At 71.1% G+C, this 57,671-nt stretch carries 39 protein-coding genes and 1 pseudogene (2 of these 40 cut by a window edge); 26 read left to right on the forward strand and 14 right to left on the reverse strand.

Going from position 1 to position 57,671, the window contains the following annotated elements; all coding sequences use genetic code 11:
• The 3 genes from HV826_RS11045 to HV826_RS11055 all read left to right on the forward strand — a co-directional run.
• Positions 1-146: the 3' portion of an ATP-binding protein gene (locus HV826_RS11045; RefSeq protein ID WP_176416967.1), read on the forward strand. Its footprint begins 1,315 nt before the window's first position; 146 of the gene's 1,461 nt are visible here — the last part of the coding sequence; its start codon lies beyond the left edge, outside the window; it ends in the stop codon at positions 144-146.
• 66 nt (positions 147-212) lie between these two features.
• Positions 213-812 carry a DUF2378 family protein gene (locus HV826_RS11050; RefSeq protein WP_176416968.1) on the forward strand — a complete coding sequence of 200 codons (600 nt, stop codon included), beginning with the start codon at positions 213-215 and terminating at the stop codon, positions 810-812.
• Between the two features lie 87 nt (positions 813-899).
• Positions 900-1,955 carry an ABC transporter ATP-binding protein gene (locus tag HV826_RS11055; RefSeq protein WP_176416969.1) on the forward strand — a complete coding sequence of 352 codons (1,056 nt, stop codon included), beginning with the start codon at positions 900-902 and terminating at the stop codon, positions 1,953-1,955.
• A gap of 12 nt (positions 1,956-1,967) precedes the next feature.
• Here HV826_RS11055 and HV826_RS11060 read toward each other — a convergent pair whose 3' ends face one another.
• Positions 1,968-3,140 (reverse strand): FAD-dependent monooxygenase, encoded by a 1,173-nt coding sequence (locus HV826_RS11060; RefSeq protein ID WP_176416970.1) that lies wholly within the window; start codon positions 3,138-3,140, stop codon positions 1,968-1,970.
• Positions 3,141-3,529: 389 nt separating this feature from the next.
• Between HV826_RS11060 and HV826_RS11065 the strand changes: the two genes are divergently transcribed.
• Complete coding sequence (locus HV826_RS11065; protein ID WP_176416971.1) at positions 3,530-7,870, forward strand: DEAD/DEAH box helicase; 4,341 nt, start codon at positions 3,530-3,532, stop codon at positions 7,868-7,870.
• A gap of 71 nt (positions 7,871-7,941) precedes the next feature.
• Positions 7,942-10,506, forward strand: a complete 2,565-nt coding sequence (locus HV826_RS11070) for a S8 family peptidase (RefSeq protein ID WP_176416972.1) — start codon at positions 7,942-7,944, stop codon at positions 10,504-10,506.
• A 12-nt stretch (positions 10,507-10,518) separates the two neighbouring features.
• Here the strand turns inward: HV826_RS11070 and HV826_RS38060 are convergent, their stop codons facing one another.
• Positions 10,519-10,650 carry a double-CXXCG motif protein gene (locus HV826_RS38060; RefSeq protein ID WP_407938394.1) on the reverse strand — a complete coding sequence of 44 codons (132 nt, stop codon included), beginning with the start codon at positions 10,648-10,650 and terminating at the stop codon, positions 10,519-10,521.
• 35 nt (positions 10,651-10,685) lie between these two features.
• The gene (locus tag HV826_RS11080; RefSeq protein WP_306465539.1) at positions 10,686-10,901 is read right to left on the reverse strand and encodes a double-CXXCG motif protein; all 216 of its coding nucleotides are present in this window, start codon (positions 10,899-10,901) and stop codon (positions 10,686-10,688) included.
• A 143-nt stretch (positions 10,902-11,044) separates the two neighbouring features.
• Between HV826_RS11080 and HV826_RS11085 the strand changes: the two genes are divergently transcribed.
• From HV826_RS11085 to HV826_RS11095, 3 genes are all read left to right on the forward strand, one after another.
• Positions 11,045-11,647, forward strand: a complete 603-nt coding sequence (locus HV826_RS11085; RefSeq protein WP_176416975.1) for a biliverdin-producing heme oxygenase — start codon at positions 11,045-11,047, stop codon at positions 11,645-11,647.
• On the forward strand, positions 11,628-13,901 hold the full coding sequence (locus tag HV826_RS11090; RefSeq protein WP_176416976.1) for an ATP-binding protein: 2,274 nt from the start codon (positions 11,628-11,630) through the stop codon (positions 13,899-13,901). Before HV826_RS11085 ends, HV826_RS11090 begins: the two co-directional genes overlap by 20 nt.
• Positions 13,902-14,019: 118 nt before the next feature.
• A complete protein-coding gene (locus HV826_RS11095; protein WP_176416977.1) occupies positions 14,020-15,204 on the forward strand; it encodes an ATP-binding protein in 1,185 nt (394 codons plus the stop codon).
• A gap of 9 nt (positions 15,205-15,213) precedes the next feature.
• Here HV826_RS11095 and HV826_RS11100 read toward each other — a convergent pair whose 3' ends face one another.
• Entirely contained in the window at positions 15,214-15,777 is a 564-nt protein-coding gene (locus HV826_RS11100; protein ID WP_176416978.1) for a DUF420 domain-containing protein, read from the reverse strand.
• A 170-nt stretch (positions 15,778-15,947) separates the two neighbouring features.
• Here HV826_RS11100 and HV826_RS11105 point away from each other — a divergent pair, with 170 nt between their 5' ends.
• The 12 genes from HV826_RS11105 (at position 15,948) to argE (ending at position 32,718) form a co-directional block, all read left to right on the forward strand.
• On the forward strand, positions 15,948-17,972 hold the full coding sequence (locus HV826_RS11105) for a DUF1585 domain-containing protein (RefSeq protein ID WP_176416979.1): 2,025 nt from the start codon (positions 15,948-15,950) through the stop codon (positions 17,970-17,972).
• The gene (locus HV826_RS11110) at positions 17,972-18,631 is read left to right on the forward strand and encodes a hypothetical protein (protein WP_176416980.1); all 660 of its coding nucleotides are present in this window, start codon (positions 17,972-17,974) and stop codon (positions 18,629-18,631) included. The genes HV826_RS11105 and HV826_RS11110 overlap by 1 nt, the downstream gene beginning before the upstream one ends.
• A gap of 17 nt (positions 18,632-18,648) precedes the next feature.
• Positions 18,649-20,079: a DUF1501 domain-containing protein gene (locus HV826_RS11115; RefSeq protein WP_176416981.1), complete on the forward strand. Its 1,431-nt coding sequence runs from the start codon at positions 18,649-18,651 to the stop codon at positions 20,077-20,079.
• 14 nt (positions 20,080-20,093) lie between these two features.
• Positions 20,094-21,623, forward strand: a complete 1,530-nt coding sequence (locus HV826_RS11120) for a hypothetical protein (protein WP_176416982.1) — start codon at positions 20,094-20,096, stop codon at positions 21,621-21,623.
• Positions 21,624-21,655: 32 nt separating this feature from the next.
• Positions 21,656-25,393: an FG-GAP-like repeat-containing protein gene (locus HV826_RS11125; protein WP_176416983.1), complete on the forward strand. Its 3,738-nt coding sequence runs from the start codon at positions 21,656-21,658 to the stop codon at positions 25,391-25,393.
• 76 nt (positions 25,394-25,469) lie between these two features.
• Positions 25,470-25,880: a hypothetical protein gene (locus HV826_RS11130; protein WP_176416984.1), complete on the forward strand. Its 411-nt coding sequence runs from the start codon at positions 25,470-25,472 to the stop codon at positions 25,878-25,880.
• Between the two features lie 81 nt (positions 25,881-25,961).
• Positions 25,962-26,273: a hypothetical protein gene (locus HV826_RS11135; RefSeq protein ID WP_176416985.1), complete on the forward strand. Its 312-nt coding sequence runs from the start codon at positions 25,962-25,964 to the stop codon at positions 26,271-26,273.
• Between the two features lie 121 nt (positions 26,274-26,394).
• Positions 26,395-26,880, forward strand: a complete 486-nt coding sequence (locus HV826_RS11140; RefSeq protein WP_176416986.1) for a ferritin-like domain-containing protein — start codon at positions 26,395-26,397, stop codon at positions 26,878-26,880.
• Positions 26,881-26,958: 78 nt separating this feature from the next.
• Positions 26,959-28,443, forward strand: a complete 1,485-nt coding sequence (locus HV826_RS11145; RefSeq protein WP_176416987.1) for a hypothetical protein — start codon at positions 26,959-26,961, stop codon at positions 28,441-28,443.
• A 67-nt stretch (positions 28,444-28,510) separates the two neighbouring features.
• Positions 28,511-29,899, forward strand: a complete 1,389-nt coding sequence (gene hutF / locus HV826_RS11150) for a formimidoylglutamate deiminase (protein WP_176416988.1) — start codon at positions 28,511-28,513, stop codon at positions 29,897-29,899.
• A 74-nt stretch (positions 29,900-29,973) separates the two neighbouring features.
• A complete protein-coding gene (locus tag HV826_RS11155; RefSeq protein ID WP_176416989.1) occupies positions 29,974-31,506 on the forward strand; it encodes a hypothetical protein in 1,533 nt (510 codons plus the stop codon).
• A 75-nt stretch (positions 31,507-31,581) separates the two neighbouring features.
• Complete coding sequence (argE, locus tag HV826_RS11160) at positions 31,582-32,718, forward strand: acetylornithine deacetylase (RefSeq protein WP_176416990.1); 1,137 nt, start codon at positions 31,582-31,584, stop codon at positions 32,716-32,718.
• Positions 32,719-32,823: 105 nt separating this feature from the next.
• Here the strand turns inward: argE and mfd are convergent, their stop codons facing one another.
• On the reverse strand, positions 32,824-36,390 hold the full coding sequence (mfd, locus tag HV826_RS11165; protein WP_176416991.1) for a transcription-repair coupling factor: 3,567 nt from the start codon (positions 36,388-36,390) through the stop codon (positions 32,824-32,826).
• A 271-nt stretch (positions 36,391-36,661) separates the two neighbouring features.
• Between mfd and HV826_RS11170 the strand changes: the two genes are divergently transcribed.
• Positions 36,662-38,101, forward strand: coding sequence for a PAS domain-containing sensor histidine kinase (locus HV826_RS11170; RefSeq protein ID WP_176416992.1), 1,440 nt, complete (start codon positions 36,662-36,664; stop codon positions 38,099-38,101).
• Between the two features lie 18 nt (positions 38,102-38,119).
• On the opposite strand, the gene HV826_RS11175 is transcribed toward HV826_RS11170, so the two are convergent.
• The 8 genes from HV826_RS11175 to HV826_RS11210 all read right to left on the reverse strand — a co-directional run bounded on the left by HV826_RS11175 (position 38,120) and on the right by HV826_RS11210 (position 49,561).
• Entirely contained in the window at positions 38,120-38,437 is a 318-nt protein-coding gene (locus tag HV826_RS11175; protein WP_176416993.1) for a hypothetical protein, read from the reverse strand.
• Between the two features lie 178 nt (positions 38,438-38,615).
• Positions 38,616-39,260 (reverse strand): Tfp pilus assembly protein FimT/FimU, encoded by a 645-nt coding sequence (locus tag HV826_RS11180; RefSeq protein WP_176416994.1) that lies wholly within the window; start codon positions 39,258-39,260, stop codon positions 38,616-38,618.
• Position 39,261: 1 nt separating this feature from the next.
• On the reverse strand, positions 39,262-40,467 hold the full coding sequence (locus HV826_RS11185; protein ID WP_176416995.1) for a PilW family protein: 1,206 nt from the start codon (positions 40,465-40,467) through the stop codon (positions 39,262-39,264).
• On the reverse strand, positions 40,464-41,000 hold the full coding sequence (locus tag HV826_RS11190) for a hypothetical protein (RefSeq protein WP_163784218.1): 537 nt from the start codon (positions 40,998-41,000) through the stop codon (positions 40,464-40,466). Before HV826_RS11190 ends, HV826_RS11185 begins: the two co-directional genes overlap by 4 nt.
• Positions 40,997-45,370, reverse strand: coding sequence for a pilus assembly protein PilY (locus tag HV826_RS11195; RefSeq protein ID WP_176416996.1), 4,374 nt, complete (start codon positions 45,368-45,370; stop codon positions 40,997-40,999). Before HV826_RS11195 ends, HV826_RS11190 begins: the two co-directional genes overlap by 4 nt.
• Before the next feature lie 75 nt (positions 45,371-45,445).
• Positions 45,446-46,165, reverse strand: a complete 720-nt coding sequence (locus tag HV826_RS11200) for a hypothetical protein (RefSeq protein ID WP_176416997.1) — start codon at positions 46,163-46,165, stop codon at positions 45,446-45,448.
• Positions 46,166-46,429: 264 nt separating this feature from the next.
• Positions 46,430-48,124 carry a hypothetical protein gene (locus HV826_RS11205; RefSeq protein ID WP_176416998.1) on the reverse strand — a complete coding sequence of 565 codons (1,695 nt, stop codon included), beginning with the start codon at positions 48,122-48,124 and terminating at the stop codon, positions 46,430-46,432.
• Between the two features lie 90 nt (positions 48,125-48,214).
• Positions 48,215-49,561 (reverse strand): bifunctional glycosyltransferase/class I SAM-dependent methyltransferase, encoded by a 1,347-nt coding sequence (locus HV826_RS11210; RefSeq protein WP_176416999.1) that lies wholly within the window; start codon positions 49,559-49,561, stop codon positions 48,215-48,217.
• A gap of 205 nt (positions 49,562-49,766) precedes the next feature.
• Here HV826_RS11210 and HV826_RS11215 point away from each other — a divergent pair, with 205 nt between their 5' ends.
• Genes HV826_RS11215 through HV826_RS11235 form a run of 5 tightly spaced genes read left to right on the forward strand, consistent with a single transcriptional unit; the run spans position 49,767 to position 56,907 of the window.
• Positions 49,767-51,959 carry a polysaccharide biosynthesis tyrosine autokinase gene (locus tag HV826_RS11215; protein WP_176417000.1) on the forward strand — a complete coding sequence of 731 codons (2,193 nt, stop codon included), beginning with the start codon at positions 49,767-49,769 and terminating at the stop codon, positions 51,957-51,959.
• Positions 51,956-53,206: a glycosyltransferase gene (locus tag HV826_RS11220; RefSeq protein WP_176417001.1), complete on the forward strand. Its 1,251-nt coding sequence runs from the start codon at positions 51,956-51,958 to the stop codon at positions 53,204-53,206. Before HV826_RS11215 ends, HV826_RS11220 begins: the two co-directional genes overlap by 4 nt.
• Positions 53,203-54,339: a glycosyltransferase family 4 protein gene (locus tag HV826_RS11225; protein WP_176417002.1), complete on the forward strand. Its 1,137-nt coding sequence runs from the start codon at positions 53,203-53,205 to the stop codon at positions 54,337-54,339. The genes HV826_RS11220 and HV826_RS11225 overlap by 4 nt, the downstream gene beginning before the upstream one ends.
• Positions 54,336-55,796: a hypothetical protein gene (locus HV826_RS11230; RefSeq protein ID WP_176417003.1), complete on the forward strand. Its 1,461-nt coding sequence runs from the start codon at positions 54,336-54,338 to the stop codon at positions 55,794-55,796. The genes HV826_RS11225 and HV826_RS11230 overlap by 4 nt, the downstream gene beginning before the upstream one ends.
• Positions 55,765-56,907 carry a glycosyltransferase family 4 protein gene (locus HV826_RS11235; RefSeq protein ID WP_176417004.1) on the forward strand — a complete coding sequence of 381 codons (1,143 nt, stop codon included), beginning with the start codon at positions 55,765-55,767 and terminating at the stop codon, positions 56,905-56,907. Before HV826_RS11230 ends, HV826_RS11235 begins: the two co-directional genes overlap by 32 nt.
• Positions 56,908-57,095: 188 nt before the next feature.
• Here HV826_RS11235 and HV826_RS11240 read toward each other — a convergent pair.
• Positions 57,096-57,671 (reverse strand): annotated as a pseudogene (locus HV826_RS11240) (glycosyltransferase family 4 protein); its annotated part runs 327 nt beyond the window's last position; the annotation flags it as partial.

Raw genomic sequence — 57,671 nt, forward strand, 5'->3', positions numbered from 1 at the left:
GCACCGCCAGTGACGTGGGCGCGCCGGGGGGCCTGGGGCTGGGCCTCTACATCACCCGGCAGATTGTCCGAGCGCATGACGGGGACGCGCACGTGGCCTCCAGTGCGACGGAAGGCACGACCTTCCTCATCCGGTTGCCGCGATGATGACCAGCTGACGTTTGGCGCACCTCACGACTCCCGGTTCGGAGTTGCCGCTACCACCTTCCGTGCATGGCGTCAGAGAAGCTCATTTTCGCTCAGTCCGTGGAAGCCCTCTTCGTACGAGCGCTCGGGCCGTACCTCACCCGTGAAGGGCGGCAGCGCCTGAAGGCGGTGGGGCTCGACCTGTCGGAGCCGCTGCGCCCCCAGTACACCTTGGAGCAGTGGCGAGCCTTCCTGCGCGTGGCGGGGCAGGATGTCTTCCCGGCCCTGCCTCCGCACGAGGCCAGCTTCGCGTTGGGCGCGCGCTTCCTCCAGGGCTTCCGCCAGACGTCGGTGGGCCGGGCCAGCCTGTCGCTCGTCACCCAGTTGGGGCCGCGGCGCACGCTGGAGCGGGTGCCGTACAACATCCGCGCCGGCAACAACTTCAACGAGGTCCGCGTGGAGGAGTCCACGCAGGACAGCGCCACGCTGTGGATGAAGGACGTCACGGCGGACACGCCGGACTTCGCGGCGGGCTTCCTGGCGGAGACGCTGCGGTCGGCGGGCGCGGGGCAGGTGGACGTGAGGCCCATCGCCTTCGACGGCACGGCGGCCACCTTCCGCGTCACCTGGTCGAAGGCCGCCAGCCGGGCGCCCGTGGCTGGCGCCGGTCCCCGCAGCGTCCACTGAGGCGGGTGCGCTGGCGCTGGCCCCCTTCCGTGAGCTGTCGCACGATGCCGACCGGACGCGCTCCCTGTCCGGAAGGAAAGTCTCAGCATGGCCCGGTTGCTCGTCGAGGACGTCCACGTCCGGCTCGGCACGAATGACATCCTGAAGGGCATCACCGCCGACTTCCGGGATGGCGAGGTGGTGGCGCTGCTGGGCCGCTCCGGCAGTGGCAAGTCCACGCTGCTGCGCTCCGTCGCTGGCCTGGAGACGCCGGTGCGCGGGCGCATCCACATCGGCGAGCGCACGGTGTTCGACGCGGCGGCGAAGGTGAACCTGCCGCCAGAGCGGCGGGACCTGGGGCTGGTGTTCCAGTCCTACGCGCTGTGGCCGCACATGACGGTGTTCGACAACGTGGCCTACGGCCTGCGGCTGCGCAGGCAGTCCCGCGAGCAGGTGGACCGGGCCGTACGCGAGGTGCTCCAGGGCGTGGGCCTGGAGGGCCATGGCGACCGCTTCCCCAGCCAGCTCTCCGGCGGGCAGCAGCAGCGCGTGGCGCTGGCGCGGGCGCTCGTCTACGGGCCGCCGCTGGTGCTCCTGGACGAGCCGCTGTCCAACCTGGACGCGAAGCTGCGGGAGGAGGCGCGCGTGTGGATTCGCGCGCTCATCAAGCGGCTGGGGCTCACCGCGCTCTTCGTCACCCATGACCAGGTGGAGGCCATGGCCATCGCCGACCGCATCATGCTCCTGGACGGTGGGCGGGTGGTGCAGGACGGGACGCCCGAGCAGCTCTACACGGAGCCCCGGAGCCTCTTCGCCGCCGACTTCATGGGCGTGAACAACACGCTGTCAGGCCGCGTGGTGGAGCGGCGCGGCGGCGAGGCGCGGCTTCAGGTGGGCGGCCGGTCGCTGTGGGGGCAGCAGCGAGGAGCCGGCCCTGGTGACGACGCGGCCACGGGCGTCATCCGCGTGGAGGCGCTCCAGTTGGCCTCCGGGCCCGGCGAGAACCGGCTCCCCGCCGCGCTGGCGAGCTCCCTCTACGTGGGCGGGCGCTGGGAGCACCAGTTCCAGTTCGAAGGGCAGGCGCTGCGCGCCAGCACGCGCGAGTCACTGGCGCCCGGTGCGTACACGCTCGCGTTCCCGAAAGAGCGCCTCTGGATTTTCTGAGCGCGCGGTGCCTCATGGCGCGAGCCCGGTGAACGCCGGGGCGGGGCGCTGCCCCGCGACGGGCGTCATGGCGGGGAAGGCTTCGTGCCGGTTCTTCCAGAAGGGCGCGCCGGGCCACCGCTGCTCCTCGCGGTAGGTGTGGCTTCGCCGCCGCAGATGCTCCTCGAAGCGCAGATGGAGCGTTTCCTCGTAGGCGCGGAGCGCATCCTCGTCGCCGCGCAGGGCGCGCTCCAGGGACTGGGCGGCGAGGAGCGCGGAGTCCAGCGCGCTGGCGATGCCCTGGGCGGACAAGGGGTCATGGGTGCAGGCCGCGTCGCCTACCGCGAGCCAGCGCTCACCGTGCATCCGGTCGAGCTCGCCGACGAGCACGGGCGCGGCGACGAGGGGCTCTCCGGCGAAGTCGCAGACGGCCAGTCTGGCCTGGGTGACGGGGGCCTGTTCGAGCAAGGCCACCCACGGTTCCGGTGTCGCCCACCGCAGTCCGTGCAAGGAGTCTCCATCACCCATCAGGGTGACGGCGACACAGTCCGCGGGCAGCCGCGCGGAGTGCCACCAGCCTTCCGGACACGCTTCCACCAGGGCATCGGTGGGAAACGGCTCTCCTGGCCGGAGCTGGAACGCGCCATGAACGGTGAAGCAGCGGTCGCGAATGCGGCGCCGCGCGCCCTGGGACATGGCGAAGGTGGCCTTCCATCCGGTCGCGTCCACGACGAAGCGCGCTCGCAGCGTGAGCGCGCCTGTCTTGCGTTGGGAGAGGTGCAGCCGATAGCCCTCCTTCGCGATGGACTCGACGTCCAGCAGGGTCGTCAGGCGAAGGACGCGGACGCCTTGCCGGGCCGCCTCCAGGCTGAGCCGTTCGTCGAAGCGGGCCCGGTCCAGGTGCCAGGCGGAGCCCCAGGGCGACATCCGCGTGTCCTGGACGCTGGGCTCCGCGCGGCTCCAGCACGAGGACGTCCCTCTCGAGGCCAGGTGCCCATCCCGCAGGAAGCTGCTCCAGACACCGAGCCGGGACAGGGGGATGCGGATGTCGGGTGACAAGGTCTCTCCCGAGCGGTGTGTCTCGTAGCCGGTGCGCTCGAGCAGCACGACGGACAGGAAGGGCGCCAGGTCTCGCAAGGCCACGGCCATGGCCGCGCCCGCTGGACCGCCTCCGATGATGGCGACGTCGCAGGAAGATTCGCTCATGGCGCGTCCATTCGCGCGGCGACGCGCGTCCCGTCGCGACAGGGGTCAGGGCGCCTGGTTTCGATGGGGGCCCGGAGAATCTCGTGGGTTGGGCTCATGTTTTCGCTCCTCATGTTCCGAGGTGCGATGTGCAAGGCACATTCCTCCTGGCGCCGCTGCGCGGCGGCCCCGCCCGCGTGGGCCTCGCGCCCCGGAGGGCCGCTGGTGGCCTGGTGGATGACGCGTCACGCAGCGCCCGTGACGCGTCAGCGTCATGCCCGCACGCAAGGGCAGCGCCCCGACGGGCGTCCGCCGGGTGCATGGCACACCCGCAGTGGGGGCCTACTCACGAAGTCTGGTCGCGTTGACGTCGGGCTGTACCTGTGTTCAGGCTGGCCCTGGAGGTAGCCATGGCCCCGCAAATCAGCCTCGACTTCGCCACGGAGTGCGCGGCGCACCCGGCGCTGGCGTCCTTCCATCCGGTGGTTCGCCGCTGGTTCGCCGAGCAGCTGGGCGAGCCCAGCCGTCCCCAGGTGGAGGGCTGGCCGCTCATCCAGGCAGGCCAGGACGTGCTCATCGCCGCGCCCACGGGCAGCGGCAAGACGCTGACGGCGTTCCTCGCCGCGCTGGATTCGCTGTTCCGGCTGGCGCTGGAGGGCACGCTGCCGGACTGCACGCAGGTGCTCTACGTGTCGCCGCTCAAGGCGCTGGGCAACGACGTGCAGAAGAACCTGCTCCAGCCGCTGGAGGAGCTGCTCGCCCGGGCCCGCGCGGAGGGCTTCCAGCCCCAGGAGCTGCGCGTCCAGGTGCGCAGCGGAGACACGCCGGCGTCCGAGCGCGCGCAGATGGTGCGCCGTCCGCCGCACATCCTCATCACCACGCCAGAGTCCTTCTATCTCTACCTCACGGCGGAGAAGGCCCGCGCCACGCTGCGCGCGGTGCGCACCGTCATCGTGGACGAAATCCACGCCCTGGCGCGCGACAAGCGGGGCAGCCACTTCGCCCTGTCGCTGGAGCGGCTCAAGGCGCTCACGGATGTGCGGCCCCAGCTCATCGGCCTGTCGGCGACGCAGAAGCCGCTGGACGCCATCGCCGGGTTCCTCACCGGCGCCGCCCACCGGGACTGCAAGCGGGTGGAGGTGGGCCACCTGCGCCCGTGGGATTTGACGCTGGAGATTCCGGACGCGGAGCTGTCGTCGCTGGCCAGCCACGAGATGTGGGGGCAGGTCTATGACAGGCTGGTGGCGCTGACGGGGGAGCACCGCACGACGCTCGTCTTCGTCAACACGCGGAAGATGGCGGAGCGCGTGGCGCACGACCTGGGTGAGCGCCTGGGCGAGGGCACCGTGGCGGCGCACCACGGCAGCATGTCGCGCGAAATCCGGCTGGCCGCGGAGGAGAAGCTGAAGTCCGGGCAGCTGCGGGCCATGGTGGCCACCGCGTCGCTGGAGCTGGGCATCGACGTGGGCAACGTGGACCTGGTGGTGCAGCTGGGCAGCACGCGCGCCATCTCCGTGCTGCTCCAGCGCGTGGGCCGCGCGGGCCACCACAAGGCGGCCATCTCCAAGGGCATCCTCTTCGCGATGACGCGCGACGAGCTGATGGAGTGCACCGCGCTCCTCAACGCCGTGCGCGAAGGTGATTTGGACGCGGTGCGGATTCCGGAGAAGCCGCTGGACGTGCTGGCGCAGCAGATTGTCGCCGCGTGTGCCTGTGAGGAGTGGGACGAACGCGCGCTCTTCAGCCTCTTCCAGCGCGCGTATCCGTACCGGAACCTCACCTGGGAGGAGTACCAGGGCGTGCTGGAGTTGCTGTCCGAAGGCGTGGCGGCGCGCCGGGGCCGCGCGGGCATCCACCTCCACAGAGACAGGGTGAACCAGCGCCTCAAGGGTCGGCGCGGCGTGCGCATCACCGCGCTCACCAATGGCGGCGCCATCCCGGACACCTTCACCTTCAACGTCACCGCGGAGCCGGAGGGCAAGGTGGTGGGCACGCTGGACGAGGACTTCGCGGTGGAGTCGTCGCCCGGGGACATCTTCCTCCTGGGCAGCACCGCGTGGCGCATCCAGCGCGTGTCGGGCAGCACGGTGCAGGTGGAGGACGCGCGCGGCGCGCCGCCCAACGTGCCCTTCTGGCGCGGCGAGGCGCCGGGCCGCACGGACGAGCTGTCGCTCCAGGTGGGCCGCCTGCGCGAGGCGCTCACGTCCCGCGAGGACGCGCCGGCGTTCCTCCAGAAGGAGCTGCGCATGCCGCCGCCCGCGGTGGACGCGCTGATGGGCTACCTGCGTACGGGGCAGAAGATGCTCGACGCGGTGCCCAGCCACACCACGGTGGTGGCCGAGCGCTTCTTCGACGAGGCGGGCGGCATGCAGCTCATCATCCACGCGCCCTTCGGCAGCCGCATCAACCGCGCGTGGGGCCTGGCGCTGCGCAAGCGCTTCTGCCGCTCGTTCGACTTCGAGCTCCAGGCGGCGGCGACGGAGGACGGCATCCTCCTGTCGCTGGGCGAGCAGCACTCCTTCCCGCTGGCGGAGATTTTCGACTTCCTCCACCCGGACCATGTGGAGGAGGTGCTGGTGCAGGCGGTGCTCCAGGCGCCGATTTTCGGCACCCGCTTCCGGTGGGTGGCCACGCGGTCGCTCGCGCTGCACCGGATGATGGGGGGCAAGCGCGTGGCGCCCAACCTCCAGCGCGCCCGCAGTGAGGACCTGCTGGCGTCGGTGTTCCCGGAGCAGGTGGGCTGCCAGGACAACCACGGCGGCGGCGACCTGGAGCTGCCGGACCATCCGCTGGTGAAGCAGACCATGGATGACTGCCTGCGCGAGGCCATGGACGTGGACGGCCTGCGCGAGGTGCTGCGCGGCATGCGGGATGGCCGCATCCGCCTGCTGGCGCGCGACGTGCCGGAGCCCAGCCTCTTCGCGCACGCGATGATTCACAGCCAGCCCTACACCTTCCTGGATGACGCGCCCGCCGAGGAGCGCCGCGTGCGCAACGTGGCCCTGCGCCGCGCCATGCCCGCCGAGGACGTGACGGCCTTCGGCGCGCTGGACGCGACGGCGATTGCCACGGTGGTGGCGGACGCCGCCCCGCCCATGCGCGACGAGGACGAGCTGCACGACGCGCTGTTGCAGTTGATTCTGCTGCCCGCCGAGGAGGTGCCGCGCGGCATGGCGACGCCTCTGTTCGAGCAGGGCCGGGTGGCGTGGATGGACCTGCCCGCGGGCCGCTTCCTGGTGTCGGCGGAGCGGGGCAGCGCGCTGCGGGTGCTCTTCCCGGACGCGCCCATGCAGCCGCCGCTGCCGGTGCTGGCGCATGACCGGCCCGTGGAGCGGGACGCCGCCGTGCTCCAGGTGGTGCGCGGACGCATGGAGATGCTGGGGCCCACGACGGTGGCGGAGCTGGCCCGGCTCGTCGTGCTGGACGAGGACTCCGTCAACGCGGCCATGCATCAGTTGGAGGCCCAGGGCAACGTGCTGCGCGGCCGCTTCCGCCCGCTGGAAGTCCCGCTGACGGATGGGGCCAGCGCGCCGCTGGAGTGGTGCGACCGGCGCCTGCTCCAGCGCATCCACCGGCTGACGGTGGGACGGCTGCGCAAGGAAATCGAGCCGCTGAGCGCGCAGGACTTCATGCGCTTCCTCTTCCGCTGGCACCACCTGGAGGAGCTGGACGCGCTGCGCGGCTCCACGGGGCTGCTCAAGGCGGTGCGGCTGCTGCAGGGCTATGAGGCGCCAGCGTCCGCGTGGGAGCGCTTCTTGCTGCCCGCGCGCATGCGCGGCTACACGCCGGACCTGCTGGAGCGGGCCTGCTACGCGGGTGAGGTGGCCTGGGGGCGGCTGACGACGAAGGAAGCGAAGCCCACGCCAGGGCCACGCCGGGGCGCGCCGGTAATGCCGCCGGAGCCCGCGCCCCCGCGCTCGCGGGCGTCGCCCACGCGCAACGCGTCGTTGACCTTCACCTTGCGCGAGGACCTGGAGTGGATGCTCACCGCCGCGCGGCCTCACGCGGTGCTGGCGGATGGGGACGTGTGGACGCCGCCGGACTTGAGCGCGCCCGCCAGGGACGTGGTCGCGGTGCTGGAGCGGCGCGGGGCCTGCTTCTTCCAGGACCTGGTGTCGCGCGCGCGCAGGCTGCCCGCCGAAATCGAGGACGCGCTGTGGGAGCTGGTGGCGCGCGGGCTGGTGACGGCGGACGCGGTGCAGAACCTGCGCGTGCTCCAGAGTCCGGCGCACCGCAAGCGGCAGAAGCTGCTCCAGCGCGGTGGCCCGGGCCGCTGGAGCCTGCTGGCGCCCGCGGAGCCGAAGTCGCAGGACGAGGTGCTGGACTCGCTGGCGCGCCTCTTCCTCCAGCGCTACGGCATCGTCTGGCGCGACCTGGTGATGCGCGAGGCGCTGGCGCCCACGTGGCGCGAGCTGCTCTTCGTGTACCGCCGCATGGAGGCGCGCGGCGAGGTGCGCGGCGGCCGCTTCGTGTCGGGCTTCGTGGGCGAGCAGTTCGCGCTGCCGGAGGCGGTGGACATGGCGCGCTCGGTGCGCCGTCAGCCACCGTCCGGTGTGCGGGTGCAGTTGTCCGGGGTGGACCCGCTCAACCTCACGGGCGTGGTGACGCCCGGGCCGCGAGTGCCGGCGATGCCGGGCAACGTGGTGACGTACGTGGACGGCGTGCCGCGAGATGTCGGCGCACTGGACGATGCGGCCGACGGCAACGTTGGCGAGGACACGGAAGACAGCAGCGAGGCCATGGCGAGCTGAGCGGCGCGGCCCCGTCGGGCAGTGGATGTTAGGCTGTCGCCTCTTTCGTGTTCTTCCGAGGGGTCGCCTGAATGCGTCGCCTGCTGCTGCTGGGACTGTTGCTGCTCTCCGCCACCTCCTGCTCTGGAGACGATGAAGACCCGGGGGAGCCGCCATCCCAGACCGGGCGCATCCAGGGGGCGCTGACGCCCTTCCGGGGCAGCGAACGGTCCGCTGGCGACAGTGCCTCCCAGACGGTGCGCTCGCCGTTTCGCGCGGGTGCGCTGGAGACGCTGAAGGGGACGCTGCGGGAAATGCACGCGGGGCGCGCGCGCGAGCCGCGGGTGGCGCCGAAGGCCGTGCCGGGGCTCCCCATTGTCCCGTCGCAGCCGGGCGCCGCGCCGCTCGAGCGGGCCTCGCGCGAGGACCCCACGATTCCCGGGGACGTCATCCTCCGCTTCGAGGAAGCGGGCCTGTCGACGGAGCGCGTGCTGGCGGCGGTGCGGCGCTCGGGCTTCCGCGCGGTGCACAAGGGCTACGCCAGTGAATACGTGCACCTGGTGGGCTACGAGCCGCTGGATGGCAAGGCGGTGACGGCCGCGAAGACGCAGGAGTGGGCGGCGCAGCTCGCCCGGGTGCCGGGCGTGACGTACGCGGTGCGAAACGCGCGGATGCGGGCGTCGGCGGCGCCCAATGACCGGGGCTACAGCCTTCAGTGGCACTACCCCACGCTCAACCTGCCGGCCGCATGGGACCAGGTGCCGGACGCGTCCAACGTGGTGGTGGCCGTCCTGGACAGCGGCATCGTCGCGCACCCGGACCTGACGAACGTGTTGCCGGGTTACGACATGATTTCGGACCCGGAGAACGCGGGTGACGGCGACGGCCGGGACAGCAACCCGCGGGACGAAGGCGGGGACACGCCCAACGGTGGTTCTTCGTGGCACGGCTCGCATGTGGCGGGCACCATCGGCGCGGACACGAACAACGAGGTGGGCGTCGCGGGCGTGGCCTGGAACGCGAAGCTGCTTCCGGTGCGGGTGCTGGGGAAGAAGGGCGGCACCAGCTTCGACATCGCGGCGGCCATCACCTGGGCCACGGGCGGCAGCGTGCCGGGCGTGCCGCCCAATCCCAACCCCGCGAAGGTGGTGAACATGAGCCTGGGTGGCAGCGCGCCGCCGCAGGCGCTGTACCAGGACGCCATCGACGCGGCCTTGGGGCGCGGGGCCATCATCGTCGTCGCCGCGGGCAACGAGGACGTGGATGCGCGCAACAGCACGCCGTGCAACCAGCAGAACGTCATCTGCGTGGGCTCCACCAGCCTGGCGGGGCAGCGCAGCAGCTTCTCCAACTTCGGCGTGGACGTGGACGTGGTGGCGTCCGGTGGGGAGATGCGCGAGGACCTGAACGGCGACGGCTATCCGGACGGCGTGCTGTCCACGGTGTTGGATGAGAACGGGCAGCCGGCCTACATCTTCTCGCAGGGCACCAGCATGGCGGCGCCTCACGTCGCGGGCGTGGTGGCGTTGATGGCGGCGGCGCGGCCGGACCTGACGGCCGCGGTGGCGGAGAGCACGCTGAAGGCCACCGCCACGCCGCTCACCAACTCGCAGTGCCCGGAGGGCTGCGGCGCGGGGCTCGTCAATGCGCGCGCGGCGCTGGCCCGCATCGCCAACGTGGACCCCGGCACGCTGGACCCCCAGCTCAACGTGACGACGTCCACGCTGTTCTTCCGGGGCAGCGGTACGCAGCAGCTCACCCTCAACAACGTGGGAGGAAACCGGGGCGGCGATTTGACGGTGTCGGCCAGCGTCAGCGGGCCCAATGCCTCGGCGGTGACGTTCCCGCAGGGGGACTCGGTGCGGGTGCCCGCCTTCGGCTCGGCCTCGCTGAGCGTGGCGGTGGATGCCTCCGGGCTGGCGGGCGCGGACACCGTGGTGACGCTGAGCCTGGTGGGCTCGGGGGCGGCGGGCTCTGCGACGGTGGCGGTGAAGATTGGCGTCGCGGGGGCTGCCAACGACCTGGACGCCCTCATCGCGTTCGTGTGGCAGGACGCGCGAGGGAAGTGGCAGGCCTCGGAGGACGCCATCGCCGTCGCGCGCGCGTCGGGGGGCTACGCGTACAGCATCTCCCTGACGCCGCGGACGTACTACGCGCTGGCCACCATCGACGACGACCAGGATGGCAACTTCTTCGAGGACGGTGAGCGCACCGGCTACTGGCGCAACGTGGACTCCTTCGAGCCGCTGGAGGTGGAGGCGGGCGACCGCATCGAGAATGTGAGCTTCGACCTGCTTCCCCTTGCGCCCATCGATGATGACCCGGCGCTGGTGGTGGGCAGTGCGTGCGGCTCCAACGTGGACTGTCCCGGGGGCGTGTGCGTGACGGACTATCCGGGCGGGTACTGCTCCCTGGATTGCACCCGCTCCGCGTGTCCAGCGGGCTCGCGGTGCTACATCGTGGACTCCACCTCGGGCCTCAAGGCCTGTCTGGCGACCTGCACGCTGCAGGTGGGGACGGGGCAGGGGGATTGCCGCTCCGGGTACGTCTGCTACCGCGACGGCACGGGTTCGGGGGCCTGTCAGCCCAACTGCCGCACCTCCGGCCTGACGTGTGGGGTGGGACGGACGTGTCTGGCCAACGGCTTCTGCGGCTGAGGGTTGGGCCCATCAGCGGCACTCCCGCTCCCGGAACACCACTCCGTCCGACTTCAGTCGCGCCGCCGCGTCGACGAAGCGTTTCGTGGCGAGGATGACTGTCCATGCGTCTTCCATGCGGAAGAGGTCCGCGTCCGCGGGCAGGGAGGATGATGGGCTGGGGCAGGTCGAACGGCTCGTTACCGCAGGTCAGGCAGGCTGAAAAGGTCGACGCAGGGATAGGCGAGGGCGGGGGAGCCGCCTCCCGCGCGGCATGTCGGGCAGGGCTGTACGCCCGGTAGCCCCCAGCGGTGAATGGCGTCAATGCTGCCCGTGTAACCAGCGGCCGTATCTTCCTCGACTTCAAATACCTTCACGAGCATTCCTGGAGATGAACCCGTGGATGTCCACGCCATTCCTGGACACTGGCCGTGACGTCTGGAGGCCGCTCGGGCGCCCGTGTCCAGGACGCCCGAGGGGTAGGGCGGTGGACACTTGTCCACCACTCCCGGTTCCCATGGGGCAGCGACGGCGGCATCGTGCAGGCACCTTGTCCTTGATGCAGCGACTGAAGAGTGAGACGCGCCCGCACCACGAGCGCACCGAGGCGCAGGTGCGGTTGATGGACGCGGACCTGACGCCCTCGGCGTACCGCCGCCACCTGGAAGCGCTTCACGGCTTCTACGTTCCGCTGGAGGCCCGGCTCGCCGGGCTGGGGCTGGAGGCGATTGCCGGCCTGTCCATCCACGCGCGCTGGAAGGTGCCCCTGTTGAAGGAGGACCTCCGCGCGCTCGGCCATGACGACGCCTCGCTCGAACGGCTGCCTCGCTGCGGGGAGTTGCCCTCACTGACAGGCGTGCCCGAAGCCCTGGGCTGTCTCTACGTCCTGGAGGGCTCCACGCTGGGCGGCCAGCTCATCCTCCGGCACCTGCGCCGCCACTTCGACGGCGTGCCGTCCCTGGGCGACTTCTCCTTCTTCCGCGCGTACGGAGACGACGTCGGGCCCCGGTGGCGTGCCTTCGGTGACGCCGTCAACCAGGCCTCCGTCTCCGCCGCGGGAGACGCCTTCGACGCCCGCGTGGTGAAGGGCGCTCAGGACACGTTTGACGCCTTCGCTGCCTGGCTGCGGCGGGAACAGGCACATGCCTCCGTCTCCGCCTGACCTTGACCTGGGCCAGTGCGACCGGGAGCCCATCCACCTGCTGGGAGGCATCCAGCCTCACGGCGTGCTGGTGGCCTTCCCTGCGGCGTCATCCCGAATCGAGGTGGTGAGCGCCAACACGGAGGCCCTGCTGGGCGCGGCGCCCTCCGCGCTGCGAGGGCAGCCCATCACCAGCGTCCTGGACGCGGAGACGTTGCGGCGCGTGCGGGCGGGCTCTGTCGCCGGGCCCGTGGTGGTGGAGGCCGGAGGGCGTGCCTGCTCCGCGCTGCTGCATGTCAGCGGCGGCTTGTCGGTGCTGGAGCTGGAGCCCCTCACGGCGGAGGGCGCCCTCGCCGACGAGGCCGCGCTGTCCGCCATCCACGCGCTGGTGTCGCCGCTGGGGCAGGGGCGGGGGACGTCCTCGCTGCTCCAGGCCGCGGCGGACGGCGTGCGGTCGCTCAGCGGCTTCGACCGCGTCATGGTGTACCGCTTCCATGCGGACTGGCACGGCGAGGTGGTGGCGGAGAGCCGGGCCGCGAGCATGGACAGCTTCATGGGGATGCACTTCCCGGCCAGTGACATCCCCGTGCAGGCCCGGGCGCTCTACCGCCGCAATCCGCTGCGCCTCATCGCGGACGTCCAGGCGAAGCCCGTGGGCCTGGTGCCGCCGACGTTGCCGGACACGGGCCAGCCGCTGGACCTGTCCGGCGCCGCGCTTCGCAGCGTGTCCGAGGTCCACCTCGAATACCTGCGCAACATGGGGGTGGGCGCTTCCTTCTCAGTGTCGCTGCTGAAGGACGGCGAGCTGTGGGGCCTCATGGCCTGCCACCATTCGTCACCGCGTCACGTCTCCGCCGCGCGGAGGCAGGCCTGTGAGGTGCTGTCGCGGCTGCTGGCGCTTCAGCTCGCCACGGAGGAGCGCGGCGCGGACGCGGCCTCGCGCGCGCATCGTGCGGCGCTCCTGGGCCAGCTCGTCGAGGGCTTGGGGGATGGCGCGTCGCTGCCCGTCGCGCTCGAAGCCCGCGGGGCGCAGTTGATGGCGCTCACCGGCGCCACCGGCGCGGCGCTCCTGCTGGGCGAGCGGCTTGACCCGGAGCAGGTCGAGGCGCCGTTGCTCGTGGGCCAGACGCCCACCCCGGAGGAAGTCCAGGCGCTGGCCACGCGGCTGGCGGGCCTGCCCGCCGCGAGCGGGACCCTGCATACCGAGCGGCTGGGCACCTGGCACCCACCCCTGGCCGGACGCGCGGACGTGGCGGCGGGTGTGCTGGCCGTCCGCCTGGACCCTCAAGCGCCTCGCTTCGTCCTCTGGTTCCGGCCGGAGGTGGCGCGCACCGTCACCTGGGCTGGCAACCCGCACAAACCCGTCCAGCCCGAGCCCGGTCGAACGCGCCTGCATCCCCGGGCCTCATTCGATGCGTGGCGCGAGGAGGTGCGAGGCGCCAGCACACCCTGGACGCAGGCGGATGTGGACGCAGCGGAGTCCTTCCGGGGCGCCCTGGTGGGCGTGGTGCTGCGCCATGCCGCGGAGCTGGCCCGGCTGTCGCGCGCGCTGGCTCGCTCCAACGAGGAGCTGGAGTCCTTCAGCGGCACGGTGGGGCACGACCTGCGCGAGCCGCTGCGCGGCATCCAGCAGTACACGTCCTTCTTCCTGGAGGACCACGGCGCGTCGCTCACGGGAGAGGGCCGCGACCAGCTCCAGTCCGTGGTGTGGCTCGCCCGCCGGGCGCAGTCGCTGTTGGAAGACCTCTTCGAGTACAGCCGGCTGGGCCGAATCGAGCTGGCCTGGCGCGACGTGGACATGCATGCGCTGGTGGAGGAGGCCGTGGCCGTGGTGGCCCCCCGGCTCCAGGAAAGGAAGGCCGAGGTGCGCCTGCCTCGCCGCCTGCCCCGCGTCGCCTGTGATGCCGTCCGCATCCGCCAGGTCTGGGAGAACCTGCTGGCCAACGCCGCCAAGTACCAGGCCGCGCCTCCACACTGGGTGGAGCTGGGCTACCACGGGCCCGGCGAGGCGCGTCCGCCAGCGGCGGCACAGCATGACGCGCCCTACGTTTTCTTTGTGAAAGACCCGGGCATCGGTATCGCCTCACGGTTCCACGAGGCCATCTTCGACATGTTCCGCCGGCTGCACTCCGTGCAGGCGTACGGCGGAGGCACGGGCGCGGGGCTGGCCATCGCGCGGCGGCTGGTGAGGTTGCACGGCGGCGAGCTCTGGGTCGACTCCTCGCCGGGACAAGGCGCCACCTTCTACTTCACGTTAGGAAGAGGTCCGGCATGACAGCGCTCCGCTCACTCCTCCTGGTGGAAGACAGCGATGCGGACGAGCGTGCGTCCAGGCCCGCGCGGCTCCCGCACATGCCGGAGCCGGCGGGGGCGCGGCTCGGGGCGGCGGCGACATGACCCCCGTCTTGCGCGCCCTGCTGGTGGACGACAACCCCGCGGACTGCTTCGCCGTGCGGCGTGCCCTGGAGCGCGACGACGAGCAGACCTGGGTGCTGGAGGCCGTGTCGTCGGCGGAAGACGCCCTGGAGCGCATCGCCGCCGAGCCGCTGCTGGACGTGGCGCTCCTGGACTTCCACCTCCCCGGCATGACGGGGCTGGACCTGCTGCGCGAGCTGCACGTCCGTGGCGGCGGCCCGCTGCCCGCGATGGTGATGCTCACCGGCAGTGGCAACGAGCGTGTCGCGGTGGAGGCGATAAAGGCGGGGGCGCAGGACTACCTGGTCAAGGATGCGTACAGCGCGGAGCGGCTGCGCCGCAGTCTTCGGGCCGCGGTGGACACGGTGCGCATGGTGCGCGAGCTGGAGGAGCGCAGGGCGCAGGCCGCGCGCGCGGAGCGGGCCGCGTGCGAGGCGCTGGCCGTGCGCGACGAGCTGGCCGCCCTGGCCACGCATGACCTCAAGGGGCCGCTGCAAATCGTGGCCCTCAACGCCCAGTTGCTGCAGCGCCAGCTTTTGAAGAGCGAGCTGGGGGCCGCGCAGGCGTCACGGTTGGAGCACATCATCCGCGCCACGCAGCGCATGGGTGAGCTCATCGACGACTTCCTGGGCGCCACGCGCACTGACGAGCAGCCCTTGGACCGGGCGCCCATGGACCTGCTGGCGCTGGTGCGTTCCAAGGTGCATGCCATGGAGGCCTCCGGCCGGAACCACTTCGTGCTGCATGCGAAGGGCACGGACTTCACCGGCCAATGGGACCCGCGCGCCTTGGAGCGCGTGCTGGAGAACCTGCTGGGCAACGCGGTGAAGTACAGCGCCGCGGACACCACCGTCGCGGTGACGCTGTCGGTGGAGGCGGACGGCTTGGAGGAGCGCGTGCTGCTTCAGGTGACGGACGAGGGCATGGGCATTCCCGCCGAGGACCTGCCCTTCGTCTTCGAGCGCTTCCGGCGCGGTCGCAACGTGGCGCCGGGCGTCACGGGCAGCGGGGTGGGGCTGGCCAGCGCGCGCCGCATGGTGCAGATGCACGGCGGCACCATCCATGTGGAGAGCCAGGAGGGCCGCGGCGCCACCTTCATCGTGACGCTTCCGCGCGGCGCGGCGCGGCTGGCGAGCGTCCAGACGGCTTCGTCGACGCCCTGATTCAGCGCGTTACAGGACGGCGGGCGCGCTGCCACGCAGCATGAAGTACACGACGACGCCCGTCACCGACACGTAGACCCAGATGGGCGCCAGCCACCGCGTCACCTTGCGGTGCCGGGTGAAGTCCTTGCGCCACGTGAAGTAGAAGGCCACCAGCGCCATGGGCACCACGGGCATGGACAGCAGCACGTGGCTGGCCAGGATGCACAGATACAGCCCGCGCCAGTCCCCCACATAACGCGTGTCGCCATGCACGAAGTGGTAGGACAGGTAGCAGACCAGGAAGAGCGCGGACGCGGTGAAGGCCGACACCATCAGGTACTGGTGGACCTGCCGCGCGTCCCGTTTGATCGCCACCCACCCGCCGATGAGCAGCGCCGCGGCCGTGGCGTTGAGGCCCGCGTTCACCGCCGGGAGGAAGCGCAGGTTCACCCCGTCCACCGGGCCGCCGCCGCGCACCAGCAGAATCCAGCCGATGAACGCCAACGCCAGCGCGGACACCACGGCGGTGAAGATGAAGAAGGCCCGGTCACTCACACGGGGCGGCAGCGCGGCTTGGGCGGCGTTCGACATGGGGCCCTATGTCTCGCGCGGCGGGCTTCGTTGCAACCCTTGCTAACTGGCTGACACCATTGGGGACTGCATGTGGGATGAAGTGTTTCATAAGGCGTTGCTGGATCTTGAAACGGTAATTCCTGCATACTGAGAATGGTCCCCCCCGACCCCCCCTTCCGGAGGTCCCCGTGCTCCGTGTGCGTTACCTTGCCTGCCTGGCTGGTGCCGCCTTGCTGCTGGCCCTGCCAGCCTCCGCTCAAGAGGAGGCTGTCTGTTCACCAGTCGTCGCGAAGGTGCCCCTGGAACGGCACCTCCGGCAGCTGTCGCTGGACCTGCTCGGCCGTCCTCCCACCTATGAGGAGTACCAGGCGGCCCAGGCCAAGGGCTCCATCGACGTGGAAGACATCCGCGCGATGATGACGAAGGACGAGTTCAACGCGCGCATCCGCCATTATCACCGCGCGTTGCTGCGCTCGAACCTCTCCGGGAGCCTCAACAACAACCAGAACTCGCGGATGACGGGTAACGGCATCACCACCGCATATGGCGTGGCCGGCAATCCCGCCACGACGCTGCGCGGCGCGAATGGCGCGACGTGTGACTCCGACATCGCGCAGGACGAGTGCCTCACGGCGGCGCAGCCGGACGCGCACGCGGCGCCGCTCACCGCGCAGCCCCGTGCGAAGTGCCACGACGACGAGGGCGTGCCGCTGGCCGTCAGCTACGACTACGACACGAACTACTTCGCGTGTACGCCGCTGGCGCCGACCACGCCGGATGGTACGGCGAAGTGCTCGGACCTGCTGAGCACCAGCCACCCGCAGCACAAGTACCTCTTCTTCTGTGATCAGCGCGGCTCGGGCAGCAGCGCCGGGGCCTTCATCTGCACGCCGGACCCGAGGAAGACCACGACCCTGGCGCTGACGGTGGAGGAGATGGATGGCACGAGGATCAAGGCGTTCAAGCACCCGAACCCGGACTCCAGGCCGGCGCTGACCGAGCTGAAGCGCTGCACGCTGGATTTGGAGCTGCGCAACGGCCTCAAGGGCAACTACGGGGTGCAGCGCGGCTGCGTGCTGCGCGAGGGCTTCGTGAACAAGCCCGCGCCCTACTGGGCCACCGACAAGACGCCGGAGAGCGTCAAGGTGTGCGCCATCAACGCGCAGGAGCGCACCCACAACCCCTGGAACATGGCGTCCTGTGAGACGGCCCGCTTCTCCTCCGACCGCAGCTGCGGCTGCGGCGTGGGCATGCGCCGCTGCGAGGTGCCCGCCATCGCCGCGCAGGACATCAAGGACGTGCACGGCCTGCGCGTGGCCGCCTTCAACGAGGAGCCCCTGCGCATCGCCGAGTCGGTGGTGCAGCGCGACGAGCCCTACTTCAACATCCTCACCACGCGCCGCTCGTTCGTGAACGGCACCCTGTCCGAGTACTTCCGGAGCCAGCAGGGCGTGGGCGTCTTCAACGTGACGACGCCGGCCGCGCCGGGCGCCGTGCCGGCGGTGGCCTTCAACGACACGGAGGCGTGGACGGAGTACACGCGTGACGAGGGGCACGCGGGCGTGCTCACCACGCCGTCCTACCTCTACCGCTTCCCCACGCACCGCGCGCGGGTGAACCACTTCTACGAGGCCTTCCTCTGCAAGACGTTCGCGCCGCCGACGGGGGCGTCATCCCCCGCGCCGGAGGACGCGTGCAACCGCGAGAACAACCTGGCGGTGCGCTGCGGCTGCAACTACTGCCACGCCACCATCGAGCCCACGGGCGCGCACTGGGGCCGCTACGCGGAGCGCTCCGCGCAGTTCCTGGCGCCCGACCAGTTCCCTCGCTACGACCCGAAGTGCCGCGACTGCGCCCTCAACGGCGACACCAACTGCGGCGGTGAGTGCAGCCAGTACATCATGCAGGCGTACGACGGTGACGGCGCCAGCAGCCTGGGCATGCTCAAGACGTACCTGTACCGCACGGCGGACGAGGAGCAGAACATCGAGGCCGGCCCCGCGCTGCTGGTGCAGAAGATGCTCCAGTCCGGGGATTTGGAGCGCTGCACGGTGCGGCGCGTGTGGACGGAGTTCCTCGGCCGCCCGATGACGGCGGAGGAGCAGCGCATGTACCTGGTGCCCTTCGCGCAGGACTTCGCGCGCAACGGCCACCGCCTCAAGGCGCTCATCGAGCGCGTGGTGACGTCCGACGCCTACCGGAGGATTGACTGATGCGCCGCCTCGTCTTGACCGCCGCGCTGCTCGCGCTGGCCACCGGTTGCACGAAGGATGACACGCAGTCCGCGGACGGCATCATCGAGCCCATCCCCAACCCGCATCAGCCCGGCGACTTCACGCCGCTGCCGGACCCGGAGGCCCAGGACGGCAGCGTGGGCCGCGCGCCGCGCCGCCTCACCGTGGCCCAACTGGACGCCGCCATCATCGAAGCGGTGGGGCAGCGCTGGAGCGAGCTGGACTCGCGCGCCACGTCCATGGGGCGCGCGGACTACGCCCTGGTGGTGAGCGAGAACACCGAGCCCAACCTGGTGTTCGCCAAGTTCCTGGAGGACGGCGCGCGCAAGGTGTGCCTGAACCAGGCGTCCGCGGAGCTGCGCATGACGGACGCGTCGGCGCGCACCATGGGGCGGCTGCTGCCTGAGAAGTGGGATGATTTGACGAAGCTGACCGACGCGGAGGTGCGCGCGCAGCTCGTCTACATGTCCACCCGCTTCTGGGGCGCGCCGCTGGCGGGCGAAGAGCTCACGAAGTGGACGTCCTTCTTCACCCAGGCCGCGGCCCGGGTGCAGACCCTGGCCTCTTCCAAGCGCCATGAGACGTTGGCCGTGGTGTGTATCGCCATGCTGACGGACCCGCGCTTCATCACCTACTGACGCTCGGAGTGACTGCGATGAAGAAGAACCGCCACGACGAGAATTGCGCCCAGGGCTGCGCCCACGGGCGCCGCACCTTCCTCAAGGCCACCGCCGGCTTCATGGGCTCCACCTTGCTGGGGGGGCTGCCCTTCCGCGCCTTCGCCCAGGCGGCGGAGCTGGCGCCAGCGGACCGCTGCTTCGTCTTCGTCTACTTCAACGGGGGCTGGGACCAGCTGCTGGCCTTCGACCCGCGGGACCCGACCGAGTTCACCGCGGACCGGGCCTCGGAGACGAAAATCCTCCCGGGCTATGACCAGATCAACGACTCCCGCTTCGAGTCCCGGCCGCTCATCCCCGCCGAGCTGCCGGGCGTGGGCCGGTCGAACATCGACTTCGGGCCCGCGGTGGGCAACGAGCTGGCCAGGCACTACGACTTGATGACCGTGGTGCGCGGCATCAACATGAACACGCTGGGCCACGAGGTGGGCTACCGCTACTTCCTCACCGGGAAGATGCCCATCGGCAGCGCGGCGCGTGGCTCCTCCACGGCGACTGAAATCGTGGGGCAGATGAAGCCGCGCGTGCCCATCGCCTCCATCTCCTACAACGTGGAGTCGTACAACGACCGGTACGGCGGCTATGCCAACGCGCTGCGCGTCAGCCGCCGGGACGACCTGCTCCTGACGCTGAAGGGCAGCACGGACACGCTGGACAGCGAAATCGAGCAGCAGCTGCTCGACTTCCGCGGCCAGCCCGTCAACTGCGAGCAGGCGGCCTATGGCGCGCGTGGGGTGGGCACCACCTATGCCAACAGCCAGGAGCAGATGCGGCTCATCCAGTCCCAGGGCCTGGACAAGTCGTTCGACTTCCTCGCCGCGGCCAATCAGCCGCATGGCCCGGAGATGGCGGCCATCCGCGGGCGCTACCAGTTGAGCAACATCAACGACGTGAATGGCGAGCGCGGCCGCGCCGCCACGGTGGCCACCGCGCTGAAGAAGGGCATTGCCCAGTGCGTCACCATCAACCTCACGGGCGGCCTGGACACCCACTTCGGCAGCCAGCTCACGCACGCCAACAACCAGCGGCGCGGCTTCGACGCCCTGGCCATGCTGGTGAAGGACCTGCGTGAGAGCGACCATCCCGCGGGTGGCACCTTCATGGACCACACCACCATCATGGTGTTCTCCGAGTTCTCCCGCACGCCGCTCATCAACAGCGCAGGTGGCCGTGACCACCACCTGAGCAACTCCGCGCTGCTGATGGGAGCCGGCATCAAGCACAACTTCGTGTTCGGCCGCAGCGGGGACATTGGCATGGCGCCGGGCACCTTCGATTTGCGCAACGGCGCGTCGGACCCGAACGGCGAGAACATCCTCCCCGAGCACGTCATCGCCACGGTGCTGGCGTCCGCGGGGCTGGACTACAGCATCACTCGCGTCGAACCGCTGCGCCCCATCCTCGCCTGAGCCGTCCACTTCGCATGCGCATCCATCCGCGGGCCTCCGCCTCCGCCGTCCTCTCGCTGCTCTCGCTCGCGGTCCTCGGGGCATGCGGGGAGGACCGTTCGCTTCCGCTCGACAAGCCCGAGCCGGCGCCCTTCCAGCCGGTCCAGGTCCCAGCCATCACGGCCCTGGCGCCCGTCCCTGGCTTCGCGGACCAGGCGGGCGGGGGGGTCTTCGCCACCGCCTCGCGCGAGCTCGTCCGGCTGCGGCTGGACGGCACGTATGGGGCGCTGGAGCCGCACCCGGGCAATGAGGTGGCGGCGGGCGGCACCCTCGGCGTCTTCCGGCTGGGGCCCCACAGCGCCCTGGTGGAGACGCAGAACGGGCTCTTCATGGCGGAGTCGGGGTGGCTCATCGCGCCGCCCTGGCGGGACGCGCTGGGGCAGGGCGTCATCGCCACCGCGCAGTCCGCGGACGGCGCGGTGTGGCTGGCGCACACGCGCGGCCTGTTCCGCCTGCAGGAGGGCACGCTGGCGGAGCTGAAGGTGGACGGCGCGTCGGTGAAGGCCATCACCTCGCTGGCGGCGGCGCCCTCACCGGAGAACCTGCCCGGCGTGTGGTTCCTGCATGAAGGCGGGCTGAGCGTCGCGGTGGCGCTCAGCACCACGAACTACCGGGTGCACACGACGAGCGCGCCCCTGGCGGAGGGCGAGTCGCTGCAGGCGCTGGCGGGCATCGGGCCCGCGGTGGGCACCGCCGGTGAGCTGTGGGCGCTCACCAGCCAGGCCCTGCTGCGCCGGGGCAAGGACGGCTGGCGCCGCGTGGAGCTGCCGCGGCAGCCGCGGCAGCTCATCGCCTCGGGCCGCTTCCTGTGGGCGAAGACGGACGGCGCGCTGCTCCAGTTCGACGCGGACGCGAACGTCTGGCGCGCGGCCACGGACGCCGGCGCCGGGGACTTCCAGTTCCTCGCCGCGGACGAGAGCGGCAGCGTGTGGGTGCAGCAGGGCGGAGTGGCCGCCGCGCTGAGCCCCGTGCTGGTGCCGCGCCTCCGGGGGCTCTACCAGGGCATGCAGTTGGTGAATGATGGCCTGGTGGTGCGCGCGGTGATGCCGCCGGGCGGTGTGCCCCAGAGCGTCGTCTACACGCTGGGCAACTCGGAGATTCCCACGGAGGGGCCGGACTACAGCCTGGGAGGCCTGGAGGCCGACGGGACGCACCGCGCCTACTCCTTCGCGTCGCTGGAGGCCGGCCGCTACGTCCTGTCGGTGGTGGCGCGCTACGCGGATGGTTCGGAGGCGCGGCGCGCGGTGCCGTTCGACTACGCGCCCCTGGCCTCGGGGCCGCTGAGCTGGGACAAGGACATCCGCCCCATCCACGAGGCGCGGTGCCGCAACTGTCACAACAGCGCCAGCGCGGCGCGCTCGCTCGACAGCTATGAGCTGTGGCGGGCCAACGCGCCCATCATCACCAACGCCGTGAGAGACCAGCGGATGCCCGCCGACGGTCCCATGGACCCCGAGCTCATCTCCCGCATCCAGCGCTGGGCCGCCTCTGGCGCCAGGCCCTGAAGCAACGCGCAGTCTCCCCCGAGGTACCTGACATGACCCGACTGACCCGCGCGGCCCCCCTCCTCGCGCTCCTCGCCGCGGCCTGCTCGGATGAGCCTGCGCCCGCCCGCGTGGCGGACCCTCACCAGGCGGACCTGTGCACGGGCCTGAGCGCGCTGACGCTCACCGCGCAGCCCGCGCGCGTGCGGGTGTCGAGCCCCGTGGCCCTGGTGGCCACCGGCGGCAGCGGCCATTACACGTACCTGCTGGAGCCGGGGGGCTCCTCGGGTGAGCTGGTGGGCAGCCGCTTCCTGGCGGGGCGCACGCCGGGCGCGGACACGCTGGTGGTGGAGGACGCGCGCTGTCCGGGCGTGAGCGCCACCACGCAGGTCAACGTGACGGCGGCGTTCAATGTCGCGCCCGTGCGCGCGGAGCTGCGGCCGGGCACCTCCTTCCAGGTGGCGGTGGACGGCGTGCTGGGCTCGGCCATGTACCTGCTGTCGGCCGACGGCTCCGGCGCCACGTTGTCGCCGGGTGGCCTCTACACGGCCGGCACGCGTGAGGGACTGGACGTCATCACCGTGCGCGACACCCAGTCGGGTGACGAGGTGGTGCTCCAGTACGAGGTCCGCACCGACGCCCGGCTGACCGGCGCGCCGGCCTTCCTCGCCGTGCCTTCGGGTTCGTCCGTGCCGCTGGCCACGCGCGGTGGCAGCGACCGGGTGAACTGGACGAAGGAGTCCGGTCCCGGGACGCTGGCGGGCGGCCGGCTGACCTTCGAGCCCGGCGCCACGGGGGTGGCGGTGCTCAACGCGGCGGACCCCTTCACCGGGGACACGGCGCGGGTGTCGGTGCGCGTGCTGGACGAGCTGACGCGGCCGGGACTGCCGCACGGTCGCCTGTCCGACGTGGCCACCCTGGTGACGGCGGACTTCGACGGCGACGGTCACCTGGACCTGGCGGTGGGGCAGCGCGAGAGCGACCTGAACCAGCCCTCGGGCGGCGCCGTGTTCATCTTCAAGGGCGGCAGCGGCGGCCTGCCGGCGGAGCCCACGTGGGTGCTCACCGGCGCCACGGAGACGGCGCAGTTCGGTGACGCGCTGGCCGCGGGCGACCTGGATGGGGACGGGCGCGCGGAGCTGCTGGTGTCCTCGCCGGGCGCGGACGTGGCCGTCACCAACGCCGGCGCGGTGTACCTCTACACCTTCCGAAGTGGGGCGCCGGCGCCGCTGCGCCAGCAGCTCACCGGCCTGCTCCGCAACGCGGCGTTCGGCTCGGGCATGGCCGTCGCGGACTTCGAGGGCGACGGCGACCTGGACGTGGTGGTGGGCTCGCCGCTGGGCGACCTGGCGCCCACCAACGCCATCCGCAATCGCGGCACGGTGGATGTCTATGCGTCGACGCGGGGCTCGCCGGTGCCGGACCTCCCGACGGTGCGGCTGGGCGGCTGGGATTTGACGCAGGACGGCGCCCTGGTGTCGCGCAGCAACACCGAGCTGGGCCGCGCGCTGGTGACGGGCGACCTCAACGGGGACGGCCTGGTGGACCTGGCGGCGCTGAGCCGGGTGTCCCGGTACAACGCGTCCGGGGCGGTGTCGGGCGCGCAGATGGCCATCTCCGTCTTCCTCGCGCGCGCGGAGGGCGCGCGCTTCCGGGCCTCGCCGGATGTGTACGTGCTGCCGGCCAACACGGCGGACAGCAACGAGGGCACGTGGCGGCTGGGCGTCATCCCCGCTGAAGGCACGCGGCCCCCGCTGCTGCTGGCGGTGGCGGACCGGGCGGACTCGCCGGACCTGCGCTCGAGCGGGGGCCTGCAGTCCGGCAATGATTCGGGCGGCGCGCTGCTGTTCGATTTGACGGGCTACTCCGCCACGGGTGAGCCCGCCAACCGGCCGCCCCAGGTGAAGCGCGAGGACGCCTTCGCCCGCATCTACGGCGAGGCCAGCGGCATCAACGCGGGCCGGAGCTGGGCGGTGATGGACGTGGACGGTGAGCCGGGCCTGGAGCTGCTCCTGGGCGCGCCCTATTCATCCGCGCCTTCGGGCGTGGGCAGCGGCACGCTGCGCTGGAGTGGCAAGATTCTCGTCCATTCCCTGGCCACGCTCACGCAGGGCAGCGTCCTCAACCGGCCGCTGACGGTCATCAACGGCACGGCGGCGTCGGACACGCTGGGCTCGGGCCTGGCGACCTGGGGCCCCGCGGCGAACCCGTCGCTGGTGGCCTTCGCGGGCCGGTCCTCGTCGGAGCAGGGCGCCTTCACCGGCAGCGTGGAGCTGTACCACCGTCAGGGCGCATCGGTCGCCGAGTGGACACGCACCAGCGTCCGGGTGCCGGCGAAGCCGAGCGTGGAGCGCTTCGGTGAGGCGGTGGCGATTGCGCAGGGGCCACAGGGCCGCCCGCTGGTGCTGACGGGCGCGCCGGGCTGGTCCGGCCCTGGCACCAGCAATGACGGCAACGCCCTGGCCATTGGCCGGGCCTACGTGCACGACGTGATGGCGCCCGCGCAGGCCACCGTGGTGGAGGAGGGCCGGCCCTCGCCGCACCACGCGGGCCGCAACGTGGGCGTGGACGTGGCCTTCTCCGACTTCAACGGCGACGGGCGCCCGGACCTGGTGGTGGGCGCGTCCAACTTCTACGTGCCGGGCACGGGCTCCACGACCTCCAACAACGAGCTCAACAACACGTACACGTCGGTGCCCGCCGCGTGTGTCACCAGCGGCACCCAGTCGGCGGGCGGCGCCCTGGTCTCGTTGGGGCAGGCGGACGGGAGCTTCAAGCCGGCGTACCGGCTGTTCGCGACGTATCAAATCCAGGACTGCACGCCGGAGACTGACGCCAGGTGCCGGCGCACCGGCCAGGGGCGCGGCGTGGTGGGCGGGTTCGACTTGAACGGCGATGGCCGCGAGGACGTGGGGCTGCTGCGCAACGACGGCATGGAGGTGTTCCTGGGCCGCGCGCCCGAGGACGCGTCGCTGGCGAAGCTGAGCATGGTGTGTGAGTCCGTCTACACGATGCCTTCCATGGACATCCAAACGTCCGTGCCGACGTCGCTGGGCGACCTCAACGGCGACGGCTGTGACGAGCTGGCCTGGCGCTACGCGGAAGGCTCCCGGTCGGGCGTGGCCATCCTGCCAGGCTTCGACGCGAGCGGTTCGCGCTGCGGCGGGCGCAGCACGGCCACCGTGTGGCGCATCGCCGGTGACAGCGAGGTGCAGCTCACCAACATGGGCCTGGGCCTCAGCATGACGCGAGCGGGCCGGTTCCTGGGGGACACGCGCGACTTCGTGGCCATCAGCGCCACCAGCGTGCCCTTCAACGGCGTGACGCAGCCGGTGGTGCTGCTCTTCGACAAGACGGTGCTGGTGAACAGGCTGCAGGCGCTCCAGTCCGCGGGCTCGCCGCTGGTGGTGGGCGCGCTGGGCGACGGGCTCAACCCCGTTGTCCTGGTCCACCGCCACCGCGCGGTGAACTTCGGCGCGCGGCTGGTGGGCGGCACGGACCTCACGGGCGACAACATCCCCGACCTGCTGGTGAGCGCGCCGGGGGCCTCCGAGGCCTCTGACGGCGGCGGCGCGGTGTTTCTCTATGCTGGCGGGGTTGGCCAGCAGGGCGCGCTTTCACCGTTCCTCATGGTGGTGGGAGATGGCTCGGAGCGGTCGGCGCTGGGGCAGGCCCTGTCGATGATGCCGGGCAGTGGCAGCTCGCCGCCCATGCTCGTCATCGGCGCGCCGCGCAGCTACCGGACGGGGACGCAGAACGGCACGGCCTTCGTGTTGCCGCTCGGCTTCTGACGGTCCGCACAGGGAGGCTGTTGGGTCCACGCCGAGGCTGGGGGTATCCTGGCGCCTGTCTCAGCGTGGGAGGCCCATGAGCCTGAAGCGGGAGTGGCGTCACGGCGAGCAGCATGCGTCGTTCGAAGCGCCGGACATCCTCTGGGCGCGCTTCCGGGGCGCCATCACCCAGGAGACGTCGGTCTGGTCGTGTGGCGTGTACCGGGAGCTGGCGGACGCGCAGCGCTTCTACCTGGCCGCGGACATCACCGGCTCGCACCTCAGTCCGGAGTCACGCCGCTACCTGGTGGACCACGCGAAGGCGGGCTGGTTCCTGGGCGTCGTCTACATCGGCGCGGCGATAGAGCAGAAGGCCACCACCAAGAGCCTCATGGTGGGGGCCATGCTGAGCGGCGGGACGCGGCTCGACACGGCCTACGTGGACTCGCCCGAGGAGGCGCGGGCCTGGATTGCGCGACACCGCGAGGCGGCGGCGCGGACGGGCTGAGCGCGGTGGGCGGTCCGCTGGGGTGACGGGCGTGCTGCACACGACGGGGCGCATGCACATCGTCTGGGGCCAGGAGGGTGCATGGGGGCCGAAGCCCTGGGGTGGTTCAGTTCCTTCGTCCTGCTGTTGACCATTGGCGTCCAGGTCCACAAGCAGTGGAAGTCAGGCTCGAGCGAGGGTGTGTCCAAGTGGCTCTTCGTGGGGCAGATGACGGCCTCCACGGGGTTCACCCTCTACAGTTGGAAGGTCGGCAACTGGGTCTTCGTGGTGACGAACGCGCTGATGCTCTTGAGCGCGGTGCTGGGGGGCGTGATTGTCCTCAAGCACCGCCGGGCCGCGCGCCGGAAGCACGCGTCGCAAGCGCGCGCGCCCGCTGGCGCCGCGCAGGCTTGAAGACCTGGGCCCTGGCTGTCCGCCTGCCCCAGGGGCGGGCGGGCAGCGCGTCCAGGAGGTGGGTTGGTTTGCGGGAACAGCCTTCTCACATTGCCCGAGCCCCTTAGCGCAGGAGTTCGACATGGCCGACAAATCGGAAGTGGCCCGGCTGCGCAGCCTGGCTCAGCTCGACGCGGATGCCGTGGGTGCCTACGACGCGGCCCTGGCCCGGATTCCGGAGCCGTTGGTCCGTGAGCGGCTCAACGGCTTCCGCATCGACCACGTCCGGCACGTGCAGGATTTGAACGCCCTCATCCACGAGGCGGGCGGGACGCCGCTGGAGCTGCGCCTGGACCTCAAGGGAACGGCGATGGTGGGCTTGACGGCGGTGTCCAGCATGATGGGCACCGAGGCCGCGCTGGTGGCCATGCTCGGCAACGAGGAGTTCTCCAACCGCGCCTACGACGTGGCCCTGCGCTTCGACTGGCGCCCCGAGGTCCGGACGCTGATCGAAAAGCACCGGGAGGACGAGCGGCGCCACGTGATGTGGATTCGCGCGGCTGTCCGGACGCGCCCCTGGGAGCGGGCACGCGCCGCCGCCGAGGAAGGCTCCGAAGCTCCCGCCTGAGCCTCCCTGCCGGGCCGATATGCCGGGGCCTGGTCCTCGTTTACGCTCCCGCTGGGGCTTGACGAGGAGACGGGAAAAATGCGCTCGGTGTTCTACGCGGCGGTTGTGTTGGCGGGCCTGTTGACGGGCTGTGCCCATCAGTCCGGCACCTATAGCGACCTCTTCATCCCGGACGGGGAAGCCATCTACGAACGGCCTGTGGAGGAGATGTGGCCGGAGGTTCGCAAGTACTTCACGGAGGCCAGGCTGCCCTTCCGCGAGGACCGGGGCAGCATGGTGCTGGAGACGGACTGGCGCCAGGAGTTCGGCGGCTCGAAGGTGTCCGGCTTCTTCCACCGCTACATGGTGATGGGCAAGCGCGAGTCCCCTACCCAGAGCAAGCTGTGGATCATTCGCATCACCAAGAGCCGCAACAAGGCGTTGGCGCCCCCGGGGCGCGAGCTGGACTGGGGCATGTCCCGGGCCATCGGCGGCAACGCGGGCGATGCCGCGGTTCCGGGGCTCTCCGCTGAAGACTTCGAGGAGTACCTGGACGCGCCGGTGGGGGAGAACTCCTTCTTCGCGGAGTCGGGGCAGGGCTCGCGGGACCTCGTCATGGAGTGGCGGGTGTTCCGCGCCATCTCCCCCACGCTGATGAAGGAGGAGAATGCGCCCAAGCCGGTGAAGGTGGCGATGGCGCCCAACGCGCAGGGGGGCGCGGCGGCCACGGACTTCGAATGCGGCCTGCCGATTCTGGGCCTGGGCAAGCAGGTGAGGCCGGGCGCGGTGCTGCTGCTGGGAGAGCTGCACGGCACGCAGGAGGTGCCGCGCTTCATCGCGCAGGCGTCCTGCCAGACGGCGGTGGCTGGCACGCCAGTGACGGTGGGGCTGGAGCTGCCGCTGGAGAGTCAGACGCGGGTGGACGCCTTCCTGGAGAGCGCGGGGACGGAGGATGACTGGCTGAAGCTGATGGAGGCGCCGTTCTGGCGCAGCCCGTACCCGGATGGCCGCAGCAGCGAGGCGGTGGCGAACATGCTGGAGCAGCTGCGCCAGCTGCGCTCGCGTGGGCTGGACGTGGACATCTTCGTCTTCGACCACCCGAAGTCCCAGGGGCAGGCGCGCGAGGACGCGATGGCGGCCACGGTCCGGCACCAGGTGGAGTCGGGCCCGGGACGCTTCCACGTCATCCTGTCGGGCAACATCCACTCGCGCACGGCGAAGGGCCTGCCGTGGGACAAGTCCTTCAGACCCATGGGGCTGCTCTTGAAGGACGAACTCGACAGCGTGGTGGCGCTGGACATGGCGTACAACAGCGGGTCGGCGTGGATTTGCGCGGTGGACAGCAAGGGCGTGAAGGACCGGCTGGACTGCGGCATCCGCGAGGCGAAGGGCCGTGACAACGGCGACCGCTTCTTCCTGCACACCTGGGGCGGAACGAACGATGACGGCTACCACGGCGTCTTCTACGTGGGGCCGGTGAGCGCGTCCGCGCCCGCGGTGCACAAGGGGCTGGGACGGCCGGGCGCGGGCGACAACTCCGGTGCTCCGACGGAAGACCGGACTCCGACGCTCGCGTCACACTGACGTCTGGCATTCCACGGGGCGCGCGGCGGCTGCTGCGCGCCACGTGGCGCTGGCGTAAGTTGCCGGCGTGAGCGACATCACCGTCTATCAGCCGGAGCTCCTCTACACGGGCGGCCGGTTCCTCGAAGGGCGCGGCCTCGCGGTGAGTGCCGACGGCCGCGTCCTGGCCCCGGACTCCGTGCCCGTGGGCGCGCGCACCGTCGCGCTGCCGGGAAGGGCCTTGCTGCCGGGGCTCGTCAACGGACACTCCCACGCGTTCCAGCGGCTCATCCGCGGGCGCACGGAGTACGTGGCCTCGGGCCGGGAGGCGGACGACTTCTGGAGCTGGCGCGAGGCGATGTACCGCGCCGCCGAGTCGCTGAGCCCCGAGGACCTCTACGTCGCGTCGCGACAGGCCTTCGTGGAGATGGCGCTCGCGGGCATCACCACCGTGGGGGAGTTCCACTACGTCCACTATCAAGCCGATGGGACGCCGTATGCGGACCGCAACGCGCTGGCGCACGCGGTGATTCGCGCCGCGCGGGACGTGGGGCTGCGCATCTGCCTGCTGCGCGTGGGGTACGCCCGGGCGGGCTTCGGCGTGGCGGCGAATCCACGGCAGCGCCGCTTCATCGACCCGGACGTGGAGACGTTCCTCGGCTCGGTCGAGGCGCTTGCCCGCGAGGTGCGCTCCGACGCGGCGGTCAGCGTGGGGCTCGCGCCGCACAGCGTGCGCGCCGTGACGCGGGAGTGGCTGGCGGCGCTCGCGGGCTCGTCCGTGCGGCGCCTGCCCGTCCACATGCACGTGGCGGAGCAGCCAAAGGAAATCGAGGCCTGTCTGGCGGAGCATGGCCGCAGGCCCGTGGAGTTGCTGGCGGACCTGGGCCTGCTGGGGCCCGGCTTCACGGCGGTGCACGGCGTCCACCTGACGGACGAAGAGGTGTCGCTGCTGGGGCGGGCTGAGGCCACGGTGTGCGCGTGTCCCTCCACGGAGCGGAACCTGGGAGACGGCATCGTGCCCGCGGATGCGCTGGTGAAGGCGGGCGCGCGCATCAGCCTGGGCTCGGACAGTCAGGCCACGGTGGACCTGCTGGACGAGGCTCGGCAGTTGGAAGGGCACCTGCGGCTGACGCGGCTGCGGCGCGCCGTGCTGGACCCGGGCGGCGGCGCCATGGATGGACTGGCGGCGCGGCTGCTGGGCATGGCCACCGTGGACGGTGCGCGGAGCCTGGGGCTCGCCACCGGCGTGCTGGAGGAGGGCGCGCCCGCGGACTTCTTCACAGTGGACCTGCACCATCCGTCGCTCGTGGGCGCCCTGCCGGCATCGCTGCTGCCCGCGGTCGTATTGGGCGCGGAGAAGGCGGCGGTGCGCGACGTGGTGGTGGGCGGACGCGAGGTCGTCCGTGAAGGCCGGCATGCGCTCGCGGAGGAGAGCGGCCGCGCGTTCCAGGTGTTGTCTCGCGCGCTGTACGCTTGAGCGGCAGTTCTCCGCCGATATGGCACTGAGGTGCGGCGCGTTCACCCTCCCGGAGTTCATTCCCGGAGGGGCCGATGCGCGCGAAGTGGTTCGCGGTGGTGACGTTGATGTGCTTCCAGGTGGGCTGCGCGACCCGGCAGGGGAGCACCTACAGTGACTTGTTCATCCCAGATGGCGAGGCCATCTACGAGCGGCCCCTGGAAGAGGTCTGGCCGGAGGTGCGGCGGTTCTTCACGGAGAACAATCTGCCCTTCAAGGAGGACAAGGGGAGCCGGGTGCTGGAGACGGACTGGCGCCAGGAGTTCGGCGGTTCGAGGATTTCGAGCTTCTGGCACCGGTACATGGTGCTGGGAAAGCGCGAGACGCCGACAAAGAGCAAGCTGTGGGTCATCCGCATCACCAAGAGCTCCAGCACCGCGCTGAGCCCTCCGGGCCGTGAGGTGGATTGGGGCCCCAGCCGTGTCGTGGGGGGGCAGATGGGCAATGGGGATCGCGCCGGAGACGTCAACGCGGGCTCAGGTGCTGTCTCCTCCGACCCCATGCTCAGCGTGGAGGATTGGGAGGACCGCATGGACGCGCCCCAGGGAGAGAACTCCTTCTTCGCGGGCTCGGGGCAGGGGTCGCGAGACCTCGTCATGGAGTGGCGGGTGTTCCGCTCCATCTCCCCCAATCTGATGAAGGAGGAGAACGCGCCCCAGCCGGTGAAGGTGGCGCAGGCGCCCAACACCACGGGCGCCGCGGATGCGATGGCCTTCGAGTGTGGCCTGCCGATTCTGGGGCTGGGCAAGCAGGTGAAGCCGGGCGGGGCGCTGCTGCTGGGGGAGATGCATGGCACGCAGGAGGTGCCGCGCTTCGTCGCGCAGGCGTCGTGCCAGGCGGCGGTGGCCGGCATGCCAGTGACGGTGGGGCTGGAGCTGCCGCTGGAGAGCCAGACGCGCGTGGAGGCGTTCCTGGAGAGCGCGGGGGCGGAGGATGACTGGCTGAAGCTGATGGAGGCCCCATTCTGGCGCAGCCCGTACCCGGACGGCCGCAGCAGCGAGGCGATGGCGAACATGCTGGAGCAGCTGCGTCAGCTCCGCTCGCGCGGTCTGGACGTGGACGCCTTCGTCTTCGACCACCCGACGATGCAGGGACAGGCGAGGGAGGATGCGATGGCGGCGACGGTCCAGCACCACGTGGAGTCGGGTTCCAAGCGCTTCCACATCGTCCTGTCCGGCAACATCCACACGCGCACGAAGAAAGGGCTGCCCTGGGACACGTCCTTCAGGCCCATGGGGCTGCTCTTGAAGGACGCGCTCGACAGCGTGGTGGCGCTGGACATGGCCTACGCCAGCGGCTCGGCGTGGATTTGCGCGGTGGACAGCAAGGGCGCGAAGGACCGGCTGGATTGCGGCGTGCGTGACGCGAAGGGGCGGGACAACGGCGACCGCTTCTTCGTGCACACGTGGGGCGGAACGAACGATGACGGCTACCACGGCGTCTTCTACGTGGGTGCGGTGAACGCGGCGGCGCCCGCGGTGCACAAGGGCCTGGGACGGCCTGGGGCTGGGGATAACTCGGCGTTTCCGCTGGAGGAGGCCGCGCCTCAGGTGGCGTCCGTTCGCTGAGCGGACACGCGGGGAGGGAAGGGCCTTCCGGGGGCTGGCGTGCCGTGGCATGACCGTCCCCTGGAGGTCTTACCCATGAGTGACACGCTGCCCGCGCTGCGGGCCACCCTGGCGGAGTTGGTGGCGATGGACACCACGTCCTTCCGTCCCAACGTTCCGCTCATCGACTACGCGCAGGCGCGCCTGGAGGCCGCGGGCTTCAGCGCGGAGCGCCAGAAGTTCCTGGACGACGCGGGTGTGGAGAAGGTGAACCTCGTCGCGGTGAAGGGCGGCTCCGGCCGCGCCGCGCTGGCCCTGGTGGGGCACTCCGACTGCGTGCCGTACGACGCCGCCTGGACGGACGCGCTGCGGTTGACGGAGAAGGACGGACGGCTCTACGGGCGCGGCGCGTGTGACACCAAGGGCTTCATCGCCTGCGCGCTGCACGCGGCGCTGAACGCCGAGCAGCTGAAGGCCCCGCTGATGGTGGTCCTCACCGCGGACGAGGAAGTCGGCCTGACGGGCGCGAAGAAGCTGGTGGAGGCGGGACTGGGCCGCGCGCGTCACGCGATTGTCGGCGAGCCCACGCGCCTCATCCCGGTGCGCGCCAACAAGGGCTACTGCCTGGCGGAGGTGGAGGTGCGGGGGAAGGAAGGGCACAGCGCGTATCCGGACTCGGGCGCGTCGGCCATCTTCCGCGCGGGCCGCTTCCTCCAGCGCCTGGAGCACCTGGCGCTGACGGTGCTGCGCGAGGACGTCGATGAAGGCTTCCAGCCACCCTTCACCACCGTCAACGTGGGCGTCATCCAGGGTGGAAAGGCAAAGAACGTCATCCCCGGCGCCTGCCGCTTCGTCGTGGAGTGGCGGCCCATTCCCGGGCAGCCGCCGGAGCGCGTGTCGCAGCTGCTGGAGACCATCCGCCAGGAGCTGGTGCGGGATGAGCCCGCCTTCGAGGCCGAGATTCGCGTGGTGCGCACGGACCGGGGCGTGAATACGCGGGCGGACGCGGAGGTGGTGCGCTTCCTCGCGGAGGTCAGCGGCAACGCGCCGGAGACGGTGTCCTTCGGGACGGAGGCGCCGCAGATGACGGAGCTGGGCGCGGAGGCGGTGGTGTTCGGCCCCGGCGACATCCGCGTGGCGCACCAGACGGGCGAATACGTGCCCGTGGAAGACCTGGTGCGCTGCGAGGCCGTCCTGGCGCGCGCCGTGGCCCACTTCTGCGGCGGGCGCTGAGGCCGCGAGCGCAGGCGCCACGGTGCGCGGCGCCTGTGCGGCTTGCCCGCCGCGGCGGTGATGCCGCGGCAGGTGACGGCCTGGGCCACGAGGATTTCGAGAGGCCTATGCCTGCGGCAGCGCGCAGTGGCCCAAATCCCTCAGCACCTTCTTGGCCTCGGTGATGAGGTCGTGGCCACTGGCGCCCTGCGGCGCGCGGGCGATGAGCTTCATGTCCGGCGTGAGGCGGTAGACGCCCTTGGAGCGCTGCACCAGCCCCGCCACCTTGGGGCCATCCAGCAGCGCGTCCGCGCCCAGCGTCACCACCAGCCGGGTGGTGCCCACCTCCAGCCCGCGCAGGCGCAGGTCGCGCATGTCGATTTTCAGCAGCGTCAGCTCGGACAGGTGGTCCACCTCGTCCGGGGCCTCGCCGTACCGGTCCACCAGCTCCGCGCGCAGGTCCGTGACTTCGTCCGGGTGGCTGGCCTGGCTGAAGCGCTTGTAGAAGACGAGCCGCTGGTGGACGTCGCTGACGTAGTCGTCCGGGATGAGCGCCGGCATGGGCAGCGTGACGTCCGGCTCGATTTGCAGCTTGGGTGGCTGGCCCTGCATCTCCGCGACGGCTTCCTCCAGCAGCTGCGCGTACATGTCGAAGCCAATCTCGGCGATGGCGCCCGACTGCTTGTCGCCCAGCAGGTTGCCCGCGCCGCGAATCTCCAAATCGTGGCTGGCGATGGAGAAGCCCGCGCCCAGCTCGGTGAAGTTCTGGAGCACCTCCAGGCGCCGCTGCGCGTCCTTCGTCACCGCGCGCCGCGACGGCACCAGCAGGTACGCATACGCGCGCTCCTTGGAGCGGCCCACGCGGCCACGGAGCTGGTAGAGCTGCGCCAGGCCGAACTGGTCCGCCCGGTTCACAATCATCGTGTTGGCGCTGGAGATGTCGATGCCGCTCTCGATGATGCTGGTGCACAGCAGCACCTGGTACTTCTTCTCCGTGAAGGCGAGCATCACCTTCTCCAACTGCCCCTCGCCCATCTGCCCGTGCGCCACGCCGATGCTGACCTGGGGGACCAGCGCGCGCAGCTGCGTCTCGATGGAGGGCAGGGACTCCACGCGGTTGTGGACGAAGAACACCTGTCCGCCGCGCGCCACCTCGCGCTCAATCGCCTCCTTCACCACCGTGTCCTCGTGCTTCATCACGAAGGTGCGGATGGCCCGGCGGTCCTGCGGCGGCGTGGCGATGATGCTCATGTCACGCACGCCCGACATGCTCATGTGCAGCGTGCGGGGGATGGGCGTGGCCGTCAGCGTCAGCACGTCAATCTGGGAGCGCCACTTCTTCAGCGACTCCTTCTGCTTCACGCCGAAGCGCTGCTCCTCGTCGACAATCATCAGGCCCAGCTCCTTGAAGGCCACCTCGCCGCCCAGCAGCTTGTGCGTGCCGATGAGGATGTCGACCTTGCCCTCCTTGGCGCGCTTGAGGACCTCCCGCACCTCCGGCGCCTTCTTCATCCCGGAGATGACCTCCACCGTGACGGGGTAGTCCGCGAAGCGCTTCTTGAAGGACAGGTAGTGCTGCTGCGCCAGCACGGTGGTGGGCACCAGCACCGCCACCTGCTTGCGGTCCAGCGCGGCCTTGAAGGCCGCCCGCATGGCCACCTCCGTCTTGCCGTAGCCCACGTCGCCGCAGACGAGCCGGTCCATGGGCTCCGGCTTCTGCATGTCCGTCAGCACGTCTTCAATCGCCTTGGCCTGGTCTGGCGTCTCCTCGAACTCGAAGTCCGCTTCGAACTGGGCGAAGTACCGGTCCGGCGCGCTGAAGGCATGGCCGGGGTGCGCCTTGCGCGCGGCGGCAATCTGGAGGAGCTCCGCCGCCATCTTGAGCAGCTGCTCCTTGACGCGCTTCTTCGTCTTCTCCCAGCTCGTGGTGCCCAGCTTGTCCAGCTGCACCTGCGTGGGGTCGCCGCCGGAGAACTTCTGGATGAGCCGCATGCGGCCCACCGGCAGGTAGATTTTGTCCCGGCCCGCGTACTCCAGGACGAGGAAGTCCCCGGGCACGCCGTTGACCTCCATCTTCGTCAGGCCGGCATAGCGGCCAATGCCGAAGTCGGTATGGACGATGAGGTCGCCTTCCTTCAGGTCCCCGAAGCCGGAGCCGAACGCGTCCAGCTTCTTGCTGCGCCGGGGACGCCGGCGCGCGCGCACGCCGAAAATCTCCTCGTCCGCCAGCACCGCGAGCCCGCCCGGCCCATCCACGAAGCCGTGGCTCACCTCGCCCGTGAAGAGGTGCGCGCGGATGGACGGCTCGTACAGCGCCACCGCGTCCTCCAGCGGCTCCGTGTGGACCTTCACCACCACGTTGCGGTCCATCAGCAGCCGCTTCAGCCGGTCCGCCTGGCTCAGCGTGCCGCACGCCACCACGCAGGCCACGCGCAGCTCGCGCCAGCGCTCCAGCCGCTCCACCAGCGGGGACAGCGCGCCCTCTTCGCCGTGGTGCGCCAGGATGGCCTCGCGCAGGTCCTGGGTGCCGCCGAAGCTGAAGTGCACCGGCGGGCGCTCCGTCTGCGCCAGCGACAGGCCACCGCCCTCCAGCACGCGGAAGGGCTGCATCCGCTGATTCACGTCCTCACGGGAGAGGAAGTGCTCCAGGGGCGGGCAGATGAGCTCCTGCCGGGCCTCGGCCGCGCTATGCGAGCGCTCCAGCTCCTCCCACAGCGTGTCCGCCGCGCGCTCCTGGCCCAGCGGGTCGTCCAGGTAGAGGACGGGCGCCTCGGGGCTCCAGTCGCGCAGGAAGTCGAACACCGTGGACAGCCCGCCCTCGAAGAAGCCGGGCAGCAGGCCCTCCATGCCGAAGCCGGGCAGGCCCTCGCGCAGGGCGTCCAGCTGCTCGCGCAGCTTGATGGTGGGCAGGTTGATGCGGTCGGCCACCGCGCGGGCGGCGGACTCGGCGCGCGGGCGCGTCTCGTCGGTGAGCAGCACCTCGCGCGCGGGGACCAGGTCCACTTCCTTCAGCGCGTCCACCGTGCGCTGGGACTGCGGGTCGAAGGCGCGGATGGACTCGATGGTGTCGCCGAAGAACTCCAGGCGGACGGGCTTGTCGTAGAGGGGGCTGAAGACATCCAGCAGGTCGCCGCGCACGCTGAACGTGCCCACGTCCTCCACCAAGGGGCTGTTCTGGTAGCCCATGTGCACCAGCCGGCGCGCCAGCGAGTCACGGTCGAAGTCCTGACCCACGGCCACCCGCGCGGCCAGCGCGCGCATCACCGACAGCGGCAGCACCCTGCGGTGCAGCGCGCGCACCGACAGCACCAGCGCGGGGAAGCGCGTGCCCTGGCCCAGGTGGAAGAGGGCGCCCAGCCGCTCCGTGACGGCCGCCGCGTCGGGAGACACCTCGTCGTAGGGCAGCACCTCGTCCGCGGGCAGCCGCAGCACGCGCGGCGCCAGCAGGCTGCCCTGGCCGCCCAGGAAGAAGGACAGGTCGGCCGCGAGCGCGTCGGCGGCTTCCTCGTCCACCGCCACGCAGACGAGCGGCGCTTTCAGCGCGCCATGCAGGCGGGCGAGCACATGCCCGCGCGCGGCCCCCTTGAGCCCCTGCGTCCGGACGCGCTGTCCCGCCCGAAGTCCGTCAACCACCTGGGCGAAGGGGTCACCCGCCGCGCCGCCGTCCTGCGTCTGTTTGAAGGGAGTGTCCATGAGTGGACCCTGAGGGCCGCAGGGTAATTAGAAGTCTCACCCTGTCAGGTCAACGATGGAGCGCCGCAGGTGTCGAGCGAAACAGGAGAAATCGGAAGCTCTGGTTAGCTCGGGCACTGTTCAGCCACCCCGGGGACCGGTTGGCCCCGCCCCCAGCTGCGGGGTTAGGGTGGCTCACAACGGCAGCATCGGGGGCCACGCCGACATGTCATCTGGCCGTGGAATCAACAGGTGCCTGGGCACCGAAGGGGACGAACCTCTTTCCGAGGCGGTGGCCGTCTTGCGGAGCGTGCGCTCCGAGGTCGGCGGCATCGTCGACTTCGAGTGTGTCTCCGCCAACGTGCAGGCGGAGCGCTGGCTCGGCGGGGAAGAGGGCCGCCTGGTGCACCACCGGCTGCTGGAAGAGGCGCCGTGGGCGTGGGACAGCGGCCTCTTCAGTGCATGTGTCCGCGCGGTGACACGCCGCGCGCCAGAGGTCGCGCGGGTGTCCCGGCAGTCGCCCATGGGCACCGTGTGGCTCCAGGCGCGCGTGTCACCGTGTGACGACGGCGTGGTGCTCTTCCTGGAGGACCTCACCGAGCGCATGGCCGCGGAAGAAGCCCTGCGGCGCGACCATGACCTCCTGCACGCCGTCATCCAGAGCGCCACCGACGCCATCTACGTGAAGGACGTGTCGGGCCGCTACATCCTCATCAATCCCGCCACCGCGAGCGCCTTCCACCGGGCCCCGCGAGAAATCCTTGGCCGCACGGACGCGGAGTTGCTGGGCGCCGAGCGGGCCGCGCCGACGCTGGCGCACGACCGTGAGGTGATGAACTCCGGACAGACGGCCACGTACGAAGGGGCGGAGGGCGGCCCGGGGACGGACCGCATCTGGCACACGACGAAGGGCGTGCTTCGCCGCGGTGATGGCACCGTGTACGGCCTGTTCGCCATCTGCCGGGACGTCACCGCGCGGCGCCGCCAGGAGCTGGAGCGCGAGGAGGAGGCGCGCTTCCAGGAGCGCTTCATTGGCGTGTTGGGCCATGATTTGGGCAACCCGCTGGCCGCGGTGCGGCTGTCCTCCGCGGCCCTCCTGGCCCGGGACACGCTGCCCCCGGAGATCCGGCGCGTGGTGGCCCGCATCGACGGCAGCGCCGAGCGGATGGCGCGGCTGGTGAAACAGTTGCTCGACTTCACGCGCGCCCGCATGGCCGGCGGCATCCCGCTGCGTCCCCACGAGGTGTCCATGGAGGACGTGTGCCGGCGCATCATCTCCGAGCTGGAGCCCGCGCATCCGGAGTGCGGTGTCTGCCTGGAGGTGGACGGCGAATCACGCGGCGTCTGGGACGAGGAGCGCCTGGGGCAGGTGCTGTCGAACCTGCTGGGCAACGCGCTTCAACACAGTCCGGAGGGGAGCCCGGTGCGGGTGCGGCTGGCGGCGAAGGACCCGTTCTTCCAGCGCGTGGAGGTCCACAACGGGGGGCCGCCCATCCCCGAGTCGTTGCGCCCGCGGCTCTTCTCGCCGTTCCACGGGGTGCCCCTCGAACCGGGGCAGCCGAAGCCGAAGCACCAGGGCCTGGGGTTGGGGCTCTACATCGTGTCGCAAATCGTGACCGCGCACGGAGGCTGGCTGGACGTGGCGTCGTCGTCGGACACGGGGACCTGCTTCTCCGTGACGCTGCCGCGCGTCACCCGGCCGCTGGGGGGGGCGCCAGGCAAGAGTGCCTGAGGCCCGGCCCGTGGCCTGCTAGCGCTGGCCGAACCTCACGGCGGCCTGCAGGCGGAGGACGTCCGTCAGCGAGCCCGGGTCCACCAGCTCCATCGCGGCCTGCTGGGACAGGCCGGCGTACCGGCGCTTGCGGTACTCCTCCTCGTCCTCCTCACCGCCGCCCTTGTCGCCCTTGTCGTCACCGCCGCCCTTGCCGTCATCCGGGCGGAGGGACAGCGACGGTGCCGGGGACAATCCCTTCTCGATGTGCACCGAGGAGAGCGCGTCCGCGCGCAGGGAGGCGAACAGGCTGGCCATGGAGAGGCAGAAGACGACGGCGACGGTGAGGTTCTTCATGGGGGGGCTCCGTTTCTCTTGAGGGGGATGACGCGCGGCTTCGAATGGAAATTCAAGGGGCCGCGGGCGCCTTCATGGTGCGGATGTGTCCCACCAGTGCGTCAATCTGCGCGGGGGTGAGGGCCCCTGAGCATACGCCGAAGCCGCCTGGTCGCACGCGCGACGGCGGCGGCGGTGTCTACTGGCAGCCTGGGGTGGAGGCGTGCTTGTCACAATCCAGGGGGCGTACGGCCGCCGTCAAACCATCCGCCTGGAACACCAGCTCCGGTCTCCAGTCCGGCGCTTCGAGCGTCCCGCCGTTGCGCAGGAGGACGAGCCGCTCCGTCGTGGGCAGCGGGGCGTCCTGCTCGCACACCCGTCCGCCAGGCGCCGGCGGGGCCACGACGGGCGCGCCGACGCCGGGGTTGCCCCGCCAGCACAGGCCCACCAGCAGGTCCACGTCGAGCTTCGGCGGGACGACCAGGTCCGGCCCCAGCTCCGGGCACTCGCAGCCGCCCACGCCGCAGGCGTTATCCTGGCACGCGGGCATGGGACACACCGTGCCCCATGCGTCACTGCATGCCAGCGCCTCCCAGCGCATGCGCGTCACCTGGACGCCCTGCTCATCCGTGACGCGAGTGCCCAGCCGCACGGGCTGGTGGGTCGCGCGTGCTTTCTGACGGGCCTCCTGCATCATCAGCACCAGCTCGCGCTGCGCGGCGCCCAGTCGCTGGCGCTCCGTCATGCCCTGGAAGCTGGATACGGAGAGGGTGGTGAAGAGGCCGACCAGGGCCACCACGACCATCACCTCCAGCAGCGTCATGCCTCGGTTGCGTGGCCACATGTCAGCCCCCCGTTCCCACGAACGCGAAGTTGCGAGGCGCCAGGCGGATGACGCTGTGCCGGCGCTTGAAGCCATCCCGGAGATTGCCATCGTCGTCTCGCGCCCCGGGCGCTTCGTTCCCCGTCAGCTCGGCCCGCTGCGAGCGCGCGGTGATGGACAGCTCCACCACGCGCAGGTGGCGCATCAGCTCGTCACCCGCGCTGCCCGGGCCGCGGTCCGGCGGAGCGGGCACGCCGGGGTCCCAGGCCCAGGAGATGTGCGTGGCGCAGGTGGCCTGGGTGCAGGTGGCCAGTGAGGGGCGCCCGGTCTCCGCGTCCGGGAAGAAGCGCACGGGGGCGCCGGGGAGCGCGTCGGGGGCCATCACGCCCAGCCGGACCTGCAGTTGCTCGATGTCCTGGGACACCGCGGTGTAGCCCGCGGGCCCCATGGGGCCATCCGGGTCCATCTCCAGCACGGGCGTGCCCTCGGGCCAGTTCACCCGGTAGCCGCGGCTGGTGAGCGGGAGCAGGTACATGCCGCCTTCGCGAGGTGCGCGTGTGCCAAGCCAGGGTGACTCGGGGAGCGTCACGGCATCGGGATGACAGTGGCCATCAGCGGGCGCGGGCCGGCCTGGGAGGGCGGGGGTCCACTCCACGCCTTCCGCCACGAGGTTCGTCACCTGTCCCACGCAGGCCCAGCCCCGCTCGTCTTCCGTGCCCGGGAACACCACGGCGATGACCGCGTTGTCCAGGTAGGCGGGGGGCAGGCCTCCGACGCACAGCGTGTCCTCGAACCAGGCCGCGGTCGCCGGCAGGGGACACTGGTCCAGCAGCACCATGCGCGCCGGGTCCGTCTCCCAGACCTCCAGCGCATCCGACAGCAGCGCGGCATCGGCGGGGGGGACGAAGGTGGCGTCATCCGGGAAGGTGGCCTGGGGGCGGGCCCACACGGCGTAGAACAGGTCCGCTTCACCGGAGGGAATCCGGCCGCCGGTGAGGGAGACGCTGCCAATGCCCGCGCCCGCCCGCTGCACGCCGAACGCCATCAAGTCACGCGCGGCCCGGCCCTTGTTCTGCGTCTCCATGATGCGCTCTTCCAGCAGGCCCCGGCGCTGGAGGTGGACGCTCACGCCAATGGCGGTGGCGAGCACCACCATGGACATGGAGGCGGCCACCATCAGCTCGATGAGCGTGAAGCCGCGCGGCGTCGTCGGGCGAAGTCGCTTCATGGCGCCATCCGGGTCTGCAGGGCCACCGCGCGGCGGGGAGCACCGGGCTCCTCCGCCCAGCTCACGGTGACGCGGACGTTGATGACCTGGTGCAGGGCCAGGCTGCTGGCGTGGGGCAGCGGGATGGCGCGGCTCAGCGCGGGCTCGCCTGTCTCGGAGCCCTCGAAGGGCGGGTCCACGTCCAGCGTCAGCGTGTAGGCCATCTGAGGCGTCGCGCCCGGGAGGGGCGGCGTCTCCGTCATGCGGCCATTGGCGGACCACCACACGTCGCGCCCCGTGTTGTCGAGCTGCTTGATGTTGACGCAGGGGTCGTTCAGCGGCTCGCCCACGCAGCGGAGGTTGACCACGCGCTCCAGCTCCTGTTCGGCGATGAGGTTCGCCTGGCCCAGGTTGTTGTTGCGGCGGTTGTGACGAGACGCGGTGCCCAGCGTGAGCATGATGCCCAGGATGCCGAGCATGAGCACCGCGGCGGTGGCGAGGGTCTCCAGGATGCTGAGGCCGCGCGGATGGGCGTGGAGCAGGCGCCGGTTCATGGCACCACCTCCTGGACGCGTGAGCCGGACTGCACGTCCCAGATGAGGACCCGGGAGCTGCTTCGCGGCGACTCCGAGGTGGGGTTGTTGTACGTCCCGCTCCCCAGCGCGCGCACCTGACCGTTCTTCACGATGAGCAGGTGGTTGTCGTAGAGCACGGGCGCGTGCGTGCCGTGGCCGTCGATGGCGGTGTCATTGCCCGCGAGCGCGTTGCCCGCGGTGCTGTAGGCGTAGATTCTGCCGCTGGTGGTGCTGTCCAGGTCGCACGCGCTGGCGGCGCGGCCCACGGCGCTGGTGGTGAAGACCCCGTCCTGGGTGGTGGAGACGCCGCCCCAGACGACCTGTCCCTCGCCCAGCTCGCGTGCCCATTCGAGTTGCGCGGGGCAGTCGGCGCCGGGCCGCGTGGCGGGCACCGGGTCGCGGTCCTCGAAGGCCATCAGGTGATAGCGGGGCCGCGGGTTGGCGGTGTCGTCCGGCTCGTTGGCGATGTCCGGGTTGTTGGCGGTGCCGAAGTACAGCCGCACCCGGCGGGCGCCGCTGTCCGGCGCCACCGACGCGGAGATGGTGGAGAAGATGCGCTGGCTGGTGGGGTTGCGGATGCCGGGCACGGTCTGCGCGTCCGCGACGACACAGGAGGCCAGCACCTTGCCCAGCGGCGTGCTCGTCCCGGTGTTCGAGTAGGTGGGGTTGATGCGGTAGATCTTCCCCGAGGTGGATGGGACGTAGATGACGTCGACGTTGCCGTCGCCATTCACGTCCAGCGGGATGGGCTCTCCGCCGATGCCTTCATTCGCGTCCGCGGCGGTGCCCAGCGTGACGACGCCCGCGAGCCGCGCCTTCGCGCTGTTGCCCGGCACCTGCGCGGGCAGACCTGTCTTGAGGTCCATCAGGTAGACGGTGCCCACCGCTCCGGACTCCGGCGAGTAGTCCGTGCCGAACATGGACACCCACTTCTTGCCGCCATTCTGGCCGAAGTCCATGCGCACCAGCGAGGGCGCGTGACGCGAGCCGCGTGTGTCGGGCTTGGGCGTGGCGCCGGTGAAGAGCGCCGGCAGCGGGTTGCAGCCGTTGCTGTTGTTCGTGCACGGAACGCCCGCTGACGTGAAGCGGTCCCGCTTCATGTCGAACTCCCACAGGGGCGTGGGGTAGCCCGGGGCCGTGGGGTTGGTGACGTCGAGCGCGAAGAGGATGCTCTGCTTGGGGCCGGTGGCGCTGGCCAGCACCGTCTTGGCGCCCTCGTTCCGGGCCGGGCTGGGACGCCAGGCCTCGTCGGTCTGCCGAGGGTCATGGCCGGTGTCCGGGCGGTAGTCGTTGCTCCGCAGGTCCACGTCCGCCACGGAGGGCGTGGCGTCCATGGTGGCGCGCTCGGTGGAGTACGCGTCGTTGGCGCGCCGGTAGTTCTCCACGTAGTAGGGCAGCATCTTGAAGGGCAGGTAGGCGAACAGCTCGCCGCCTTCGCCGTAGTCGTGCCCGTTGGCGCAGCCGCCGGCCCGGCCGAAGTAGCCCTGATACTCCACGCGGCCTGGCGTGCAGGGGTCATCCCCTGTTTGGAATGTGCCCGTGCCCAGCGCGTGCAGGTAGCCCTGCGTGGTGCCCACATACGTCACCGTGGTGCGGCCCGTGTTGGCCGCGCTGAAGTTCTCCGTGAACTTGCGGCGCTCCGTGTCCAGGTTGCGGCCTTCGAGCAGCCACGCGGGCACGTTGGGCGGCCCGATGACGGCCGCGGTGGACAGGTTCACGCCGCCCAGCGGCCAGGTCCGCATCCGGTTGCGGACGAGCGAGGCCTGACGGTCCTCCCAGCCGTAGAGCCAGTCGCGCAGCGCCACCCGGTCATCCGCGGTGCAGCCGTTGCGGCCGTCCAGGTCATACAGATACACGCTGCCGTTGCGCCGCGTGCAGTAGGTGTCTGGGAAGGCGGGGCTGGTGGTGTTGCCGCGCGCCATCAGGTCCTTCACTTCGATGGCCTGCTGGTTCGCCGGGTTGAGGGTGACGAGCCTGCGCGCGTCGAGCGGCTCTCCGGGACGGGGCTCCAGCGTGCGCATCAGGTCGCGCATCCACTTGCCGGAGTCCCAGACCTCCTGGGTGGGCTCATAGGGCGCCAGCGTGGCGGGCTCGTAGAGCTTCTTCAGGTAGATGTGGCCCCGGTCGATGGTGTCCGGACGGTTGTCGTAGGTGCGGATGGAGACCTGGTCCACGCCTCCGTCGGCGACCCAGGTACGCCCGGGCGTTTCATAGACGCCGTGGATGACGGCGTTGGCCATGGGGATGAGCGACGCGCGGCCGTATTCGCCGCTGCGCTGCGCTTTGTAGGAGACGTTGATGTTGTGGATGGTGGGCTGGCAGGACTCCCCCGGGCTCTCCATCACCGCGCGCCAGCACAGCTGCGTCCCCACGCGCCCCTGCTCCAGGAAGTCCTGGAGGACCGCCGTCTCATTGCGTACGCCGCCGTCGCTGTCCGGGATGGGGACCCGGAGCCAGTTCGGCGTGTCGTTGACGACATACGTGGGATTGGAGGTGTCGCAGGGCTCCTGGCAGACCTTGCAGTCCAGCGCCACCTCATAGGTGATGTCCGGCCTGCGCTGGCCTGTGCCGCCGTCCGGCAGTGTGACGGAGAGCGAGCAGGGCGCGATGCCGCCGCCGTCCGCCGCGTAGTAGGGCTGGTCCTCCACGGTGAACGTCACCTCGGTGATGGTGAAGTCCAGGGAGATGTCCGGAGAGATGTCCGACACCACGTCGGAGCGGTAGGAGCCGTTGTTCTGCTTGTTGATGAGGATGACGATGTCGCTGTACGTGCGGTCACCGCCCGCGTTCTGGTCTTCCCAGCCCAGAATCCAGACCAGGGGGTTGTCACGCGGCGCGCCCACAATCGTGTGTGCCGCGCGGCGGTTCACGGAGCGCACGTCCTGCGTCTGGTTGTTCGGGAAGACGACGCCGCCATAGGCAGGGTCGGTTCGCAGGCGGGCATAGGCGTCACCACCCAGCCAGGTGCTCAGGTTCTTCCCGTCCACCACCAGCGGATTGAGGCTCTGGTGCAGGTCCATGTTGAGCGGCGTCTTGGTGAAGAAGACGTTGATGTCGCCGTGCATCCACAGGTCACACTGCACCTCCCGGCCATCCGTGGTGGGCCGGGTGATGAAGCAGGAGTCGGTGGCGGGGCCGTAGATCTGCTCCACGTAGGTGACGAGGAAGAAGACGATTTCGCGGTCACCCGCGAGCCGTCCCATGGGGACAATCTGGTCCTCCTCCTTGGTGATTGGCGCGCTCGGGTTCCTGCCGGTGATGAGCCGGCCCGCGCTGTCGAACGCGCTGGCCTTGTAGTCAGGGATGCCGTCGGGAGCGCTGGACCTGTCCCAGGTGCCGGTGACGCGCGTGAAGGTCCCCTGTGCGTCGAGCGTCCAGCCCTGACGAGGGGCGAAGCACTCGGCGGTCTCCGACTGGCGGCATTGGTTCGGGTCATCGTCCGTGGACAGGAAGATGAGGTTGCCGATGCCCCGGTTGCTGTTGAGCGGGTGCCGCGGCTCCAGCAGGTTCGGGATGTGCGGGAACATGCCTCGGTCGCTGAAGTACGTGTCGACCCGCGCGGGGACCGCATTGTCCCGGAGGTTGAGGTAGTCGAAGCCGTCGTTCATCCGCTCGTTGAAGAGCAGTTCCGTCTCGAAATCACGGACGCGCTGACCCACCACGCCGCCCGTCCTTGGCTGCGTGGGATAGTCCGCCAGGCGCTCCCAGCGCCGAGGCCCTTGATTGGCGAGGTAGCTGGACGCGCTGTTGCACCGGCCCGTCAACAGGTCGGGCTCGCGCAGCGTCACCGTGCCAGCGTCCCCGAAGCGGCGGTGGGTGAACGGACGGTCGCAGCGAGGGCCCTCGCTGCCGATGTAGCGCGAGGGGTTGAGGTTGTAGAGGTCCTCGTGGAAGTCGGGCACGCCGTTGTTGTCTGTGTCCCGCATCCGGTCGTCATCGGAGTTCTTGGGGGTGCCGTTGTCGTCAATGTAGCCGGCGTCGATGAGCTCGTCGTAATAGAACCAGCCCAGCGTGCTGGAGGCGCCGCTGCCCGCGCGGTCATCGACGATGAGCGCGGTGAGCTCCTGCTCGAAGGGCAGGATGATCTTCTCCGGGTCCAGGACGTTGAGGTTGGTGTTGAGCCGCAGCTTGGGCGGGTCGTCATCCGTGACGATGATGGCGCTGGGGATGCCCGCGTCCCTGCTGAAGTCGGGTTGCTTGTCCTGGTCCGTGGTGTCGATGCACAGCGCGAGGCTGCTGGCGCCGCCATCCGCGCCGCCACTGCCCGTGTCGCCGCCGGGACTTTGGGCGAGCACGGCTCCCGCGGCGGCCACTGCCACCGCGGCCATCCAGGTTCGAGTCCAGCGCATGATGTCCCCCCTGGCGGCCAGTGCTTCAGGGCCGCCCGATTCAGGTGCAACGGATTGCGGTTGAAGGCGTGGAGATCAGAATGTGGGAAGGCCGCTGCTGGAGGTGCCGGTGCCACGGCATCCCATCTTCGTGCCGTAGCTGCACGTGAGCCCTCCCTGGGTGCTGCTGTGCTCCAGGAGTGAGCGGACGATGGTGCGGTAGGGGAGGCCCGGGCCCGGGGGCTGGACCTCGCCCACGGACACCAGCCAGATGCGGCCGTTGGCGTCGGCGTTGCGGTCGGCGTCGTCGTCGTCCTCCACGACGAAGACGCGGAAGGAGACGCCGCGGGCCTCCGGATAGGCGCGGATGGGCTCGCCCTCCACGTCGTTGATTTCAACGGAGGCGCCCGTCACGGCGTCGTCGACGGCCGTGCCGCGCGCCAGCGTGTAGGGCGTCTGGGGGATGAGCTCCCGCCAGGGCACGCCGCCCGCGGCGACGTCGGGCAAGCCCTGCTCGGCCACGACTTGCAGGCGCGGCAGGACGTCCTGGTTGTAGCTGCCAACGCCTCCCGAGACGGGGTTGTTCATCATCGCCAGGACGACGGCGCGTCCCTCGGCCATGCCCGCCTCGGCGGCGAACAGGGCTTCCCGCGAGCGGCGCTCATGGGACTGGAGCACGCTCTCCGTGGTCACCGCGCGGAGGGACACGAGCACGCCCGCGGTGACGAGCGCGATGAGCCCCAGCGCCAGCAGCAGCGTGAAACCTCTCCGCGCGCCAGGGGCGTGTGCGGGCTTGCGGGTCGGATGACAGCGCACCGGGGACTCCTTGCCCTGAAGGGCAGCAGGGAAGCGCGGGTGTCTGTCTCAGCAATCCCCAGGCCCGCTTTCGCGGCGCATTCAGGTCAATGCATCCAGCCGCTTGGCCAGGGCCCTGGGTGAAGCCTGACACGGACTCAGGCGACACGGATTGCGGACCTCGCAAAAGTTGCGAGTCAGCGACAAAGTGGGACGGACCGTGGGGCTCGTCCCAGGAGGCGAGACGCTTGGTGGCTCCGTGACAGTCACACGGAGCGTCGTGTCTCAGCCGCGCCCTCGGGGCCAGAACGTCACGTCGCGCTCCGGGGCATTCAACCAGACGGATTTGAGGAAGCGCACGGCGTTGCGGTCCGCGGTGTCATGCCGGCTGGTGAGGCCATGCGCCGCGCCCAGCAGCAGCAGCACCGCCAGGGAGGCCCCCAGCGCGGGCGCCGCGGGCCACGTCTGGCCGGGCTTCCGCGCCAGGCTGACGAAGACCCAGGCGGCGGTGCCCAGCAGCAGCGCCACCATCACTCCGCCCGCCAGTCCCGCCGGCAGCCCCAGGAAGGTCAGCACGCCGGGCGGAAAGTAGCCCGCACGCAGCAGCGGCAGCGCCAGGGCGCCCACGGCGTTGGAGACATCGTCGGGGATGTAGTTGATGAAGGTGGCCACGCCGGTGGTGATGATGGACACCGCGCACAGGAGCGCGGCCACGCCCAGGGCCCACGCGCCCTGGCCCGCCGAGCGCAAGCGCGCCAGGAAGAGACCGGCGGGCAGCAGGAGGAAGGGCACCAGGCCGGTGAGGTGGCGCGGCCCCGTCGTCCAGCCCCACGAGTCGTAGGAGAACGACGAGGTGAAGTACGTGTAGCCCACGAGCAGGGCCACGCTCAGCCACGCCAGCGCGCGGGCCTCCGACGACTGGCCCCGGCGGCGCCACACGAGCACCAGCCCCGGCAGCGCCAGCAGGAGGAAGGGGGCCAGGGTGAACAGACCCCGCAGCGGGGAGAAGAAGGACAGGGCGAAGGCGCGTGGGTCCGGCGTGCGGATGCCCAGGAAGCCGCCCAGGTGCCAGGGCTGGTAGCCCGCGTCGTTGAGGTACTTGTAGCCGCTCGTCAGCGGGTGGCCGAACGTCACCTGGTGGTAGGCCATCAGCGCCACCAGGAAGGGCAGGGCGCCCAGCGTGGCCAGCCCCGCGGCCCGGCCCAGACGCACCCAGCGAACAGACGCGGGCGCGTCCTGGAAGGCGAAGGTGAGCACCGCGTACAGCACCAGGCCGAGCACGCCCATGGCGCCGGTGTACTCGGCGGCCACGGTGGCGCCCGCGAAGGCGCCCGCCAGGACATAGCCCCGCTCGCGCCATTCGCCACGCGCGCAGCGCCACAGCGCGTAGAAGCTGGCGAAGAGCAGCACCGCCGTCGTCTGGTGGCTCATGAAGAGCAGCGAGTAGCTGAAGGCCAGCGAGCCCAGCCCGTACGTCACCGTGAGCGCATCCGCGACGAGCGGCTCCAGGGACGCGCGCAGGTAGCGGCGCACCAGCCACAGCAGGCCCAGCGTGGGCAGCACGGTGAGCAGCAGGCGCGAGAAGAAGACCAGGGGCACTTCGGGCACGGCATGCCGGTGGCCGCCGCCCACCGCGCGCAGCACGGCGTAGAGGGGCACGGCGGCGAACGACAGCAGCGGCGCCTTGCTGGGGTAGTACTTTCCGTCCTTCACGGACAGGTCACCGACCTTGCCGTAGTCGTGCAGCGCCTGGTTGATGTGCAGGGTGCCGTACTCCACCAGCGCGCGCGTCTGCCACAGCCGGCACAGCTCGTTGGGCGAGCGCAGGCCCGGGTGGTACGGGAACAGCAACACGTACAGCGCCGCCAGGGCGGCCCACACCGCGCGGGGCGCGCCTCGGGATGGCAGCGCCTGGCGCTCGGGGGTGGGAGCCGCGCTGGGCTCCAGGGGCGCGTCGGCGGGCAAGGGCGTGGGGTTCATGGCGGCGGGGCCCTGCGCTGGGGCGAGGCCGCCTCGGGAGGCGGCTGTGATTCAAGGGACAGCCGGGGTGTCACGCGCGGCGGCGATGCCTTACGCATCGCCCCTGGTGGCGCGGGCCACGGCGAAGAGGCTCATGCCCACCGGCAGCTTCACGTGCGACTCCGCCCGCGCAATCAGGGGCGCCAGGGTGTCGTAGAGCTTGAGCTGGAGCTTGGGCACCGAGCGGCGGCGCAGCAGGCGGCTGTTGACGAACCAGCCCGGCAGGCCCGCCAGGTTCATCCACTCCAGGGTCTCCACCTGGAAGCCGTTCTCCTCCAGCACCGCGCGCAGCGTGGAGGGCGTGTAGCGGCGGTAGTGGCCCACGGCCTCGTCGATGGCGCCGAAGAGCTGCTGGAGCGCGGGCACCAGGATGACCACCCGGCCCCCGGGTGCCAGAATCTGCTTGAAGCGCCGGACGGCGGACGCGTCATCCGGGATGTGCTCCAGCACGTTGGAGAGGACAATGGTGTCCAACTGCTCCGTCTTGAGCGACTCCCAGTCCGCCAGGGCCACGTCGGACAGGTACGGCCGGATGTGCGGCTTGCCGCGGAAGAGGTTCTTCAGGCGGTCCACGTAGAAGCGGTCCACCTCCAGCGCGATGAGCAGCTCCAGGCCCGACTCCAGCTCACGCGTAATCGTGCCGATGCCGGCGCCAATCTCCAGCACCCGGCGGCCCAGGTGCTCGCGGAAGCGGCGGCCCAGCCACTGGTTGTAGTGGACGGCGCCGTCCATGCGCTCCAGCGTGGTGTAGCCCTCGTGCTGGTTGTCCGCGTCGTCACGCACCGTGGCGTAGCGGACCAGCGTCTTGAGCCGGGACAGGTGCGCCGCGGGCGTCCGGCGAGGCACCGCGCCAGGCGGGAGCGTCACCTCGGTGAGGCGGAACAACTGCGCGGCCAGCTTCACCACCAGCTCCGCGTCCACCGCGTCGTCGTCGCTGGTGAGCGTGACGGAGCGCAGCGCCTCGGTGCGGAAGGCGCGCAGGCCGGTGAGCGGGTCCGTCAGCGGCACGTCGGTGACGAAGCGGGTGACGTGGCCCAGGGCCCGGTCCGCCAGCAGCTCCGGCGCCAGCCCCTGCGCCGTGCGCAGGCCGAAGACGGCGTCCGCGGTGTCCGCCTGGATGGGGCGCACCAGCGCGTCATAGACGTCCTGCGAATACGACGTGTCAGGGTCCTGCAGCACCGTCACCGCGCCCGACACCTTCTCCAGCGCGGCGCGGATGGCCGCTCCCTTGCCGCCAGCCACCGTGAGGACGTGCACGTTGGGCGAGGAGGCGGCGTCGACGGAGCCCTCACCGGCGAGAACGACTTCCGCGTCAGGGGGCAACGCATGGGCGAAGCGGGAGGCGGCGGCCGCGGTGTCGGGCGAGAAGGGAAGGACGAAGGAGAGCGGTGGCGTCACGCCGGGCTGACTAGCACAGGCGGCCCGGCTGTGCGCGTCAGTGCCCGCGAAGCAGCGTGGATGGAGGGCGTCCAGGCGACCGCGGAACAATGGACAACCCCGCGGGGACACGGCACGCTCGTCGCGGTCCCCCAGCGTGTGGGTGAAGGTCGGCGGAGTGCCGCCAGGCCGTGGAATCGCTCTGGGGATGGCAGGGAGACGTGACGTGGATGGAACCGGTTTCGACCCGGCCGGCGGCGCCGGTGGCCTGACGACCGCGGGCCTCATGCAGCATGTGCGCGCGGTGTGGCGCCGCAAGTGGGTCGTCCTTGGCGTGGCGGTGGTGGTGGTGGCGCTCATGGCCGCCCACACGTTGCGCCAGCCCAAGGTGTACTCGGCCAGCGCCTCGCTCATCATCGACGTGATGGCGCCGCGCTTCCTGGATGGCGAAGTGAAGGAGGTGATGGGCGAGGAGCGCAGCAACTACTGGTTCAACAAGGAGTACTACGCCACCCAGAGTCAGATCATCACCTCGCGCGCGGTGGCGGGCCGGGTGGTGGACAAGCTGGGCCTGTCCACGGACGCGGACTTCCTGGGCATGGCGCACGTCACCGACGAGAAGGCGCGCCTGCAGGCGATGCAGGGCGCGGACGCGGTGGCGCTGCTCCAGTCGCGCATCCGGGTGATTCCCGCGCGGGACTCGCGGGTGATGAACGTCGCGGTGGATGACTTCGACGCGAAGCGCGCGGCGCTGCTGGCCAACGAGGTGGCCACCGCGTACATGGCGGAGAACCTGGCCCTCAAGCTCCGGACGACGGAGGACGCGCGCGACTGGTTGGAGATTCGCCTGTCCGAGCTGGAGTCGCAGTCCAAGACGAGCGAGCTGGCTGTCTACGACTTCAAGAAGGACGCGGACATGCTGTCCACGTCGCTCGAGTCGCGGATGAGCATCGTCAGCGAGCGCATCAACAGCTTCAACCTGAAGCTGACCGAGGTGCGCATCCAGATCGCCGCCCAGCAGGCGCGGGTGGAGGCCATCCACCGGCTGCGCAAGGCGTCTCCGGAGGATGAGACGTGGGCGGAGGCGCTGTCGGGCGCCACGGAGGGGCCCATCCAGGACCTGCGGCGCAGCTACACCGAGCTGCGCGTGGCGTGCGCGGAGCTGGGGGAGCGCTACCTGTCCGAGCACCCGAAGCTCCTGGAGTGCAACCGCAAGCTGTCGGTGGTGCGCGAGGACTTCCTCAAGAGCCTGAGCAACGTGGTGCGCGGCGCGGAGACGTCGCTGGCGGAGTCGGTGGCGCAGGAGAAGAACCTGGTGCGCCTGCTGGACGCGGAGAAGTCGGAGGCCTTCCTGGTGAACAAGAAGGCCATCGAGTTCGACCGGCTCAAGCGCGACTCCGACAACAACCAGCGCCTCTACGAGCTGGTGGCCAGGCGCCTGAAGGACATCGAGCTGTCGGGCATGCTGCGCACCAGCAACGTGCGCGTGCTGGACCCGGCGCGGCCCGTCGTGGTGCCGGTGAAGCCGCACGTGCGCCGCAACCTGGCGGTGGGGCTGGTGATGGGGCTGCTGGCCGGCCTGGGCGTGGTGCTGCTGCTGGAGCTCCTGGAGAACAGCGTGGCCACGCAGGCGGACGTGGAGGAGCGGCTGGGGCTGGCCTTCCTGGGCGTGATGCCGCAGCTGGACGCCAGCAAGGCGCTGCGCGACAGGGACTTGCACGTCCACCACGAACCCAAGTCGACAGCGGCGGAGTGCTGCCGCGCCATCCGCACGAACCTGCTGTTCATGTCGCCGGACAACCCGTTCAAGACGCTGGTGGTGACGTCCAGCGGGCCGCAGGAAGGCAAGTCCACCACCTGCGTCAGCCTGGGCGTGGCCATGGCCCAGAGCGGCAACCGGGTGCTGCTGCTGGACACCGACATGCGCCGGCCGCGTCTGCACCGCGCCTTCGGCGTGCCCAACGAGCTGGGCATCTCCTCGCTGGTGGTGGGCGAGGGCACGCTGGACGCGGCGGTGAAGAGCACGGAGGTGCCTGGGCTCTTCGTGCTGCCGTGCGGACCGCTGCCACCCAACCCGGCGGAGCTGCTGCACACCCAGGCCTTCACGGACCTGCTGAAGGCCGCCTCCGAGCGCTTCGACCGCGTCATCCTGGACAGCCCGCCCATCAACGCGGTGGCGGACGCGGCGGTGCTGGCCACGAAGTGCGACGGCGTGGTGCTGGTGCTGAAGGCGGCCAAGACGAACCGCGAGTCGGCGCGGCGCGCGCTGCGCTCGCTGGCGGACGTGCAGGCGCGCATGTACGGCGCCATCCTCAACGACGTGGACCTGTCGGCGCCGCGCTACGGTGACTCGTATCTGGCCTACCAGGGCTACGGGCAGTACGAGGAAGACGCCAAGGATGGGGTGGCGCAGTCGTGAACGCGCCATCAGCGGGCGGGGGCCCGCGAGTGCTGCACCTGGGCAAGTTCTATCCCCCCGCGTCGGGCGGCATGGAAGCCCACGTCCAGACGCTGGCGCGGGCCCAGGCGGCGCTCGGCGCGCAGGTGGAGGTGCTGTGCGCCAACCACACCGCGGACGGCGCGGGCACCAGCCACGAGTTCCAGGGCCGCAGCCCCACGTGCGAGACGTGGGACGGACCGGTGCGCGTGACGCGCCTGGGCCGGCTGGCCTCCGTCGCGCGCATGGACGCGATGCCGGACCTGCCGCGCATGCTGGGCCGCGCGTTGTCGCGGGGCGTGGATATCGTGCACCTGCACACGCCCAATCCGACCTGGGTGCTGGCCCTGGACGTGGTGCGCCGGCTGCCTCCCGTCTTCATCACCCACCACAGCGACGTCATCCGGCAGAGGGTGGCGGGCGCGCTCTTCAAGCCCTTCGAGGCGCTGCTCTATGCGCGGGCCCGGCGGGTGCTGGCCACCAGCGAGGCCTATGTCCCGGGCTCGCCGCTGCTGCGCGCCTTTCGCGGCAAGGTGCGGGCGCTGCCGCTGGGGCTCGACCTGGCGCCGTACCTCCAGCCCTCCGCCGCCGCGCGTGAGGCGGAGGCCCACTGGCGGGCACAGGCCGCGGGCGCGCCGCTGTGGCTCATGGTGGGGCGGCTCGTCTACTACAAGGGCCTGTTCACCGCGCTGGAGGCCCTGCGCCGGGTGTCCGGGCGGCTGGTGGTGGTGGGGCAGGGGCCGCTGGAGGCGGAGGCCCGACGCCGCGCGCGCGCGCTGGGCGTCGCGGACCGGGTGACGTGGGCGGGCTATCTGCCTCCGGATGCGCTGGTCGGTGCGCTGCACGCGGCCACCGCGCTCTGGTTCTGTGGCAACGCCCGCAGCGAGGCGTATGGGCTGTCGCAGGTGGAGGCCATGGCCAGCGGGCTGCCCGTGCTGAACACGGCGATTGCGCACTCGGGCGTCGCGTGGGTGAGCCTGCACGAGCAGACGGGGCTGACGGTGCCGGTCGGCGACGCGGCGGCGCTGGCGGCGGCGGCGCGGCGGCTCGTGGAGGAGCCCGGGCTGGCGCGGCGGCTGGGGCGTGAGGCCCGGGCGCGGGCGGTGGCGGAGTTCCGGCATGACGTCATGGCCTGGCGCAGCCTGTCGCTGTACGCGGAGGCGCTGGGCCGGCCCGCGCCGGGGATGGCGCCCGACGTGGTGCCCCAGCGCCTGGCGGGGAATGCATGAGCCGCCCCCTGCGCGTGCTGCACCTCTCCAGCGGCAACCTCTACGGCGGCATCGAGACGTTGCTGCACACGGTGGCGCGCGAGCAGGGCCGGCACCCGCCGCTGTCGCACGCCTTCGCGCTCTGCTTCGAGGGCCGGCTGGCGGCGGAGCTGCGTGACGCTGGCGCGGAGCTGCACCTGCTGGGCCCCGTGCGGACCCGCCGTCCCTGGTCCGTGTGGCGCGCGCGGAGGGTGCTGCGCGCGCTGCTTCGCTCGGGGCGCTTTGACGCGGCCCTCTGCCATTCCCTCTGGCCCCAGGCGTTGTTCGGGCCGGCGGTTCGCGCGGTGGGCGTTCCCCTGGTCCTCTTCCAGCATGACGCGCTGTCCGGTCGGCACTGGGTGGACCGGTGGGCGCGCGTCACGCCGCCCGACCTGGTGCTGGCCAACAGCGGCTTCACCGCGGGCACGCTGGCGTCCGTCTATCCCCAGGTGCCCTGGCGCGTGACGCACTGTCCGTTGCCCCTGCCGCCGCCCAGGCTGGAGGCGTCCGAGCGCGCGCGCGTGCGCGAGGAGCTGGGGGCCGCCGAAGGGGACGCCGTCATCTTCCACGCCAGCCGGATACAGGAACGGAAGGGCCAGCGCTTGTTGCTGGAGGCGCTGGGCCGGCTGCGGGCGGTGCCGGGCTGGCGCGCCTGGTTCGCTGGCGGCGCGCAGCGGCCGGATGAGGAAGTCTATCTGGAGGGGCTGCGGGCGCAGGCGAGGCATCTGGGCATCGAGGGACGGCTGCGGTTCCTGGGGCAGCGCTCGGACGTGTCGCGGTTGCTCCGCGCCGCGGACATCCACTGCCATCCCAACTTGCTGCCAGAGGCGTTCGGTCTGGTCTTCGTGGAGGCGCTCCAGGCGGGCCTTCCCGTGGTGACCACGCCGATGGGGGGCGCGCTGGAAATCGTGGATGCCTCCTGCGGGGTGTTCGTCCACCCGGAGCCGGAGTCACTGGCCCTGGCCCTGAGGCGGCTCATCGAGGACCCCCAGGCGCGCGTCCGGCTGGGCGCGGCGGGGCCCGCGCGTGCCGCGGCGCTGAGCGATGCGGGGGGCTTCCTTCGCGGGATGGAGGAGGCGCTGCGCGCGCTGGCCGAGCAGGCGGTGCCGGTGTGAGGGCCCCCCAGCTCCAGGGCCCCGGCGCGCTGAAGCGCCGGTACGTGCGCCGCGCGCCGGGGGCCGTGCAGGAGGCGGCTTCGGAGGGGGCCGCGCTCACGCATCCCGCCGCTCGAGGTGCGCGCATGGACGGCGGCCTGCTGGCATCTGGCCGGCTGGTGCCGCTCTTCGTCGGTCTGCTCATCTGCTGCCAGCTCTCGCTGCTGGTGGAGGCCATCGCGCCGCTCCGGGTGGCGGTGCGTGTGCTGGCCTTCGGCGTCAGCCTGGCGCTGCTGGCGTTGGTGCGGGGACCGAGCCTGAAGCACCCGGCGCTTCCCTTCGTCCTGGCCGCGCTGGGCGTCACCACGCTCCAGTTCTTCAATCCTGGCACCGGTGCCCCGCTGGCGGCGCTGGCGCAGTTGGGCATCCAGCTCGCCATCGCCGCGCCGCTGCTGTGGGTGACCCGGCTGGCCATCGACCCGAAGACGTTCCGTCGCACGCTCGCGCTGCTCTTCTTCTTCAACGCGGCCAGCGCGGGTGTGGGCGTGCTGCAGGTCTACTTCCCCGGCCGCTTCCAGCCCGCGCTGTCGTCCGCGGTGCAGGGCCAGGGCGAAGGTTATGTGAGCAGCCTCCAGTTCGAGACAGCGGACGGCGTGCGCGTGTTCCGGCCCATGGGCCTGACGGACATCCCGGGCGGCGCCTCCACTGGCGGCTTCTACGCGGTGCTGCTGGGCGGCGGCTTCCTGCTGTCGTCCCGGCGTGGGCTGACGCGCGCGCTGAGCGTGGGCGGCATCCTGGTGGGGCTCTTCGGCATCTACCTGTCCCAGGTGCGCGCCACCGCCGTCATGCTGGTGGTGTGTCTGGTGGCCCTGGCCGGCGTGCTGCTGCTGAGTGGCCGCGTGGGGCGGTTCCTGACGCTGCTGGCGGTGGTGGGCACCGCGGGCGTGGCCACCTTCGGTTGGGCCGTGGCGGTGGGCGGCGACACGGTGATGAATCGCTGGTCCTCGCTCTTCGAGTCGAGCCCCGATGAGGTGTACCACCGCAACCGCGGCTACTTCCTGACGGGCACCTTCGCGGACGTGCTGCCTGAGTATCCGCTGGGCGCGGGCCTGGGTCGCTACGGCATGATGAATGCCTACTTCGGTGACAACAGCGACCGCGAGCGCCCGTCGCTGTGGGCGGAAATCCAGTGGACCGCCTGGGTCTACGACGGCGGCATCCTGGGCGTGCTGCTCTACCCGCTGGGCCTGCTGATGTCGTTGCTGTGGGCCTTCCAGGTCGCCCTCAGTCGGGATGGTCCGCGGAGCGAGTTCTGGCTGTGGGGCAGCGTCCTCTTCGCGTACAACCTGGGCGCCCTGGCGCTCACCTTCAGCTATCCGTTCTTCATGAGCCAGACGGGCATGGAGTTCTGGTTGCTCAACGCGGCGCTCTTCGGCGCCTTGTCCCATGCGAAGACCGTACACGCTCATCGCCGGTGACTTCGTCGACACCGGCGGCATGGACCGGGCGAACCTGGCGCTGGCGCTCTGGCTGGCGAAGCAGGGGCACCCCGTGCGGCTGGTGGCACACCGGGTGGCGGACGTCCTGCTGCGCCATCCCAACGTGCGCTTCGTGCGCGTGCCCAAGCCCGCCAATGCCTATCTGCTCGGCGAACCGATACTGAGCGCCGTGGGGCGCGCCTGGGCGCTGCGCACCCGCGCGGAGGGAGGGCGTGTCGTGGCCAATGGTGGCAACTGCCCGGTGGCCTCGGCCAACTGGGTCCACTACGTCCACGGCGCCTATGCCGCCGAGCCCACGGGCGGCGCGCTGCGCCAGCTCAAGGGCCGCGTGAGTCACCGGTACTACGTGCGCTCGGAGCGGCGGGCGCTGCGGCGCGCGCGCGTCATCATCGCCAACTCGGAGCGCACGCGGGAGGACGTGGTGGCGGCCACGGGCGTTCCGGCGTCCCGGGTGCGCGTCATCTACCTCGGCGGCGATGTGGAGCGCTTCCGCCCCGCCTCACCCGAGGCGCGGCGCGCGGCCCGCGCGGCCCTGGGCTGGTCGGAGTCCCGGCCCGTGGCGCTCTTCGTGGGGGCGTTGGGAGACCGTCGCAAGGGCTTCGACACCCTCTTCCAGGCCTGGGCGCGGCTGTGCGCACGGGCGGACTGGGGCGTGGACCTCAAGGTGGTGGGCTCGGGCACGCAGCGCGAGGCGTGGGAGCGCGAAGCGGCGGCCAAGGGCCTGGGGACGCGCATCCAGTTCCTCGGCTTCCGTGACGACGTGCCGCTGCTGCTGTCGGCCGCGGACGTGCTGGTGTCACCCACGCGCTATGACGCGTATGGGCTGAACGTCCACGAGGCGCTGTGCACCGGGCTGCCCGCGCTGGTGAGCCGCTCGGCGGGCGTGGCGGAGCGCTACCCGGAGACGCTGGCGGGCTTGCTGCTGGACGCGCCGGAGGACGTGGAGGCGTTGGTGCGGCGCCTGGAGGCCTGGCGTGAGCACGCGGCGGCCTGGGCGCCCCATGTGGCCGCGCTGTCGGAGTCGCTCCGGGCGCGGACGTGGGACACCATGGCCCAGGCCATCGTGGACGTGGTGGAGCGCGAGGGCTGAGGCGCCTGCCTCGCTAGCCGCGCCGCTCCAGCACCTCGGTGAAGAAGTCCAGGTGGGCCTTGGCCACCACGGGCCACGAGAAGCGGGTGACGGCGCGCTCCCTTCCGCGTGTGGCCAGCTCCGCTCTGCGCTGGGGGGCTCTCCAGCAGGTCGGAGAGCGCTTGCGTCCACGCGGACACGGACGCCTCCGGCAGCACGAGGCCCGCGTCGCCCATGGTGCGTGGCACCTCTCCCGAGTCACTGCCGAGCACGGGGACGCCACACGCGAAGCCCTCCGCCAGCATGCGGCCGAACTGCTCCCTCCACCTGGGCGTCGTCTGACTGGGAGCGCAGAGCACCTCCATGGCGTTGAGCGCGCGTGGCACGCCCGAGTGTGGAACGCCGGTGAGGACGCGCACCGCGTCTCCGTGTCGCCCCGCCCAGTCGCGCAGGACGCCTTCCATGGGGCCTCCGCCCACGAAGAGCGCGCGCCAGGGCGTGTCGAGCGCGTCCAGCGCGGCCATCAGCAGGGAGACACCCTTCTCCGGGACGAAGCGGCCGAGAAATCCCACCACGGGCGGGCCCGACGTCTCCCAGCCGAGCTCGCGTCGCAAGGACTCGCCCGCGGCGCGGTTTGGGTGGAACAGGTCCACGTCCACGCCCATGGGAATGGCGCGCGCGGGACGCTCCGCGTAGCCAGGCCGGGTGAGGAGGTTGTCTCGCACGCTTTCACCCCACGCCACCCAGCCCGCGGACCGCTGGACGACGAAGCGCTCCGCCTGGGC

It is taken from the genome of Myxococcus sp. AM010, from assembly GCF_013372585.1.
Classification (GTDB): domain Bacteria; phylum Myxococcota; class Myxococcia; order Myxococcales; family Myxococcaceae; genus Myxococcus; species Myxococcus vastator.

Bases quoted from the DNA above. Each gene is read 5' to 3' on its own strand.
- HV826_RS11050 (WP_176416968.1), top strand. From the start codon at position 213: ATGGCGTCAGAGAAGCTCATTTTCGCTCAGTCCGTGGAAGCCCTCTTC.
- HV826_RS11055 (WP_176416969.1), top strand. From the start codon at position 900: ATGGCCCGGTTGCTCGTCGAGGACGTCCACGTCCGGCTCGGCACGAAT.
- HV826_RS11060 (WP_176416970.1), bottom strand. From the start codon at position 3,140: ATGAGCGAATCTTCCTGCGACGTCGCCATCATCGGAGGCGGTCCAGCG.
- HV826_RS11065 (WP_176416971.1), top strand. From the start codon at position 3,530: ATGGCCCCGCAAATCAGCCTCGACTTCGCCACGGAGTGCGCGGCGCAC.
- HV826_RS11070 (WP_176416972.1), top strand. From the start codon at position 7,942: ATGCGTCGCCTGCTGCTGCTGGGACTGTTGCTGCTCTCCGCCACCTCC.
- HV826_RS11080 (WP_306465539.1), bottom strand. From the start codon at position 10,901: ATGGCGTGGACATCCACGGGTTCATCTCCAGGAATGCTCGTGAAGGTA.
- HV826_RS11085 (WP_176416975.1), top strand. From the start codon at position 11,045: ATGCAGCGACTGAAGAGTGAGACGCGCCCGCACCACGAGCGCACCGAG.
- HV826_RS11090 (WP_176416976.1), top strand. From the start codon at position 11,628: ATGCCTCCGTCTCCGCCTGACCTTGACCTGGGCCAGTGCGACCGGGAG.
- HV826_RS11095 (WP_176416977.1), top strand. From the start codon at position 14,020: ATGACCCCCGTCTTGCGCGCCCTGCTGGTGGACGACAACCCCGCGGAC.
- HV826_RS11100 (WP_176416978.1), bottom strand. From the start codon at position 15,777: ATGTCGAACGCCGCCCAAGCCGCGCTGCCGCCCCGTGTGAGTGACCGG.
- HV826_RS11110 (WP_176416980.1), top strand. From the start codon at position 17,972: ATGCGCCGCCTCGTCTTGACCGCCGCGCTGCTCGCGCTGGCCACCGGT.
- HV826_RS11115 (WP_176416981.1), top strand. From the start codon at position 18,649: ATGAAGAAGAACCGCCACGACGAGAATTGCGCCCAGGGCTGCGCCCAC.
- HV826_RS11120 (WP_176416982.1), top strand. From the start codon at position 20,094: ATGCGCATCCATCCGCGGGCCTCCGCCTCCGCCGTCCTCTCGCTGCTC.
- HV826_RS11125 (WP_176416983.1), top strand. From the start codon at position 21,656: ATGACCCGACTGACCCGCGCGGCCCCCCTCCTCGCGCTCCTCGCCGCG.
- HV826_RS11130 (WP_176416984.1), top strand. From the start codon at position 25,470: ATGAGCCTGAAGCGGGAGTGGCGTCACGGCGAGCAGCATGCGTCGTTC.
- HV826_RS11135 (WP_176416985.1), top strand. From the start codon at position 25,962: ATGGGGGCCGAAGCCCTGGGGTGGTTCAGTTCCTTCGTCCTGCTGTTG.
- HV826_RS11140 (WP_176416986.1), top strand. From the start codon at position 26,395: ATGGCCGACAAATCGGAAGTGGCCCGGCTGCGCAGCCTGGCTCAGCTC.
- HV826_RS11145 (WP_176416987.1), top strand. From the start codon at position 26,959: ATGCGCTCGGTGTTCTACGCGGCGGTTGTGTTGGCGGGCCTGTTGACG.
- HV826_RS11155 (WP_176416989.1), top strand. From the start codon at position 29,974: ATGCGCGCGAAGTGGTTCGCGGTGGTGACGTTGATGTGCTTCCAGGTG.
- argE (WP_176416990.1), top strand. From the start codon at position 31,582: ATGAGTGACACGCTGCCCGCGCTGCGGGCCACCCTGGCGGAGTTGGTG.
- mfd (WP_176416991.1), bottom strand. From the start codon at position 36,390: ATGGACACTCCCTTCAAACAGACGCAGGACGGCGGCGCGGCGGGTGAC.
- HV826_RS11175 (WP_176416993.1), bottom strand. From the start codon at position 38,437: ATGAAGAACCTCACCGTCGCCGTCGTCTTCTGCCTCTCCATGGCCAGC.
- HV826_RS11180 (WP_176416994.1), bottom strand. From the start codon at position 39,260: ATGTGGCCACGCAACCGAGGCATGACGCTGCTGGAGGTGATGGTCGTG.
- HV826_RS11185 (WP_176416995.1), bottom strand. From the start codon at position 40,467: ATGAAGCGACTTCGCCCGACGACGCCGCGCGGCTTCACGCTCATCGAG.
- HV826_RS11190 (WP_163784218.1), bottom strand. From the start codon at position 41,000: ATGAACCGGCGCCTGCTCCACGCCCATCCGCGCGGCCTCAGCATCCTG.
- HV826_RS11195 (WP_176416996.1), bottom strand. From the start codon at position 45,370: ATGCGCTGGACTCGAACCTGGATGGCCGCGGTGGCAGTGGCCGCCGCG.
- HV826_RS11205 (WP_176416998.1), bottom strand. From the start codon at position 48,124: ATGAACCCCACGCCCTTGCCCGCCGACGCGCCCCTGGAGCCCAGCGCG.
- HV826_RS11225 (WP_176417002.1), top strand. From the start codon at position 53,203: ATGAGCCGCCCCCTGCGCGTGCTGCACCTCTCCAGCGGCAACCTCTAC.
- HV826_RS11235 (WP_176417004.1), top strand. From the start codon at position 55,765: ATGCGAAGACCGTACACGCTCATCGCCGGTGACTTCGTCGACACCGGC.